This is a genomic window from Paenibacillus elgii NBRC 100335, assembly GCF_004000865.1.
GTDB lineage: Bacteria > Bacillota > Bacilli > Paenibacillales > NBRC-103111 > Paenibacillus_G > Paenibacillus_G elgii.
In genome coordinates, this window is sequence record NZ_BIMB01000021.1 from 57,672 (window position 1) to 114,935 (window position 57,264).

Below are 57,264 nucleotides of genomic sequence, written 5' to 3' on the forward strand. Positions count from 1 at the left end.
GGGGCTTGCTTGGCCTCGCCCTACCGCTCATCGTGCTGGGCGTCCAAGCGCTGTATCCCGAAGGCGTGAAGCAAGATTGGAAGGAAACGAGAGGAGAAGGGTTATACGAAGCCGAATTCCGTTATATGAACGGCACGCAGAACATTCCGGTTTATGCGAAGAGAGGCCAGATCGTTTCCTTTACCATGACATGGGAGTCGGACAAGGGCGGCGGCTACGGCATGCAGGTGCGGGGGCCGGGCGGCCCTAGCGATTACGCCGACTACCGGCCGGGTCCGCCGCTCTCCGGCGACGACCGCGGATTCGGAGGAACGATCCACGCCGACCGCGACGGCGAGTACGTCATTATAGCGAGCGGGGACCGGATCAAGGGCAAGCTTAAAGTGACTTGGGCTGTGGACGCGAAAGCAAAGTGATGGTGCTTGCCAGCGGCATCCGGGCAACATACGCAAAAACCCGGAACGCGCGCAAGAGAAGCGCAGTCCGGGTTTCGCTCATTTATAAAACCGACAGCATCGTATCCATCAGAGACGGCTTCAGTCGCATGCTCAGCCGCAGCGGCCCGCCCCTGAAAGGAGCCGGGCATTCCACGAATGCCGCTTGATCCTTTAAGGTTAGCTTGTAGCTGCACGAAACCCGCTCCTCGGCGAATGTACAAATCGCCAACGCCCCTGCTTGGCTCAAGGACTCGAAATCGATCGTCCGGTTTGCCCCGCTATAGAACACGCAATCCACGTAGAGCCTATCTCCCGCTCGGCTCCACTCCCAGCGGGCCGATGTCTCGCCCAGCGACGCGAACACGGGCCGGATGCTAAGCACATGGCGGCCGACCGTCACATACAGTTCTCCCTGAAGATCCTGCTCGACGTTCGCTTTCACTTCGCCCCCGCCGATCTCGAACCGCAGCCGCAGGTCCCTGGCTTCGATCGATCCGCGGATACGGTCCAGACTGTTGTGCGTGTCGCCGCCGTTTGTGCTGAAGCCGATGCCGAAGAGGACCCGGTTTTCCTGCTGCACGGAAGTAAAGACGGCGGCGGCATAATCGTAACCGTCATGCAGACAGCGCAGCCACACATAGGACGTGCCGTGGTCGCCGGACAGGTAAGCCAGCAGATTGCGGCGTTGATTCCACATGTTCTCGCGGCTGACCGAGCCGATGCACAACGTTTCGGTTTGATAGAACGACGCTGTTTTCTCGATGCCTTTTTCTCCGTTCCGGTAAAAAGCTTGGGCGTGAGTGCGGACGGACGGCTCCGTAAACAGAGGGACTACTTCGTCCGGGCATCCGATCGGGCTGCCGTACCACTGCGGATCGTACGCAAGCTCTTCCTCCGTCAGCCATTCGACGCGACCCTGCAGCGCAATCTGAAGGAAGGACCGCACGGAGGCTGACAACGTCGTGTCGTAGCTGCGGGCATGCGGGCCGCCCCATTGACAGGTTGCCGGATGAAAATGATTGGCAACCGCCCCCCACGCCAAACGGAGCAGCTTCGCGGCAAGCGTCTTGATTTCCGGCGATTGCGCCCAGGCGTACAAATCCGACAACTCGACAAGAGCGACCTTCGTATAAGTCGGGCTGTTGTATTCCTCGAATGCCCCAAGACGCATCGTATATTCGTAAAAGGCGTGCAGCCGCTGCCGGCCGTAGACGACAAAAGCTTCCTGCCCGTACGTTTCGCCGGCGATCAGCGTGACGAAAGCGCCCATGATCGCGATGTTGGTGTAACCCGGCCCCACATTGCGCGCGATAATCGCTTCGCAGGCACGAAACACCGCTTCGCGCAGTCGTTCCTTCAGCGCTTCGGGAAGCCGGTCTTCGTGCTTGCGCACGGCCAGCAGCAACTGCTTGCCGCAGAAGTCGGCCCAGTTCCAGTCGGACGGGCGCATGTCGCCGAGCGGCTCCTCGTAAAACCACGACCAGATGCCGTACGTCGGCAGGCTGCGGTCCGTCTCCTGGAGCGCGATAACGCGGTCCAGGATCGCGCAGGCCCGCTCCAGCTCCGCTTCACCGCCGCCATCCAGCAGGGCGACAGCATACCCGAGCGATTCCCGTGTCGGATGCACGAAAGGAACATCCTTCAGCGTCGTATGATAGCCCGGACTGCTGAACGGAACGCGCAGCAGTTGGAGGTCCTCGTTATACTCCTGCTTTTGCAGCCACCGCTGCAAAAGCCTCCGTTCCAGATCGGAATAGGTACGCATGGTTTCTTTCTCCTTCTCTATCCTATGGTTTCGGCGTTACTCATGAGGCTGCGAAGCTTCTCCGGCCATCGCCTGCATCGCAGCCGCCTCAGCCGCTCCCGCCGGACGCCCGTCGATATAAGCCTTGCGGCCCGCTTTATCGACGAAGAGCGCGCGCCCTTCCGCGAGCAGCAGCAGCATCCCCTCGTCCTCGACAACCAAAGCGCGCAGCACGTCCGTGCGGCCAGCGTATTTCGCGATCGGCCTTGTGCGGAAGCCGGTGGCTGAAGCGTTCAGTTCGATTTTGCTTACAAAATAAACCCAGTCTCCCGCTTGGTATTGCGCAGCCGCGCCGTCCGTAAGCTGCACCATCAGCTTGTCGGAGTTGGCAAATTGCACGATCGTGCCGTTATTGTCGGAGGTCCGCACGTTCGTCGGGTCCCACAGCGCCTTCGTATACAAATCGTCCATCACTTTGCCGTTTGCCGTCACAAAGCCCGCGCTCAGCTTGTCGAGGTCGGCCTTCGACAGCCATGTCGGCTTGGCCGCTCCGCCACCCGGCGCATTCTCGGCCTTCAGCAGCGGCCAGCCGCTCACCCTCGCGGTGCCCGCCACCATCGCAGGAGCCGCCGCCGAGCCGCTGTCCGCGCTAAGATCAAGCAGCGGGCTGCCGTCCACCGCATACAAGCCGTTGATACGCACCCGGTCCGGCTCCAGCGCGCCGGGAATGTAAGGCCGGTTCGGCACGGACATGTAAGGCAGGCCGATCAGTTGGTTCAGCGACGTATAGCTTTGCGCCTTGCCCATCCGTACGGCGAGCACGTTGTACAGAGACGTGCCGTTCGTCACGTAATATTGCTGCGTCAGGTTCGCCCCGTCTCCAGGACCTCCGGCGCTGCCGGTATCCTTGCGGATATCATATCGCGGAGTGGACCAATTGTCCGTCGTCCGCTTCACGTCGTTATACTGCTTCCTGCCCTCCGCATCCGTTGCATACCAACCGATGAGCCGGTCGATCTTCGGAAAGCCGGGCTTATCCGGATCGGCCGTACCCGTGTCGAGCAGATGCTCGGTGAAATCCGTGCCGGATACGGACAAGTTCAACGGCTGCTTATTGTCCTTTTTGAAGTAGACGGACACTTGCCCTTTGCGCAAATTGTACTCTTCCAGCTTCTGCTGCTCGCTGCGGTTCCACGGGTATTTTTGCAGCATCCGGTGCATCGCGACAGGCCCGTGCACGGCAATGTGCCCCAGATTCGCCGTATCGCCGTAGGACGGTGTCGTCGAACCGAACGATTTGATCAGGAAACGGCCCACATCGGCCTTGAGCGCATCGCCCCAGTACGATAGCCCGGAGAAGTTCCCCATGTTAAAAGCCGAACCGCCGCCTTCGTTGTGCCGCGAGCCTGCAAAAATCCACCCGTCTGCCGCCAGCCGCGCATTGAAATAGTCGGCCATCTCCAGTCCGTCCGCCCGAATGACCTGCTTCAGCTCGCCGAAGGGTGCGTCTCCGTCCGGGATCGATTCGATGATGTCCGCCAGATCGCTGAGCGATACGCCCGCGTAGCTGACGTCGAAACCGTTGACCTCGTAAAAAATGTTCCGTCCGTCCACCAGCTGCCGCGCTTGCACGCGCATGCCTTTGTCCGGCAAATTCGTGCCTGCCAGTCCCCGGATATAATAATCCGCGACCTCCCGCTTCAGCGCCGCATCGTCCGCTGCCACCGCCAGCTCCACCCCGCCGAGCAGACCGACAAGCGCCTGGTTCATCGAGTTTTGCGTACTGAATTTGGTCACCCGGGTCAGCCAGCGCCACATCGAGTACGCTTTGTCCTTTGCCTGTGCCAGTTGGGTCTCGGTAAACAGCTCCTGTCCGTAGGTCAATGCCGCCGCCAGATTATGAAGCCCAAATGCCGTCGTCGGATAATCCGCATTTGTCGTGCTGCCGCTGACGCTATATGGCACGTAAGCCTCCCCACTGTTCGCCTTTCCGTCCAACAGGCGGGACGCATTCGCGGGGTTGTCGGTCGTCGTCACCCTCCGGTTCAAATAAAAATCAAGTGCGTCCTTCGCCCGCTTGGCGAGCGCCGTGTCCGTTTTTCCCGTGATGCTCCACATGTACGCAAGCAGTCCCGCCGAGCCGAAGCCCGCTTCCGTGCTGCTGCTCTGCTGGTCCACACCGATGTAGGACATTTGGTCGAACTGCACGGTGCCGACGGCTCTGTCGATCATAAGCTCACAGATGATGTAATGCACTGGATAGGGCGTATCAAACACGCCGCCGAGCTCGCTCCACTGCCCGTTGGTCGACGCGCCGTAAAAGGTCTGCTGCCCGATTTCCCGGTCCTTCATGTCCATAAATCGAAGCCGCATCGCCGCACCACGGCCATCTTGTGCGGCGAAGCCGGGCTGCGTCTTGTACTTGACCGTCGCGATGCGGTAGTCGCCTCCGAACTGGCGCGCGCCGTTCGAGGACGCTTTCGCCGTCATCGTCAGCGCCGCCGCCGTGTCGGCCGACTTCGACGTAACCATGCCGCCTTTGCCGGCATAGCCGCCCGCCGCGGACCCGCTCCACGACTCGACGGCCGGGCCACCGAGCAGCTTCAGCGTCCACGCTGGGGAAGCCGCTTCGAAGCCGCCGTTCGGGAAGGCGGCCGTGCCTTTCGCCGCAGCGACGACGCCGTCGCTGCCGGTCGTCGTATCGACGCGCATCAGCCGGATGCCATCCCATTGCACCGTGCCCTTCGCCCGGTCGAGCCCCGCTTCGACCCGGATGCTTGCCGCTCGCACGCCCGGCGCCGTCACCAGTCCGCGAAGCTCCTGCCAGCCGCCGCGGGCATAGACGGCATTGGTCACTGTGAATGGCGGTGCCAACGGACTTCCCGCCTCGTCCAGGAAGGTTACCTTTGCGTAGACCCCTTGTCCTCCTTCGGAAGGGACCACCTGCTCCGCCTTGTAGAACGCGCTGAGAATCATCACGCTGTTCGGCGCCACCGCCGCTTTCACCGGCGTCGCATAGTCGACCAACACGTCGACCGGGTTCGCGATGGTTTGCGAAATCGCTGCGCTGCGGCTTGTTACCGCTTCCATTTGCAGCAGCTTCAAGCCTTCCAGCGCGGCGCTTGCATCGTTCACCCAGCGGACCGTCCCCGCCTCCGGCACGCCTCCTTGTCCGTCCGTTGCCGTCCAGCCGTCCGGTATTGCGCCTGCGCCCTCTTCGAAGCCGAAGTTCGCCACAACGTTTCCTGCCGTCAAGCTGCCGGCAGCGGCGTTCACAACCACTTTCTGCGGAAAATTGTCCGTCCGCCCGTCCGGCTGCTGGTTGCCGACCAGATTGCGCTGAAAAAATTGCAGCTGCCGCTCTACGGAAGCCGCGTCCGGGAATACGTTATCCACCCGGTCGTAAAACAAGCTCGCGTCCGGCGTCATCGCCGACGGAGCGACGGACGCCTGCGCCCCTATCGGAGCCAGCGCGGATAACGCTGTCGTCCCTGCGACCAGCGCCGACAACCAGCGCAGCCGTCCTCTGCCTTTGCTTCCCTTGTTCATCCTCGTCCCTCCCGACTGGTCTCGCCTTGCCAAACCAAGAGCTCCTCCGCCTGCCCCGCAGGAGCGGCGAAGGAGCTTCATTCACCTTCCGCCGCCGCTCCCCTCCGTCAGCAGCTCGCTGACCAGCAGCAGCGCCAGCGCCTGACCGTACGGCGTCGGCGTTATTTTTACCTCGTTGTACGCCTCCACCGTCGGCATGACCGGGGTCCCGCCGGACACGCCGTGCACCGCTCCGTACACGTCCACGTGGATGAGCACCGCCTGCGCCGCCTTGCGGACAGCTTCTTCCAGCTTCGCCCGCAGCGCCGCATCCGCCACCATCCTGTGCTTCAGAGCGAGCAGCATCCCGTAGCCGATCCCCGCCGCAGCCGACGTTTCCAAATAAAAATCGTCCCGGTCCAGCACGGTATGCCACATCCCGTTCGGCGTCTGGAAGCGCAGCAGCCCTTCCAGCAGCCGCGTATACCTCCGGCCGACCACTGCGGGCACCTCGGCCAGCCCCCGCACCTCGCGCACGATCTCCGGTACGCCGAAGGCCACCCACGCATTCGCCCGGCCCCAGCGCGCCTCCGACATATGATCGCCGCGCTGCCCGTCGTAGCCGTGGAACAATACGCCCGTCGCCTCGTCCTGAAGCAGCCGCAGGTGGATTTCCACTTGGCGGACCGCCTCTTCCGCCATCGCCCGGTCACCGGTCAGCGAAGCGAGCCGGGCGAGGAACAAACCGCCGACCACGAGCGTATCCGCCCACATTTGCTCCGGGAAGTCGACGCCTTCGGTTACCGTATGCTCGAAGCCGCCCTGCGACGTGCGCGGAGCCTCCTCCATCAGCCAGCGGCCGTGCTCCTGCGCCAGCTCCAGCCATCCCGCCTCCGCGTCGGGCTGCTCTCGCAGCAGCTCCGTCAGCGCCGCGAACGGCGCCGTCGAATTGATCACGCGCAGCTCCGCCGCCTTGTGCCGGTTGTCCCGCATCCAGCGCCACAGATAGTCGCGCACCTCCGGGCTTCCGATCGCCTGCCCGTATTTTACCGCGGCGATCAGCCCTACGCCCGGCTTCCAGTCCCAGTTGTACATGTTGCGCTGCCAATCGCTTTCCGGAGCGGTCACCATATAGTGATAAATTTGCTGCGCTTTGGCGAGCAGCAGTTGATTGTCCATGATTGCCTGACCCCTCTCCTATCCTTTGATCGACCCGATCATCGTTCCTTTGGCAAAATATTTTTGCAGGAACGGATAAATCAGCAGAATCGGCACCGTCGCGATTACGATCATCGCCATTTTGACCGATACCCCGATCCTTGGCGCATCACCGCTCATGGCCGCATCAACGGCCTCGTTCGTCATCTGCACGAGAATTTGCCGCAGCAGCACCTGCAGCGTCATTTTATCTACGGCGCTGTTGTACATGACTGCCTGAAAAAAAATGTTCCACTTCGACACCGCGTAGAACAGCGTCAGCGTCGCAATGACCGGCAGCGAAATCGGCACGATAATCCGCGCGAGCACGCCGATATCGTTGCAGCCGTCCATCTTCGCCGATTCCTCCAGCTCCGCCGGCACCGACCGGAAGAAGCTGACCATGATCATCAGATTGAAGACGCTGAGCGCGCTTGGCACGATCAGCGCCCAGAGCGTATTGAGCATATGCAGCTCCTTAACCAGCAGGTAAGAAGGGATGATGCCCCCGCTGAACAGCATCGTGAAGAAGGCGATAAACAGCATGACCGTCGAGCCGTGCACCGATTTTTTGGAGAGCGGGTAAGCCAGCGTCGTCGTCAGCAGCATGCTGAGCGCCGTGCCGATGACGGTCACGAATATCGTATTTTTGAACGTTTGAATGAACTGTTGATTTTTAAATACCGTATCGTAGGCAATGGTCGACCACCCCTTCGGCCACAGCAGCAGTTGGCCTTCGAACACCAAGTGCGGCGAGGACAGCGAAGTGACCAGTACGTTCCAAAATGGAAATATCATCAGCAGCGCCAGGAGCCCGAGCAGGACTCCGTTGACCGCTTCGAACAGCCGGCCTTTTTGCGGTTTCATCTGGCTTGCGCCTCCTTTCTACCTAGAACAGATAATTGTCGCTCGTCTTCTTCGCGAGCCAGTTCGAGCCGAGAATCATCACAAGCCCGACGACCGATTTGAACAAGCCGACCGCAGCGGCGAAGCTGAAGTTGCCCTGCAGCACACCCGCTTTAAACACATACGTATCGAACACTTCCGCCACCTGCATGACCATCGGATTGCCCATCATGTACAGTTGATCGAAGGACAAGCTCATAATATGCCCGATCCGCAGCAGCAGCAGGACGACCACGGTGTTCATCAGCGCCGGGATCGTGATCGAGCGGATCTGCTGCCAGCGCGTAGCTCCGTCGACGCGGGCCGCCTCGTACAGCTCCGGGTTAATGCCCGCCAGCGCCGCAAGGAAGATGATCGTGCCCCAGCCCGCTTCCTTCCACATGCTCTGCACTGTAATAATGCCCCAGAAAAGCCGTTGATCGAGCAGCAGCTGCACCTTTTCGAAGCCGAGCCCTTTGACGATTTGCGTAATCAAGCCCTCCGAGTTCATCAGCGTGACGGTCAGCGAGCAAATGACGACCCAGGAGACGAAATGAGGCAAGTAGATGATCGTCTGAATCGTTTTCTTATAAAAGGCGATCCGCACCTCGTTAAGCAGCAGCGCAAGTACGATGGGCGTCGGAAAAAACAGCGCCAAATTCAGAAAGCTGATGACCAGCGTGTTGCGCAGCACCATCCAAAAATCCGGGTGCTTGAACAGCCGCTCGAAATGCGCGAAGCCGACCCAGTCGCTGTGCAGCACGCCCGCAAACGGGTTATAGTCTTGAAACGCCAGCACGATGCCGTACATCGGCACGTAATCGAACAGCAGAATAAACGCCATGCCCGGGAGCGCCAACAAATACATGTAGCGGTCCGCCCACAGCTTCTTGGCGAGGCGCGATCGTCCCGACTTCGCCGCTGCCCCCGTTCCCGGGGCGTTCCACGCCGCGCTCTTTGGCTGGATGGCCATGGGATGTCCCCCTTTCCTAATCATTCGTATTGTCTCATCCGAACGGGCGGAGGCTTCCTCCGTCACGCGCAGTACGGCTTTGGTGCCCGTTTTTGCGCATGACGGATACGCCGGCTTGGCGTGCCGACGTTTCCGTCCGTATTTTGCGGATTACTTCGTATCGCCGGAGCCGGCGGCCTGGGCGATTTCATCCATCCATTTGCTGCCTTCGAAGCGGTCGTACCACTGTTTCACGATCCCGTCCCAATCGTTCACGCTCAGGCTCCCCATAATCACCTTCACAATGCTGCCGTTGATGAACGCATCGGCCTCGGCGTTGTATTTCGAACGTGTCGGCGAGAACGCGAAGTCGAGCGGCGCGGGCAGCTTCAAAAATTTCTCCAGCATGAGGTTGCCGTCACTCACAAGCTTCTGCGCCTCGGCGCTGTTCTTCTTGCCTACGAACACCTCCTCGGTCTTGCCGACCGGCAGCGTCCACAGGAATGCGCCCGGCATGTCGCGCTTGGTCGCTTCCGCATTCACTTCGTTTTTGCCGTCTTTTTTCGTGTAGTGAACGCCTTCCACACCGTACAGGTTGAACTGCTCGCCTTCCGGGCTGGCACCGAAGTCAAGCCACTCCATCAGCTTCTGCATTTTGGCCGGGTCCTTCGCCGCTTTCTTCGTAATGAACAACCCGCCGTAGTTGACGCGTCCGGTCGCCCCTTGGCCGTACGGCCCTTTCACCGGCTCGAACGGAACGAGCTTGCCGTTCGGATTCGATTTCTTATAGTTGTCCTCGAAATCGTTCATTCGCGATGCATACTGGAATAAAATACCGGATTGCCCTTTGTTGACGACCTTCGATTCGGCGGTCCGTCCGTCCGTCACGGCAAAGTCGGGGTCAATCAGACCGTCTTTGAACGCCTTCTGCATCCACTCGAGCCATTCCTTGAATTGCGGCGTCGCAAAATTCGGTACGTATTTATCGCCCTGCTTTACCCATTTGTCCTGAATGCCGAACGGCTGCTGCAGCCCGCTGACGCCGATGAACGCATTGTTCGCATAGCCGATCTGGATGCCGATCGTATCTTTTTTGCCGTTCTTGTCCGGATCGCCCGTCGCGAACGCTTTGGCTACGTTGTACAGCTCCTCGGTCGTTTTGGGCGGCTGCAGCCCAAGGCTGTCGAGCCAGTCCTTGCGGATCATCGGCATGTCCCCGGAGGCGACCGGATTGCGCACGTTCGTGATCGCGTAAATTTTGTTCTGATACTTCGTGATATAGAGGTCCTTCTGTTTTTTCAGGTTCGGATACTTGTCGATATAGTCGTCGAGCGGGACGATTTCACCCGCCTTGATCATGCCGACGATAAAGTCGTCCATCGTCCGCCAGGCGAAGGCGTCCGGGACGTCGCCCGAGGCGATCTGCACACGGATCTTCTCTTTATAAATCTCCCACGAGTTGATGTTCAGTTCGAATTGAACGCCCAGCTTCGTTTGCAAATATTTGAGCGCTTCGTTGCTGTCCGGCGACGTGCTCGGGATCGTATTCCCGTTGTCGTAGGCGAGCTTCAACTTGACCGGTCCGGACGGCGCTGCCGCTTGCGAATCTTTCCCGTCTGAAGTGGTAGCCCCACCGCCTCCGCAGCCTGCGGCTACCGTCAATAAAACCACAGTCAGCATTGCGGCGCCGATGCGTTTTTCCGTACGCTTCCATCTAAGCTTAGCCAATGTATCCAACCCCTTTTCCCTGCTTCCCAATGTCGGTCTGTCGATTCCGTTGTGAGTTCGGCCGGCCTGCCATGCCTTTACTGTACTCCCGCCCGCCATCCGCAGCAATTGTCAAAAACGTATATCCACGGTTTCCGGCCAAATGACCACGCCTGATTCTAGCCCCAGATGCAGGATTTCCCGCCGAACGGCAAGTGTTAAAACGCGCAAATGTCCTTTTTGCTCGAAATGACACTTCCTATGCTATAATTTTTCATTGTAATGTTAAGATGCGAGCACGCGCTGCCTAAGCGCCGACAGTGACAGCTCAGACAGAAACGGAGGGGAACCGGCATGCGGCTGCAGCGTTCGAAAAAAGCACAAACCGTCATCGTCATGCTGCTGCTCAGCGCTCTCTGCATTATGGCGATGGGTTTTACGGTATATCTCCTCGCCACCCGAAGCCTGTCGGAGGAAGTGGAGAAGGCGTACCGCAGCTCGCTGCAGCGGACGCAGGACCGGGTGTCCAGCTATTTTAAACAAATCGATCAAGCCATTCTGCAATTCGAGAAGCTGCCCGCCGTCGAAAGCCTCGCTTCCCCATGGACGGAAGAGGACGGGATCGGGCTCATCAGCGTGCAGGAAACGCTGCTTCGCATGCAGACGTCGCTGGAGGACGTGGACAACATTGCGCTGTACCGGGTATCGAGCGGCCGGCTGTTCAGCACGAACCGGCAGGTGACGGCGTTTCAGGACGACTATCGGAACGTGATCGGGGCCTTTGAGCAGACGGGCAAAAAGGCCGCCCTGCTCAATCTGACGGTCCATGATACGCCGACGACGGTGTACGTGCGCAGACTGCCCGTTTTCCAGACGACGCAGGATTTATATATGATCATTCATTTGAATCAGCAATTTTTCGATCATATTCTCGGGCTGCCTGACGGGGAACAGGGCACGTATTTTATATTGAACGAGCGCCGGGACATTTTGCAGGCCCGGGGGGCTCTGGGCAGGACAACACTCGAAAACGAAATCGTCCCGTTGATCAAGGAAGGCAAGCCGAAGGCGGCGGACGACCTGTTCGTCGCTTATTTGCCCCCGTCGTACCAAGACTGGATATTCGGGTTCGCCATTCCGAATCACGTGCTGTTTGCCAAAATCGGCAGCCTTCGCAACGTCATCTTTGCCATCGCGGGCCTCTTGCTGGCGCTTGCCGTGCTCGTGACCCTGCTGGCAACGGGGCGGCTGTGGCGGGGCTGGAGCGAGCTCGTCTCGCTGGTGGAGGATAGCGGCCCAACTCGCACAAGTACATCCGTCGGCGAACCGGTCCAGCCTCCCGGTCCGGCCCCGGACGAATTCCGGCACGTTTACGATACGGTACAGCGGATCAAAGCAACCCGCGACGAGCTGCAGGAGAGGATCAAGGAGCTGACACCGGAAATCAAAGCGACCATCTTCCGCAGCCTGCTGCTCAAGGGCATCCGGTCGCAGCAGGATCGCGACAAATGCGAGCGCTATCAGCTCCCGCTGGCGGAGGAAGGCGAATTCGGCTGCCTTGCCGTCCAGATCGACCAATACCGCAGCTTGGAAACGCTCTATTCCGAAATCGATCTGTACTACTTCAAATACGGCATATCCAGCGTCATTCAAGAGGTCATTGATACAAAAGGCAGCGGCATGGTCGCCGCTTGGGGCGAGGACCGCTTCATGGCGGCGCTCACGCTCCCTGCGGCAGCGCCGGAAGAAGCTAGAGCCGCTGTGCGGGAAGCAGCGCAAACGATCCGCGATTTTATCCGGCACTATTTTCCGTTTACCGTCTCCATTGGCGTGAGCCGCCTGCGTAAGGATTATGCTTATTTGAACGTAGCTTCGCAGGAAGCGGAAGAAGCGCTGAAGCACAAGCTGGTTGCAGGAAAGAACGAAGTGATTCCAATCGAGGAATTCGGCAGCGAAACAGAGTCTCCCGAGGTACCCTTCTCGTTCCGCGAGCTGGAAAACGATATTCTGTACGCCGTCCGTTCGCTCGATCGCGGGCTGGCTTACGGCTATATCGATCGGCTGCGCGAATTGGAAGGGGTCCGCACCATTCACTACCAGTGGCTGCAATCGCGGATGATCGATCTGACGCTGTTTCTCTACCGCTCGGTCGGTCAGTCGCTGTCCCGCCCTCTGGCGGAGCCTGTCGCGGTGGAATGGCTGGAGCTGTCCACGCTGGAAGAGTGGAGTGATTGGCTGAAGACGCGGGCGTGCGATCTGCTGATCGGCGAGCTGGAGGAAGAGCACCGCGGACATATGCGACGCGCCGCCGAACAGCTAACCGTCTTCATCGATGCGCACAACGAAGAAGACGTCCGGCTGGAAAGCTGCTGCAAGGCGCTCGGCCTGCCGGTCACGCTGGGCAAGCAGGCACTGAAGGAAGTGCACGACGCCACGTTCTCCGACTACCTGCTCGCCAGCCGCATCGCCAAAGCGAAGCATTGGCTGCGGCATACGGAGACGAGCATTGACGAGATGGCCTCGCGGCTGCAGTACAGCAACGCGCAGAACTTCTCGCGCACGTTCAAGAAGATCGTCGGCATGCCTCCGGGGCAGTACCGGAAAGAGTCGCGGGGAGAGGGATGAGTCGACTCGTATGGGGGGCGGAGCGGTTTAGTAGGAAGGTAGGGCTTGCAGGGTACAGGGTGCAGGCCCTGGCTTGGAGAAATAAAGGAACGCAGATGCGTTATCCGGGAAGCGAGTGCACCCGGTAAAAAGATAAAGGAATACACATTCGTTATTTGTGTCGAATTTTATCCCGTTCGCCTGTCTTTCCGCCAATAAATCATCGCAGTTCCTCTATTCTCCGGATTGCAGTATACTAAGGCCAATTAACGCATCTGCCGTGCTCTATTTATTTTAACGGCGACTGACTAAGAGAGAGGGCTAGGGCAAATGACTATCGAGAAAACAAATCCGCCTCTACACTACGAAACCCGTGGCGAAGGATACCCGCTGATCGTGCTGCATGCGCTGGCGACCGACCACCGGTCGATGATGGCGTGGGTGGAACCGCTGTTCGAACGGCGGCCGGGCTGGAAGCGAATCTATGTCGATATTCCGGCTCACGGACGGAGTACGGTCGAGCCTTGGATGAAAACCTCCGACGACCTGCTGGCGGTTCTGCTGGACGGCCTCCGGACGATCCTGCGGGAGAACGAGCGGTTCGCGCTCATGGGCATGTCGTTCGGCGGCTACTTGGCGCAGGGGATCTGGCGCGCCGAGCACCGACGGGCGGACGGGCTGTCTCTTCTTGCCCCAGCGCTGCACCGGAAAACCCGCACCCTCCCCGAGCGAAGCGTGCCGGTCCGGGACGAGGCGCTGCTGGCGGAGCTTGAGCCGGAGGTGCGGGCGGCATTCGAAACGTTGGCCACCGTGCAATCGCGGGCGACTTGGGAGCTCTTCCGGGAGGAATGGCAACCGGGGCGTCTGCTCGCCGACCGCGCGTTTCTATCTTCGGACTGGCGTACGCAAGGGTACCATTTCCAATACGATCCGATCCCGGAGGACAGCCGTTTTCCGCAGCCGACGCTGTTTCTCCTCGGACGGCAGGATGCGATCTGCGGGTACAGGGATCATTTGGCCGTGCTCGAATCGTTCCCTCGGGCAACCCTTGCCGTGCTTGATGGCGCCGGCCATCTGCTGCAGATCGAGCAGCGGAAGCTGGTGCAGCATCATGTCGGCCTCTGGTTGGATGCTGTGGAGCGGGAGAAGCTGGCAGGCGCAGATGTGTAGCTGGCCTCGCTCGCAGAACTATTCGCCGCTGGACGTTCGGGGCAAGCGAGCTAATGCCGCTCGGGCTTTTCGCCGCTAGACGCCGGGCTGCTCCGTTCCTCTTCCCTCCAACGCTCTTGGCACGCCTGAATCCTGGGAGCTCTGTATTCCCGTATTGCCGCCGGCTGACTCGCCGGGAAGCTGATCCGACCCTCTCGGTCCGGTCAGCCTTTTAGCTTTTTCTCCCACTCTTCCAAGTAGATCATTTGCGTCAAGGGAGACGTATCCAGCTCAATCGGGCAAATGAACTCCAGCGAATTGCCGTCCGGGTCCTCAAAATAAATGGCTGCGTGCGCATGCGGCCGATTGGGCAGCATGACGGGACCTGTCGGCGCAAACCCGAAAGCTTCCCTCACCTCAATCCCCTTGTCCGCAAGCCATTGCTTGGCCCGCTTTATATCCTCCAGCTCCACTTGAAAGGCGATATGCCTCAACGACGGATGATACGGGACGTTCACCTGTTCCGTCTCCCATAGACCGAGCCAGCTCTTTCCTTTCTCAATCCAGAAAAACGTCAGGCCGCGGCCTTGATGGGCCAGTTCCAGGCCGATGCATTCATAAAACTCGACGGAACGCTCCAAATCTTCGACCGGCAAGTGAGCTTCATATAATCCTTTGATCACAAGGACGGCCTCCTTTCTACATCAGATCATTCCATTCGATGATATTGTAGCACAAAACTGCACAGCCTTCCCATATGTTTCCAGTTTATTTTAACAACCAAAAATTTTACCCAGAAAGCATCTAATAATTCTATCGAATTTTGTCGATAAAAGGAGATGAACACAACAAAGGAGAGAAACATAATGGGAAAACATCACTTTATGCTATCCGTCGGGAGGAAATTGTTCTTGTCTTTTTTGCTCCTGATTTTGCTGCTGGCCGGTTTCGGCCTTACCTCGCTGGGCCGGGGGGCTAAGATGCAAGCGAAGACGGAGGAAATTACCGACACTTGGCTTTCGGGAGTAGGAATTGCCAACAACGTCAACTATTTGACGGAACACGTTCTTGTTTTGCAATATAAAATTTTGACCAATCCGGAAGTTGCCAAAAAACAACAATACATCCAGGAAGCCGATGCCACGTTTGCAGAAATCGACAAGCAGCTGGATCTGTACAGCGAATCGTTTGAAAGCGACGAAGATCGAATCACTGTGGAGCAGCTTCGGGTGAAATGGAACGGCTATAAAGAAGTTTATGACCGCACCGTAACGTTGGGCAAGCAAATCGACCTGGTTCGAGGCGCAGTGAAGCAGGAAAAAGAACTGACAGCGATGATGGCACAATCCCAGCAGACCTATGACGAAATGCAGAAGCTGCTGAATAAAATGATCAAAATCAACAACGACGGCGCCAAAATAGCGACGCAGGAAAGCGGACAAATCTACCAAAGCAATATCGGGCTCACGATCGGGATCATCGTCATTTCGGTTTTGATCGGAATCGCCTTGGTCATCGTCATGATCCGCATCATATCCAGACCTGTAAAGCTCGTATCCGAAGCGCTGCACCGGGTAGCCGGCGGCGACTTGACGGTTGAACCGCTCGCCGTCAAGCAAAAGGACGAGATCGGAAGTCTGGTTGTTTCCTTGAACGATATGGTCGCCCATCTCAAAATGACTGTGGTGCAAATTCAAGAGGCATCCACGACGGTTGCCGCTTCCTCCGAGGAGCTGCAGGCCAGCTCGGAGCAAAATACGATAGCGACCAAAACCGTAACGCTGTCCATCCAAGAGATGGCCTCCGGCACCGAAAGTCAGTTGATGCGCTCGGACGAAACCGGAAGAGCGATGGAAGAGATGGCCGCAGGCATTCAACGCATTGCCGAGACGACGTCCGACGTATCCGAGCTGTCGCAAGAATCCGCCGTCCAAGCGCAGCATGGCAATGACGCTATTCGAGCGGCCAGGGGCCGAATGAACGCCCTAAGCGATTCGGTCGGACAAGCGAGCGCCGATATCAAGACGTTGGAGACGCATTCCGTGAACGTCGGCGGCATTCTGCAGATCATCAACGACATCGCTTCGCAAACCGGTCTGCTGGCGCTCAATGCCTCCATCGAGGCAGCAAGAGCGGGAGAGCATGGACAAGGGTTCGCCGTCGTCGCGAACGAGGTGAAGAAGCTTGCCCAGCAGTCCGGCGAAGCCGTTCAAAGCATCTCGGACATCATCACGCAGATTCAAACCGATACGTCCAAAGCGGTGCTCACGATGAACCGCAGCTTGGCGGAGGTGCGAATCGGCCTCCAAGCCGTGACCGAGGCGGATGACGCGTTCCAGCAAATCACCCGTACCGCAAACGACGTATCCGGCAAAATTCAGGAAGTGGCGGCGGCAGCGGAAGAAATGGCGGCAAGCTCGGAGCAGGTGTCCGCATCCGCTTCGGAGATGAGCCAAATTGCCAGACATGGTGCCGAGTCGGCGCAGACGATTGCCGCTACAACCGAAGAACAACTCGCATCTGCCGAAGAAATTGCTTCGTCCGCGGAATCGTTAAGCCGGACGGCGCAGGATTTGTCCGAATTGGTCAACCGGTTCAAATTGTAAGGGGCGCTCCAGGCGTCCAAAAAAAGGGAGGAAGCCCCCGCAGCTTGTAAACTGCGGACTTCCTCCCTTTTTCCATTTCGCACAAGAGTTCATGCTTATATTGTAAACTTGCGGACCAGCGTTTCCAGATTTTCTGCCTCCCGGCTCAGTCCTTCGGACAAGGAGGAAACCTCCTGCACCAAAGCGGTTTGCGCTTGGGTTTTGTCATTGACGATCTGTACGCCGTCCAGAGATTCTCTGGCGACATCGGCCATGTCGGAGACGGAGGCGGCAATTTCTTCCGAGCCTGCCGCCATTTCCTCCGAAATGGCCGAAACCTCCTGGATTTGGGCGGCGACCTCTTTGGTGGCCTGCAATATTTTTTGGAACGAATCGCTGGCAGCCCGCACCTTGTTGCTGCCCAGGGTCACTTCTTCGCTTACCCGCTGCATCGCTTTGACCGTTTCCGTGGAATCGCTGCGAATTTCCTGAAGCAACTCGGCGATCTGTCCTGCCGAGGCGGCAGAGCCTTCCGCCAGCTTGCGGATTTCCGCCGCCACGACCGCGAAGCCCCGGCCATGCTCGCCCGCCCGGGCCGCTTCGATCGAGGCGTTGAGCGCAAGCAGATTCGTTTGCTTGGACAACGTAGCGATCGTATCCGCAATTTGCCCGATGTAGGACGAGCGTTCGTCCAGCTTGGATACGATCTCGGCGGATCTATGAACGGACTCGTCGATCTGATCCATTTGCCGCTTGGCCTGCTCCATCTGTCCGAAGCCGTCCACAGCTTCTTTCTCCGTATCCACGGCGGCCTCAGACAGCTCGGTAGCCGATTCGGCCACCCGCTGCACGCCCTTGGCCATTTCTTCGATGGCCCGCGATCCGTCCAGCGTGTTCTGCACCGAAATGACGGCTCCCTGCTCGATCACCGCCATCCGCTTGCCGATTTCCTCGGTTGCGGCAGAGGTTTGCTTCGTATTGGCAATCAGCTTCTCCGACGTCTCCCACACCTTCTCGGAGGTGCCGGTAATTTCCTTGATCATGCCGTGCAGGCTGTCCAGCATCCGGTTAAGCGAGCCTGCGATTTCGCCAATCTCGTCCTTCGTATTCGAGGTCAGCCTCGCCGTCAGATCGCCGCCGTTGCCGGCCAGCTCGGCAATTTTCTCATTCACCGTTTTTAAAGGCCGCAGCTTGATAAAGATCAAGATAAAAATGCCGAACAAGGTCAGGAACGTCACCACCAGCAGGATCACCGCGAAGTTCATCATGGAGTTAGCCGTCTGACGGGCCGAGTCCGCTTCCTGCTGGGCCCGGGTGTTCATCTTGGTTTGAAACTGCTGGATATAGCCCATAATTTCATTTTTGCTGGCATCGTACTGTTCGCCGAACATAAGCTTTCGGGCGCTGTCGAAATTTTTCTCCTCCACGGCCTTCATGGCGGCTTCTTCGGTTTTGATCAAGGTGTCGGAGCTGTTCTTCGCTTTCTCGATCAAATCCAGTTCTTCCTGCGGCGCTTGAAGCGCTTTCAGCTGTTCGACAACCTTGTCGCGCGACTTGGTCTCGTTGACCTCTTTCCAATAATTATCGTAGTGCTGCTTGTCCCCGAACTGAACATACCTTCTCATCTCTTCAGTCAAGTAATCGGAGGCGTTCTTCAAGTCCAAGCCGAGCTGCTTGAACTGCGCCTGCCGTTGTACCGCCAGCCGTTCCTGGGCGATCCCGTTCTCCAGCTTGCTGACGCTGAACCAGTTGAGCAGCGATAATACCAATAAAAGTGAGCCCATCACCTTTAACCAGCTTGAAATCTTCATCCGCAGTCCCCCTGAAATCGTGATTTATTTCGACATTTTTCAACAATATTTATCGACATTTTTAGACAAAAATTTGAGATTCAATTTTTTACATTCCGCTTTAAAACCATTATTTTTAGGAGATCGGTGCATCTTTTTTTATTTTTTTCGACAGATTATCGAGAAGAAAAGGGCAGCAGCTGGCGGAAAAAGCAGGGTGAAGGTATCCGAGGCGCTGGAGTCGATTGGAGGGGGAGGCCGGGGACAAGACTGTTTTGGTGCTTATGCAGAGCGTCAATAGCAAAAACGGCATATCCTTAAAGGATATGCCGAGCTTGTTGAGAAAGAGGGCTTTTACAAAAATAGAAATGCATACGGAGCTGGGGTATCCACTGGAGAAGCGATGCGGCCAAAAGTGGATACCCCCCATCGTAACCTCTACTACCTCATTTGACCACTTTCTCAATCCTCTGGACGCTGCGGACTAGCTCTCCCCCGCCGATTCGGCGAGAAAATCAACCAGATGCATCGCTTGCATCGTCTTGTCTTTCCCGTGGCGGTGAACGCCCCATTTCATCTGAAGCAGGCAACCTGGATTCGCCGTCAGAATGACGTGCGCCCGGATGCGCTCCACCTGCTCCATCTTATGATCGAGCACGCTGGCGGACATCTCCGGCTGCGTCAAATTGTAGATTCCAGCGGAGCCACAGCAGCGGTCGGCATCCGGCAGCTCCTGCAGCTTCGCGCCGGGCACGGTCCGGATCAGCTGCCGCGGGGCCGATGCAACGCGCATCACGTTGCGCAGATGGCATGAGTCCTGGTACGTGACCGTCACCTGCTCCGCCCCTTGGCCGAGCGGCTTCAGCGGCAGCGGACGCCCTTCGGCGAGCAGCTCCGACACGTCGCGGACCTGCGCGGCGAACCGGCGGGCCTCCGCCTCCTGGGGATCGCCGTGAAGGAGGTGGTCCACCTCCTTCAGGGTGGCACCGCAGCCGCCGGCGTTGCTGACGACGGCATCTACGTGGGCCGCACCGAAGGCGGCGATGTTGGTCCGGGCCAGACGGCGGGCGCTCTCCCGTTCGCCGGCATGGGCGTGCAGCGCACCGCAGCACGTCTGCGAGGCTGGGACCACGACCTCGTAGCCCGCCAAGCGCAGCAGCTTGATCGTGTTCACGTTCGTCTCCGTGAACAGCACATCCATGATACAGCCGCGGAACATGCCGACCCGCCCGAGACGTTCGCCTTCGGCGGGGATCACGAGCAGCGATTGTCCGCCGTCGCCCTGTTCCCAACGTGCGGGCAGGCCGAGCTTCTCCCAGCGGCGGATGACGCCGTCGCCGGCCGCTTGCGGCAGCACCGCTTCCATCTCGCGCATATGAGCCGGGAACAGCTTCATGACGCCGAGCCCGCGCGCCAGCTTCTGCAATCCGCTCGTTTGGTACAGCTTCAGCGACGAGCCGAGCAGCCGCATCCGGCCGTGATGCGGAAACAGCCGCTCCATGAACAGCCGCTTCACCGTCCGCACCGGCCACCGTTCGGCGGTTACCGCCGCGATCGACTCGCGGGCCTGTTCGATGAGCTGCCCGTACTTGACATCCGACGGGCAGGCCGGCTCGCAAGCGCGGCAGCCGAGGCACAGGTCCATCTGTGAGCGGAACGCCGCGTCCGGCTCCATTTTGCCGTCATAGACGGCCTTCATCAGCGCGATCCGGCCCCGCGGCGACGCTGCCTCCAATCCCGTCTCCTGAAACGTCGGACAGGCCGTCTGGCAAAAGCCGCAGCGCATGCAGTTGGTCAGCTGATCGGGATCGAGCGTGAGCTGCAGCTTCTCGGTCAGTTGTTTGATCTCCGTGCTCATGCTTCACGCACCGCCTTTCGTCGCCGGATCACGGCCGTCCTCAAGCGAGTCCCCGGACAAGCCCCTTTCCCCGGCACCGGTTTGCCCCGGCCCTGCGGTTCCGCCCGCTTCGTTCCCCGCTCCCGGCTCCGACGTAAACACAACGCGCTTGCGCGTCTCTGCGAACAGCTTGCCGGGATTGAGCAAGCCGTCCGGGTCGAACGCAAGCTTCAGCCGCTTCATCAGGCTGATGCCGGACGCGCCGACCTTCCATTCGAGATATGGCGCTTTCACATGCCCGACGCCGTGCTCCCCGGTGATCGTGCCTCCGAGCCGGATCGCCGCGTCGAAAATTTCCTCGAACGCCAGCTCCACCCGGTGGATCTCCTCCGCATCCCGCGCATCGGTCATCGCTGTCGGGTGCAGGTTGCCGTCGCCCGCATGGCCGAACGTGCAGATCCGCACGTTGTGCTTCGCCGCAATGCGCTGCACCTCCAGCACCATGTCGGCAATCTTCGAGCGCGGCACCGTCGCGTCCTCAAGAATGGTTGTCGGTCGTAGCCGGGAGAGCGCCGCCAACGCGCTGCGCCGCGCTTCCATCACTTTGGCCCCTTCCTCCGGCGTCGCGGCCACCTTCACCTGAATCGCCCCTTCGCGGCGGCAAATCACCTCGATCAGCTCCAGGTCCTTCTCCACCTGCGCCTCGTCGCCGTCCTGCTCGATCGCCAATATCGCTTGCGCATCGACCGGAAGGCCGATTTTGGCGAACGCCTCCACCACCTCGATCGTCGCCTGGTCCATAAACTCAAGCGTACAGGGCGTAATCCGGTTCGCGATAATCTGCGACACCGTCCGCGCCGCCGCAGGCAAATCGGCGAACACCGCGATCATCGCCCGCCGGTACGCCGGCTTCGGCACAAGCTTGACCGTCGCTTCCGTCAGAATCGCCAGCGTGCCCCCGGACCCTACGAGCAGTCGCGTCAAGTCGTAGCCCGCGACATCCTTCACCAGCTTGCCGCCCGTCCGCAGCACCTCGCCGTTCGCCAGCACCGCCTCAAGTCCGATGACGTAGTCCTTGGTCGTGCCGTACTTGAGCCCGCGCAGCCCGCCTGCGCCCAGGGCAATGTTGCCGCCCATCGTGCAGATAATCATGCTGCTCGGGTCCGGCGGATAAAACAGTCCCGTTTCCTCAACAGCCGTATGAAAGCGCTTAGTATTCAAGCCCGTCTGGAACGTTGCCGTCAGGTTGTCCTGATCGATCTCCAGCAGCCGGTTCATCCGCGTCATGACCATAATCAGCCCTCCGTGCAGCGGCACGACGCCCGCGCACAGATTGCTGCCCGCCCCGCGCGTGACCACTGGGATCCGGTGCTGGGCGCAGACGCGCATCACCGCCGCCACTTCTTCCGTCGAAGCGGGAAAAATAACGCCGTCCGGCATCGATTGATACAGCGGCGTCGCATCGTAGCTGTACGAAACGAGCGTTTCGGTATCGTCGCGAAACCAGACGTCCCCGACAATGCTTCTTAATTGTTGACAAACCGTTGCAGCCAGCAAAGCCACATTGTTCCCCCCCGTATGCCCTAAATTAATCAGGTCATCTGATGACTTAATTATAAAAGGACCCGGCTTCCCCCGTCAATGCTTCAGTGTCCCTGCCCCGCAAGGCGACATGATTCGCCCAGGCAAACATGGTACAATAAGGGAAATCCGCACGCGGCCGCAGTGTGTTTAACGCCGCATGATTTTGATTGCGTTTCGACTGGAGGGAATGCCATGGATTTTTTTTCAACACCAAGGGGTCCTCTCGACGGGCCTCCGCCCTTCTTCATTTTCTTCTTTGTGCTTATTCTGGTTCTGATCGTAGGTGCCGTCTTGTACGGGATTTTCTCTTCCGTCTCCGTCTGGTCCGCCAACAATGCGTCCGAACGTCTTAGCGTTCCCGGCCGGGTGGTCGCCAAACGCACGCAGGTGTCGGGCGGGTCCGGAGATTCGAGCGCGTTTACGAAATATTTCGTGACCTTCGAATTCGAGGACGGCGGACGGGTTGAGCTTCCTTTGAAAGGCCCCCAATATGGACTGCTGGTTGAAGGGGACTTCGGCGAGCTGACATATCAGGGCACCCGCTTCATTGATTTTGTCCGCATGAGAAAGGAAGAGCATTCATGATCCGCAAAGGCTATGAAATCGTCGCCGACGCCCTTCGCGAGCAGATCGAGCAGGGCGTCTGGCCGGTCGGGTCCCGGATCGACTCGGTCGAGCAGCTCGCCGTGAAGTTCGGCGTCGGCCGCTCCACAATCCGGGAAGCGCTCATGGCGCTGAAAGCGCACGGCTGGGTGGACGTCCGCCACGGCGGCGGAACGTTCGTACTCCGCAATAGCGGCGCGCTTCAGATCGAAGCGCCCGAGATCGGTAACGTGGAGCAGCTCCGGCAATGGCTTGAGCTGCGCTTCATTCTGGAAACCGAAGGGGCGGCACTAGCCGCGGCGCGCCGCGGCAACGGGCATCTGAGCGAACTGGACGGAATCCTCGCCGAGATGGCTTCCCTGACCGACGAGGACAAGCTGGAGCAGTGCGACATCCGGTTTCACCTGAAGCTGGCCGGAGCATCCGGCAACGAGCTGCTCGTACGCACGCTGGAGACGCTGTTCCTGACCATGGGTCCGGCGATGCGGGAGAGCCGCCGGCTGTGGCTGTTCGCGGAGCAGAGCCAGACGACCCGGCTCTCCGAAGAGCACCGGGCCATCGTCGACGCGGTCCGGCTGCAGGACGCTGCCCTTGCCCGGGAACGCGTCGCCTCCCACTTGCGCAAGGTGGAGCAGATGCTCCGCCGTTTAACCTACGAAGCCTGATGGCATACGGCCGTGTGCATATGAAAAAGCCCGCCGGCACTTCAATATTCCGACGGGCTTTCCTCGTTTAATGAGCGGTTCCTCCGCCCTTTTTCAACCATTCGCAGCCGTCCGCGCAGGAGCAGAGCGCCTTCTGCACCGAGCACCACGAACGCTTCGCATAATAAATCGGCACTTCCTGTTCCTTCGCTTGCTGCTTGATGGCTTTGGTCAGATTATGATTGACGTAATCCGTCAGCACAAGCACCGCGTCTACCTTTTCCGGAATCCCCTTCTTCACCATTTGGCATTTGCGTCCGGACATATGCATCACTTCGTCAAAACCGATATTCGCCAGATGATCGGGCATATTGCCCAAATGATCCGCTCCTACGACCAAAATCGACGGCATGTTTCGAGCCTCCTTTTCGTTAACGGGCTGTCTCCTGAGAGAGCCTTCCGTGCATGTATTTTTATCGTGTGTGCCTTCGATTCTTCGTTATTTCGCGTCCGCGAGCAGCTTGAGCTTCCGTTCCTCGCGCTCGGCACTGCTCATCCGCGGACAGGTATAGCAATATCCATGGCTGGTATCCGTCTTGTAAGCGAGACAGCAGCTGACTTTCATCCGCAGTTGCTCTCCGGGATTCCGCGGGTCGTCGACATAGCGGAACTTCACATTGAGCGGATGCCGCGGCCGGCCGAAGACGTCCGGCGGCAAGTCTGACAACAGCGCCTGAAAGTCCTCCGTCAGCTTGGCCCGAAGCTCTTCGCTATCGGCCTTCGCAAGAGCCGCTTCATGCGCATAGTGCATCCGTGTCGCGATTTGTCCCCACAGCTGCCCCGCATCGAGCCCTGCCGCTTGCGCCAGTGCTGCGAGCAGCGGCCGAAGGGTCTCTCCATACAAGGCGGAGAGCACTTGACGCCTCCACTCGGCCCGGTCCCCCTCAGGCACCGACAACGTTCTGGCATCATGCAGCCGGAACCCGAACATCGGGCGCTCTTCCTTCAGATACAAATTCACCGTCAGATTGCCCGGCGAAAAATCGAACGCCGCATCATACCGGCCGATCATATACTGCTGCGCCGCGCACAGCATGCTGAGCCAACTGCTAAAGTAAGTGGCCGGCGCTTGCCCATCCAACGCGCGGATATGCTTGCCATACTTCACCAGAAGCATGTCCGCATGCCGCCGTTCGAACAGCTGCGACAGCTTGACCGACAACTCCCCCTCGTCGGGAAGCTTCCGTATGAAAAAAAACTGCGTCTCCAGCTCACTGAGACCTTGCTCCGCCAGCGCTTCATTCCTTGCCTGCTCCATGCCGCTCTCCCTTCCCGTTCCGGTTATTGCGCTCCGGCGCTCTTTCGATGCTCTCCTGAGCTTCTTCCTCTTGGAACACTTGACCCGATATCCTCTGTATGTATGAACCGTACCGGCGCTCTTCCGGCTGCGTCTGTAGTCTGACGGGAATCGAACGGTCCGCAATGCTGCCTGCCCGGCTAAGGTTTCTTTGCCTGATCAGCTCATACAGCAAACCCACGGACGGCTCCTCCTCTTATTGTATGATAATGATTCTCAATAACATGTATATCACAAATGATAATGGTTATCATTATCGTTGTCAATGGGTTGCCCCTTTTCTCCTAATGCAGGCGACCAAGCGGCCTATGACGCCGTGAACGGCTGGAACCCTTCAGGCGAAGCGCGTACTATTTCAATCCAGCTACGGCCACCTCGCAGTGGATCTGGTCCAGGCCGCAAATTAAACAAATCGGCGGCCATATTTATTTTTTGCAAATGAGATCGCGGCTTCCTATTGAAAAGAGCCGGGCCCCACAGGTACCCGGCTTGCCGTTGCTTCCACTTATAAAGCTTAGAAGAACAATACGCTGCAACTGACAATCACGAGCAGAATGAACAGAACCAGGATGACGCCTGTCGATGTAAAACCGCCGAAACCACCCACAATGATCACTCCTTCGACAAAATTGAATATCCGCCATTCTTCCCATGTCGAATATTCGCAATATTAATGTATTCGGAAGATGAATAACCGGTATGGACGAGTGAGGGGGGAGCATGGATTCAGACGACCCATTCTGTTGGTCTGAGCCATGGAAGCGCCCCGGCGATAGTGTTCATTCCGCATCCGCCGCGCAGCGGAAGCCGATATTTGATATACATCACAAGGTTGCAACTCTAAAATGCGAAGGAAATCTGGGAGCACGCCCCGAAATGCCGGCAAAACAAAGCCGAAGCGACAGAATGATGCATTTTTCGACAGTGTGATTTTTTTCACATCACTTTTCTCTCGGACATGCTATAGTAAAGGCGTAGGGAGGAAGCAAATCCCGACATCAACCAAAGGAAAGGAACATGCGATATGAACACCGTGCTTCGTTCCCGCTCCGGCCGACGATCACTGCTATAGCAGCTAAACTTGCCTTAAAAAAAGTCTCTTACCTTATTGAAAGGTAAGCGAACGATTTTTCTTACGAGAATTTGTGAATTTTTTCACGATATCTCGCTGGAAAATCAAATGGATTCGATGAACCGTCTAATCCTGTAAGTTTAAATGGATATTATCCCTTAATGATGGTAATTTATCCCTCTTCATCTCTTTAGTGTTGTGCAATAATGAATGGCAAGTGTCACTATTTGGACACAATTTGATACCCAAAGGGAGCGATTATAATGATTATGAAATGGTTAAGAGAAAACGTGTATGCTGCCGGCTTGCTGCTCATATTACGCGTGTACGTCGGATGGACGTGGCTTACGGCCGGGTTCCACAAACTTACCGGCGGGTTCGACGCCACCGGGTTCCTGAAGGGCGCCATTGCCAAACCGCCAATGGACAAGGCCACAAACGAATTGATTTACCCAACCTTCAATGCATTTATCGAAAATTTTGCTTTGCCTAACGCGAAGCTGATCAACATCATGATCCCGCTCGGCGAGTTTCTCGTCGGTCTCGGCTTAATTCTCGGGACACTCGCGACGGCAGCCGCCTTCTTCGGATTAGTGATGAACTTCATGTTCCTGTTCGCCGGAACCGTAAGCACGAACCCTTGGATGGTCCTCCTCGGCTTCGTTCTCTTGGCCGCAGGAGCCAACACCGGCAAATTCGGTGGCGACTACTACGTACTGCCTTACCTCCGCAAAATGTTCCGTAACAAAGGCGGAGACGGCCATGATCCTAACAAAACCGCCGGCGGCACCCGTGCCCCGATGGGAGTATAAAGCAAGCATACGACAAGAAGACCACGGATCGATTCCGTGGTCTTACTTTTTTTTATTCACAATCAGCATCATCATAAACGAAATGACGATGATCGAGCCGGTCCACCACCAGGCGAGCGTCATGCGGCCGGATTCCACCGCCATGTAGATGGCGGTCGGAACGGTCTGCGTCTTCCCCGGGATGTTCCCGGCGATCATTAGCGTCGCCCCGAATTCGCCAAGCGCCCGGGCGAAGCCCAAAATGTAAGCCGTAGCGAGGGAACGCCAGGCCAGCGGCAGCGTAATGTAGCGGAGCACCTGCCACTCGCCCGCGCCCGCGGAGCGCGCAGCGTCCTCCAGGCTGCGGTCGACCGAAGCGAAGCCGACCTTCATCGTTTGGTATACGAGCGGGAAGGCGACCACGACGGCAGCGATGACGGCGGCCCACCACGTGAAGATGAGCGGAGCCGCGAACCACTCCTCGATCCAGCGGCCGAACCAGCTCTTCTTGCCGAGAAGCACCAGCAGGATGAAGCCGATTACGGTCGGAGGAAGCACCAGCGGCAGCATCAGCGCGGTTTCCAGCAGCGTTTTGCCCCGAAACATGCGGCGGGACAAGCCCCATGCCGCAGCGATCCCGAGGACGAACACCAGCGCGCTAGCAACCAGCGATACTTTGACCGACAGCAAGACCGGCGACAGAAATGCGTTCCAATCGATGCCAGGCATACCGGCTACTTCCCGGCAGGAACGGTGAAGCCGTACTTCGCGAACACGTCCGTTGCCTCTTTACTCTGCAGGTACGTGTAGAAGGCTTCGGCTTCTTTGGTGTGCTTTGTCGCTTTGACGATACCAGCCGGATATTCGACCGGCTTGTAGGTTTTCGGATCGACGTTGAAAGCGATCTTCACTTTCTTGGACGTGAGCGCATCCGTCTTGTAGACGAAGCCCGCTTCCGCGTTGCCCGATTCGACGTAGGTCAGCACCTGCCGCACGTCTTTCGCCATGACGAGCTTCGGCTGCAAAGCATCCCACTGTTTCGCGTTCGTCAGCGCTTCCTTGGCATAGCCGCCCGCCGGTACGGATTCCGGCTCTCCGATGGCGACGTGCTTCACTTCCGGCTTCGCCAAATCGACCACCGTGCCGACCTGCGCTTGGCCGCCTTCCGGTACGACGACGACCAGTTCGTTGACGAGCAGGTTTTTCTGCTGCGCCGCATCGACAAGCTGCTTGTCCACTAGCGCCTTCATATTTTTGGCGGCGGCAGACAGGAACACGTCGGCGGGAGCACCCTGCTCAATCTGCTGCTGCAGCGCGCCGGAGGCTCCGAAGTTGAAGTTCAGCTTGATGCCCGCGTTCTTGCTTTCGTAAGCGGTTTGGATTTCCTTGAGCGCGTCGGTCAAGCTCGCCGCGGCGGAGATGGTCAGCTCCACCTTTTCAGCGGGGGCGGCCTGTTTGGTTTCTTGGCCGGCTTTCGGCGCGTCCGCCGGGGTCGGCTTCGCTTCGCCACATCCGGTAAGCCCGATGGCTAGAGATAAAGCAAGCAGCAGGAATAAACAAGAAGCAGCGATTTTGCGCAAAACGTCCTCTCTCCTATCTATTTAATTATGTTTAGATATAACTAGACATACTTAATATAAACAAAAAAAAGGAACCCTGTAAACAGCGGTTTGAATCGCAGCCACTTCCATCGTATGATAGGTGTGACGACTTCGTGTCCAAGCCGGAAATGCAGGTACGGCCTACGAAGCGAATGTAAGGCAGGAGGTTTCACGCGTCATGACCAACGACGTTTCCTATACAACCGAAGAAATCGCGAAGCTTTTGAAAATATCCAAGCTGACGGTGTATGACCTGATCAAAAAAGGCGAGCTTCCCGCCTACCGAGTGGGCAAGCAAATGCGTATCGACGCCGTGGATCTGGAGGCCTATAAAACCAGAGCCCGCGAAGGCCGTATGCCGCATGCAGCCGCTCTGGCGCCATCCGGTTCTTCAAGGCCGGAGGCCGTTTTTGCTCCGGGCAGCCGTCCGCTCGTTATTACGGGGCAGGACATCAGCCTCGACATGCTGGCCAAGCATCTGGAGAAGCAGGCGCCCGGCGTCCGCCCGCTGCGCTCGTACGTCGGCAGCTTGGACAGCCTCATCTCGATGTACCGCGGCGAATCGGATATCGTGAGCACGCATCTGCTGGACGGCGATACCGGGGAATACAATATTCCGTATATCCGCAAGCTGCTGGTCGGCTTTTCGTATATCGTCGTGCATCTGCTGACCCGAAATGCCGGGCTTTACGTGCCGCAGGGCAATCCGAAAGGACTGCGGAGCTGGGGCGACCTTGCGCAGCCCGGTCTGCGTATCGTCAACCGGGAGAAAGGCTCCGGCGCGCGAGTACTGCTGGACGAGCAGCTTCGGCTGCACCGCATCGCTCCGGGCAGTATTGCAGGCTATGAGGCGGAGGAATCCAGCCATATGGGCGTTGCCGGCAAAGTCGCTGCGGGCGAGGCCGATGTCGGAATCGGGATCGAGAAAGCGGCAAGAATCGTCGGAGGCGTCGATTTTATCCCGCTGATCCGGGAGCGTTACGATCTCGTGATGCTGAAGAAGCCGGATAACCGCGAATGGATCGAAGCGGTGCGGCGCATTCTGCAATCGGACGCCTTTCTCGGCGAGCTGCGCTCCATCGGCGGGTATGACTTGACCGAAACCGGCAAGGTTTTACTGGAAACGTGACAAACCGGTTCCAATAAACGCGGCCCGGCAGGACTGGGGGTCGGAGCATTTGAGAAAATGGGTATGGTTCATCATCGCCATCTGTGTCATTATTGTGGCTTGCCTTCCCTTCTACCCGAGACTGCGTTACGATCTTTATGAGCAAGATCGATTGCCGAGCGACTACGAAATTTCTTACGGGTACGAGTTATACGACTACAGGAATAAGTTTTTCCCTCCGAAGGCCGGATGGAAAAGGTTTTCCGCGGACCCCCGGACGGTGTTCCCCGACGGCAAAAACATTCTCGTACTTGTGGCGCATCCGGAACTTGTACATGGGGAGCACACCTTCCGCTTTCTGGTCATCCGCGTTCGCGACGGTCTGCCCGTCATGACGGAGCCAGCTTATCTCCAAGGCGACTTTTTGTTTACCGCCAGATTGCGTTCCGATCGTTGGGAGCCCGGAGAATATAGAGGAGAGTATTGGAAGGACGGCTCGCTCGTAGCGGTCAAAACGTTTACTATCCAAGGAAAAGGCCCTGAGGCCGAATAAATCGTGAAAACCGCTTGGCACAAAAATCTAACCGGACTCGGGTGATCGAATCAGCATGGATTTTTCAATCATCGAGCATTTGACAGAGGACAACATCAAGCTTTGGCTGGAGCAATACCGCTCCCTGGGGCCGCTTCCCGGCATCCTGCTGACGTTCGCCAAGTCGTTTGTTCCTCCGCTGCCCACGCTGGTCATCGTCGGAGTCAACGCGGCGGTATACGGCTTATGGCTCGGCTTTCTATATTCGTGGATCGGCATGATCGCCGGATGCCTGACGACCTTCCTCATCATTCGCAAAGCCGCCGGCCATCCGTACTTCGAGCGGTGGAAGCGCAAGCCCAAAGTCGAAAAAAGCATGCGGTGGGTCCGCCATAACGGGTTCAGCTACGTGTTTCTGCTGAGCGTGTTTCCGGTCGGTCCGTTCGTGCTTGTCAATATGGCGGCAGCAGCCGCGCGCATGCGGTTGCATACGTTTCTGATCGCCGTTGCCGCCGGCAAAGCGATCATGATCTTCTCCGTCTCGTATATCGGGCACGATCTGGAGCGTTTCGTCCGCGAGCCGCTTCAGCTGCTCTATGTGGTGCTGTTTATTGGGGGTTCGCTGTTTCTCAGCAAAAAAATCGAGGCACATTTTACAAAAGCGGCCGCGGCCAAAGAGGGGCAGCGAGGTCTGAACGGAGACGAGCGGGGAAGCGGATGAATCCCACAGCATCGCACCGGAGGCAATCATCCCTCCCCCCATGGGGGGAACCGTTTAATCGCAAACCTTTTCCAGATCGGCCATGCTGGTGATGCTATTCGCGTCGTTGATGCGACAGCTTAGGTCCCTTCTATCTTTATTAGACCTCACTTCGATCCACATCCTGTTAATGCGAAAGTTTTTCGCCAAACCAACCATTTCATGTACATTTTTCAACTCGTCCCCCACAGCCGTCCCTTCTTCCAATCGTTCATATCGGATATCCAGATATAGGAGCTGCCGGTCAACCGCTTCTTGAAATGAAATATAATTGGGCCCAAAAATAAGTTCGTTCTCGTCCGGAAATTCCCCGTATATAGAATGGTAGTCCGACACTTGGGTTATGCGGTATTTTTCCTTCGGAAGCAGCTCTTGCAGTTTCGGATAAACCGTCTCCTTCAGTGCATCGTTCCAAAAAGCTTGCACATAGTCGTCTTTAAACAGGTACCGCTTGTTTTTCTCCGAAACACTCACGCGGATCTTATAATCGGGCTTTGCAGCAGAACGCACTTCAACATCGTAATGATCAATCGTACCGTTATACTCGACCTTTTCAATCCTGAATTCTTCCTGATATTTGGTTTTCAAATGAATGGCCAGTTCTTCCTGCACTCTTTTTTCATCGGACGTGAATTGCTTGAAGATGGCATCCAGCATCAAAAACACCATCCCGCCCATCAGCAAGTAGAGAACCAGCAAAACGCAAAAGACGGCTGCCATAATAAAAAGCATGGTCTTGAGAGCCGCCTTAACGTACTTATTTGCAAAAAATTTATCGACAAGCGTTGGTTCCTTATTTTCTTCCGCGATCCGTTTAAGCTTGTTCGCACTTGAATTCATCGCCTCAAATAAATCCCGATCCATCTGCATCATCCCATTCTCTTCTATCTGTATCTGTTCATCCTTCGGCAAAACGACGAAATCCGGAAGCATAGGCTTCCGGATAGGCTCCCGGGCTTGTGGCCCTCAGGGAGACGGTTTTTGTCTTAGGTAGCGCGGGCCGGCTGCACGGTTCCGCAAGGCAAGGCAGTTGCTTCTTACATGGCATGGATCCACGTCACACCCGAAGCTTGAAGGTCGGCTTCCCATTCCTTCGGCATGTTCACATCGCAGATAATGATGTCGATTTCCTTGAGATCGGCCAGCTTGTAGAACTGCCCCTCGCCGAGCTTCGAGCGGTCGGTCATCACGATCGATTGCTTGGAATGCTCGATCAGCTTGCGCGCAAGCTGCCCCCGTTCGGCGTCGAAGCTTGTAATTCCGCGGTTTACCATAAGGCCGTCGATCGAGATAAACGCCTTGTCCGCGTAAAACTGCTCGACCATCCGCTCGGCCATCGAGCCGGATACCCGTGCCTGCGAGGCATTGACCTTGCCTCCGATAAAATATACGTCGCCGGAGAACAGCTCTTTGTTCTTGTAATCGATGAGCAGATACAGCGCCGGAGCCGAAAAGGCCAGCACCGTAATATTTTTCTTGTTGAGCAAAAAATGAATCATCTGCTGGGTCGTCGTGCCGTCGTCGATGAAGATGACGTCGTTGTCTTCCACCAGAGACGCGGCGGCCCGGCCGATCCGCTTCTTCTCGTCGGCGTACAGCTCTTCCCGCTTCAGGTGCGGCGGCTCTTCCCGCGCCAGGTTGATTTTGACCGCGCCGCCGTAGACCCGCTTCAGCTTGTTCTCCGCCTCCAGCTCCTCCAAATAACGGCGCACCGTCTCCGAGGATACCTTCAGCTTCTCGACCAGCTCAAACGTCTTTACTTTTCCTTCCAGATTGAGCGTGTTTAAGATGAAATCCTTGCGTTCTTCCCCTACCAAAGACATCCGGTGCAACCTCCAGCCCTGCGTATGATATTTGCATTATAGCACCCGAGCACCGCGGTTACACGATTTTCCGGTCCGCCGCCTTACAACCAGAATCGGTTGCGCCCGATCGCCTCCAATAGCCGCGCGATATCGTCTGCATGCACATCCCCAATGTTGCCGATGCGGAACGTGTCTGCGGACGAGATTTTGCCCGGATACAGAACGAAGCCTTCGAGCTTCATCCGCGCGTAAAACTCCGCAAACGAAAACTGCGGATGCGCCGGATACACAAACGAAGTAATGATCGGCGATTGGCACGAGGCCGGAAGCAGCGCTTGAAAACCAAGCTCCTCCATCCCCCGCACCAGCAGACGCTGGTTGTTCTCGTACCGCTGCTGCCGCTTCGCGATGCCTCCCTCGTCCTCCAGCTCCAGCAGCGCTTCATGGAATGCGTGCACCACATGGGTCGGCGAGGTGAACCGCCACTTGCCCTGCTGCCGCTCCATCGTCTCCCATTGATCGTACAGATCAAGCGAGAGCGACCGGGCGCGACCGGCGCAGGCAATCAGCTCCTCCGTCTTCGCGATGACGAAGCCGAAGCCGGGGACGCCCTGGATGCACTTGTTGCTGCTGCTGATCAAAAAATCGATGCCGAGCGCTGCCACGTCGATAGCGATGCCGCCGAAGCTGCTCATCGCGTCAGCGATCAGCGTCTTGCCGTGCTGCTTCGCCGTCCGGGCGATCTCCTCCAGCGGATTGCGCATCCCGGTCGTCGTCTCCGTATGGACGACGGCCACATGCGTAATGTCTGGCTGCGCGGCCAAGACGGCTTCCAGGGCGGCTGCGTCCGCAGGCGTCGTCTCGCCGAGCGCGATCCGGACGGTCGAAATGCGCAGCCGCTCTGCCATTTGCGCGATCCGCTCGCCGTAGGCTCCGTTAATGAGGACGGCCAGCTTGCCGTCCGCAGGGATCACCGAGCCGATCACCGATTCCACGACGAATGTGCCGCTTCCCTGCATCAGCACGGCCGTATACCGGTCCGTGTCCGTCGTCGCGAGCCGGACCAGTCTGCTGCGAATGTCCTGTACCAGGTCGTTGTATTCGCGGTCCCACGTGCACCAGTCCTTCAGCATGGCCGCCTTCACCCGCTTCGTCGTGGACAAAGGCCCTGGCGTCAGCAACAAATATGGATTATCCGGCATCGCCGGGATGGTCATCGTTTCTGTCATGAGAGTTCATCCTTTCAATGCGGCCGCTTTGGAGCATGGGGATTCCCCTGCCGCCAAGCGTCGGTTGATATCTGCGATTACCGGGTCCAACGCCCCGATGGAGTCGATCACATAATGCGCGCCCTCTGACCGGTAGCGCTGCTCGATCTCTTCAAGCTTCCGCTGCAGATCGGCGGGATCGCATGCGTTCACTTCCGCTTCGCTCATGCCTAGCTCGCTGCTGCCCTTCAGAATGCCGACCGTCCAAGTCTCGGCGTTCAGCCCTTCCCGAATGTCGCTGATCGTATCTCCAACTTTGACGATATGCTTCATCGGATAAATACCGAGCCGAATTGCGTTCTCGTAGATCATCCACGGATACGGCCGGCCCGCAGGCATTTCGTCCGGCGTTACCAGCCCGTCTGGCGCATAGCCCTGCTTCTTCGCCTCGGCGGCAACGATCTCCATCATCTCCGTCGTATATCCCGTGGTCGAACCGACCTTGATTCCCTGCGACCGCAGTCGGGCCACCAGCTCGATCGCTCCCGGAATCGGGGTCGCATACTGCTTCAAGATGCTGAACAGCATCAGCTCAAAATCCGCGTACAGCGAATCGACATCGGCTTCCTCCGGCGCACGGCCGAAGGCCGCCTTCCACTGCTCCGCCACGCTGTCGAGGCGGCAAAGCTCGCGCAGATGGTCCCGCTTCAGCATCCCCATCGGCCCGCGCGCTTCCTTGGCCGTCAACGTAATTCCCCGCTTCGCGAATACTTCCACGAATACCGCCACCGGCGCGAAGCAGCCGTAGTCGACCGCCGTTCCCGCCCAATCCAAAATGACTCCTTGTACCGTCATATTTTTATTCCTCCCGTATCATTTGTGTACTTGCCAAGCTTCCGTCCGCCGCCTCACGCCCCGCAAAATGAGCTCGTAGAGCAGCCGGACGGCGATATTCGTTCCCAAGATTAGCACCGACATCGCCGCAGCGGCCGCCGTATCGCCCGCATCGTCCATATGGACGATGGAGACCGCCGCCAGCTTGAAGTCCGGCGAAGTCAGGAAGACGAGCGCCGACACCGTTACCATGGAGTTGACGAAGAAGTACATCGCCATCTCGATAATGGCTGGCAGCGACAGCGGCACCGTCACCTTGAGAAACGTCCGGTAGAACGGCACTCGCATCGACTCCGCCACCAACTCGAACTCCTTGTCCTGCTTCTTCAGCGTCGTCATTGCCGTGATGAAGGGAACCGAGAAAAAGTGAACGACGTTTGCCAACACGAGAATAGCTACGGTGCCGTACATCGGATGCAGCGGGTTGTCCGGCGCGTTGAAGAAGAAAATGTACGCCAGCCCGATGACCATGCCGGGCAGCGACAGCGGCAGGATGGCCAAGAAATAGCCGAGCTGCCGGGCGCTTCGCAGCATCCGCGTTTTTTCGATCAAATACGCCGTGACGAACGCGAACAGCGTGCCCAGAACTGCCGTCAGCAGCGAGAGAACCAAGCTGTTCCAGAACGGCTCGAACCCGGCCGCGGCCATCGCGGAGAAATCAAAATGCTTGAGCGACAGCGTCAGATTGTAAGGCCATACGTTCACCAAGGAAGCATAAACGATCGTCAGCAGCGGAATGAGAATTCCGATAGACATCAGGGCGCAGAACAGGGTGAATAGCATGTCCCGCAGGCGGCCGTTCGCAATGCGGTACGGCGTCGATTTGGACGTGATCAGCGCGTTTTGCTTGCGCTGCACGAGCCGGTCCACCACGAACGCGACAACCGCCGGGATCGTCAGCAGAATGCCGACCGCCGCGCCCATGGACATGTTTTGCTGGCCGATCACCTGCTTATAAATATCCGTCGCGAGCACGTTGAACTTCCCGCCGATGACCTGCGGCGCTCCGAAATCGGTGAAGCATGCAGTGAAGCAAACGAAGATGGCGCTGATCAGCCCGAACTTGATCGACGGCAGCGTCACCGTGAGCAGCCGTTTGAGTCTTCCCGCACCGAGCGTCTCCGCCGCTTCGTACAGCCGGTAATCGGTCACGGCCAGCGACGCCGCCAGGATGAGAAACGCCTGCGGGAACAAGTAGATGACCTCCGCCAGGATAATGCCGACCGGGCCGTACAGCTCGATTTTAAACCCGGGCACCAGTCCGAACAGTCCGTTCGTGACAAGCCCTTGGTTGCCGAACAAATACGTCAGCGCGATTCCGTGCATCATCGTAGGCGCGAACAACGGCACAAGCGCAATCATTTTGAAAAATGCTTTGCCCCGGATCGCCGTCCGGATGACCCCGTACGCGTAGAAGAATGCCAGCGTGACGGCGATGACCGTCGAAACGACCGAGACGTAGATCGTATTCGTTAGCGACTGGGACAGCGCCGGCGTCGAGAAGTAACGCACAAAGGTAGCCAGCCCGACGAAAGCTCCTTCACGGTCCAGAAACGCCTTGGCGAACAAGACGCCCAGAGGGAACAAAACGGACGTGAGCAGCAGCAGGACGACGATGACGACAAGCGACATCTGCCAGAGCTCCGCGCCCCCCGCTTTCGGGCTGAGCGCCCGGGTTCGTGCAGTCCACATGATGAAATCTCCTTCGCTTGGATTCAATGGGCCAAGGCTTCCGCCTGGAACGACAGCAGCTTCTCCGCGGGCACATTCAGCAGGACGCGGGCGTCTTTGGCCAGCGACAGCTCGCGGGAGGCTTGGGCGGGAACGTCCACCGTTACCAGCTCGCCTGCGCCGGAGTGCAGCATTTGGAGATTCAGCCGATAGAACGGACCGCGGAATTCGACGTTCCGGACGATGGCCGGGATGCCTTCGCCCGCATCGCCCGCTCTGACCTCGATATGCTCCGGCCGGACCGCTAACGCCCGCTTGCCTTGCCGCCCTGCTTGCCATACTCCGTCTTCCAAGAAATTGATCGCCCCGACAAAATCAGCGACGAACGGAGAGTTCGGGCGGTCGTACACGTCCTGCGGCGTGCCGGTCTGAACGACCTCCGCGTTGTTCATGACGACGATCCGGTCGGCCATCGTCAGCGCCTCTTCCTGATCGTGCGTCACCATGATGGTCGTGATGCCGAGCTTGGTCTGCAGCTCACGGATTTCCTGCCGCAGCTTCACGCGCACCTTCGCATCCAAAGCCGACAAAGGCTCGTCCAACAGCAGCATGTCCGGCGACAGTACGATGGCGCGGGCCAAAGCGATGCGCTGCTGCTGACCGCCCGACAGCTGGGATGGATAGCGCTGCATGACATGCTCCAGATCAATCAGCGCGAACGCTTCGCGCACCTTGAAGTCGATGTCTTTCTTGGACCATTTCTTGTTCTGCAGCCCGTATGCAACGTTCTGGTATGCCGTCAAGTTCGGGAACAAGGCGTACGACTGGAAGACCATGCCGAAGTTCCGTTTTGCAGGCGGCAGAGTGGTGATATCCTTCCCGTCGACGGCAATCCGTCCATCGGTCGGGCTTTCAAGACCGGCGATCAGGCGCAGCAGCGTCGTTTTGCCGCAGCCGCTCGGCCCGAGCAGGCAGACGAATTCGTTTTTGTACATATCGAGATTAACCTGTTTCAATGCTGTGAACGAACCGAATGATTTGGACAGCTGTCGGATCGATAAATACGGTTGCATAAGAGCCTCCTTCAGAGCGGCCCGCAAGGGACCGGCTTGCTTGCTTTCCATTCAAGTATAGGCCGGTTTTGTTAACGGAGTATAAAACGCAAGTAAAAATTATGTTATTTGTTTCTTTTTGTTGTTTTTATGTTGTTTTTATATGAGAAGTTGGCAAAAAAAGCGCAGAACCTCCGGCTCCGCGCTTTCATTTGGTTGCGATTTGTTCATTTGCGTACTATTATTTCTTGGCTTCGCTCTTGTTATCGTAGCGTTTGCTCCACTCGCTCAAGACGCTTTCACGGTTTTTCGCCGCTTCGTTCAAGTCGTTCTTGATCAATTGCTTGATCGGGTCTTGCTCATAGCCTTCCGGAATTTGGCTACCGTCGCTCTTCACTCCCAAAATCGCAAAGTTTTTACCATATTCCTTCATAGCGTCGTCGCCGATGGCCCAATCGAGGAAATCTTTGGCCGCCTGCTTGACGGTCTTCTTCTTCAGCAGTGCATTAGCTTCCACATCCCAGCCGGAGCCTTCCTTCGGAAACACGACCTCGACCGGAGAGCCCGTCTTCTTCTCTTGGATCCCGCGGTAGCCGAAGGAGATCCCGATCGGATATTCGCCCGTTCCGGCCATCTTCGCCGGTTTGGAGCCGGAATGTACATATATCGCGATGTTGTCGTGAAGCTTGTCCATGTACGCCCACGCTTTGTCCTTGCCTTCCAACTGCACGAGCCCCGACACGGTCAGAAATCCGGTTCCGGAGGAAGCAGGATTCGGCATTGTAATCAGGCCCTTGTACTCCGGCTTAATCAAATCGGCATAGCTTTGCGGAACCGAGAGGCCGCGCTTCTCCATCTCTTTCTTGTTCACGATAAACGCCGTTTCCCAAGCGTCGATGCCGACCCAGCGCGTCGGGTTGTTCTTATCCTTGAAGTCCGGCTGTACTCGGTCGACGCCCTTCGGCGAATACCCTTCGAGCATCCCGTTCTGATCCAGCACGAGCAGGCTCGTTGCAGCAAGCCCCCACACGACGTCCGCTTGCGGGTTATCCTTCTCGGCGATCAGCTTCGCCGTAATGATGCCCGTCGAATCGCGAACGATATTCAGCTTCACGTCAGGGTACTTCGCTTTATACGTCTCCAAATATTTTTTGATCTGGTCGTCTTCCAGTGCGGTATAAACCGTGAGCTCTTTGCTTTTCGTATCGATGCCCGCATCGGCGGCGGCGCTTCCGGTATTGCCTGCTCCCGCAGCTTCCCCCTTTGGTGCAGGCTCCGTTTTTCCGCAAGCGGCCAGCAGCATGGAAATCGCCAGCGTGAGGATCATCATAAGCGATAAAGACTTTTTCACGTCATAATCTCTCCTTTAATTGGATATGACACCATGGGCTTGGCCCGTTACCCTAACTATAAGAGAGTTTTGTAAAATACAGATTAAATGCACGTTAAGTTATTGTGTTGTTATTCTTTTAATTGGTTTTGGTTTTGTTTACATCCATAACCGAGATTTCTGTCCGTCGCCCCGATAGGCTCCCGTGCATATGGTAGTAGCATACTTGCGAAACTTCTGCGAAGGAGCTGCTCCCCATGGCATACCGCATTATCGTCGCTTTATCCCAACGGACGCTTCATCTGCTGGAAGGCGACCGCGTGATCCGATCGTATCCGATCGCCATCGGCAAAATACTGACACAGTCGCCCGTGGGCGAGTACAGGATTGTGAACAAGGTGCCCCATCCGGGTGGACCGTTCGGCGCCTTCTGGATGGGACTGTCTCGCCCGCATTACGGCATCCACGGCACGAATAACCCGGCGTCCATCGGCCATGCCGTCTCCCATGGCTGCATCCGCATGTACAACGAAGACGTGCTGGCGCTTGCCCGCTTTGTCCCCATCGGCATACGGGTCACGATCCGTCCGTAACTGCCGTATACGGCAGGAGCTTTTTCGCCCGGTTCCTGCCCGCGGCTCTCTGCCTTGCCTTACGGCGCATCATCGATCCCCTGATTTTTCCGCGCCCCTAAAATGCGGTATACTGGCTAACAGAATGAACCAATTGAACATAAGGTCAGGTGAGCGGACTTGCTGCGGATATGCGCCGTTACTCATAATGCGGAGTTACTTACCGATATTGGGCTGGACAGGCTGGACGATCCCGACATCGCCTGGTATTGGGTCGACTTCAATCAACCGACGGATCAGGAAGCAAAGCTGCTGGAAAGCCATTTTCATTTTCACCCGCTCGCGATTGAGGATTGCTACCATTTGCTGCAGCGGCCGAAGGTGGATCATTACGAAACCGTTCATTTTTTCGTGCTGCATGCGCTCCATCCCCAAAAGCTGTCGTCACAGGAGGTGGACCTGTTTCTGGGCAGCCGCTTTCTGGTGACGTTTCATTTCGAACCGCAGCCGGAGCTCGACGAAGCGTGGCTGCGCGTGCAAGAGCAGTCCTCCTCCCGACAGAAAGGACATCTGTATGCCGCCTACCTGGTGATAGACAAGCTGGTGGACGGATATTTTCCGGCGGTGTACGAGCTGGAGGATCAACTGCTCGCAATCGAGGCCGGAAGCCGCAAACGGTCGATACAGCAAATGATGGACGATATTTTCGAAATTCGCGGCCGATTGCTGAAATTGCGGCGGACAATCGTGCCGATGCGCGATCTGCTGTACCGGGTCGTGAACTCGGAGCGGATCGAAGGGGTGAAGGAGCAGCTGTTTTATTTTACGGACGTGTACGACCACCTGCTCAAGCTGTCGGAGATGATCGAATCGAACCGGGATGTGACCGCCGACATGCGCGACAGCTACATCTCCATGAACTCCAACCGGATGAACACGATCATGAAGACGCTCACGGTCATCACGACCATTTTCATGCCGTTGACGTTTATCGCCGGCATTTACGGCATGAACTTCGATTACATGCCCGAGCTAAAATGGCATGGCGGGTACTTCTTCGTGCTCGGCGTCATGTTCGGCATCGGAGCGGGGATGTTCTGGTGGTTCAGGCGGAAGGGCTGGTTCGACTGAACGGGTGTACCGTGGTATACTTTCTAAAGAGCTTATGGAAAAGCTCTGTTTTGTTATAAAGGAGAGTTAGTTCCCATGATCATCCAGTTCATTCGTTATCGTTAATGTAAGGTGCAGAACAGGCGGCCCCCCCCATTTTTTTTGAGTTATGGGAAGGGTTTCTTTGTGCTGTGCCTTTTTCATTCTACGACAACGAATGAACGAGGTGTTTTTTGGTGTTGAAAAAAATCGATGCGGCCGCCCGATTGATCGGCCGATACAGCTCTCTGTTTCAATGTCCCGTCTGCGGGCTAGCTATGGAAATGAACGAAAACCGGACGCTGCTTTGCCGGAATCGGCATGGCTTTGATACCGCAAAGCCGGGCTATATTTCGTTAGTAACGAAGGCCGTCAAAAGCGATTATGGAAAAACGATGTTCGAAGCACGAAATCTCGTATGCCGAAGCGGCTTCTTTCAGCCTCTGATCGAGCGGATCGGTCAGACGATCCTTACGAATATAAGTGGCGGTGGCTTGGAGCCGATCACCGTATTGGATGCCGGATGCGGCGAGGGCTCTCAGCTGGCGCAGCTTGCGGAGGTGTGGAAGCGCGAAACGCCTACCGGCTTCCTCGGCGCTGGGCTCGATCTGTCCAAGGAAGGTGTCGCGATTGCCGCGAGAGAGTATGCGGGCTTCATCTGGTGCGTGGGCGATCTGGCGCGGAGCCCTTTTCGGGACCAGTCGTTTGATGTCATCCTGAACGTATTATCCGCTTCGAATTATGGGGAATTCAGCCGCTTGCTGAGCAAGGACGGCATGTTGATCAAGGTCATCCCGGGCAGCGAGCATTTGCGGCAGCTGCGGCACGTCTTGTATGATCGCTCGCCCAGACAAGCTTATTCTAACGAAAAGACAAGGGCGCTCTTCATGCGCCATTTTGACATGTTGGACGAACGGCAGATCCGGTACGACGTCACCTTGCAAAAGGAGCTGCTGGAACCTCTGGTACGGATGACGCCGCTATCGTGGGGCGCCCGGGACGAGCAGCTTCAGCAGGCGCTGCAGCTGGCGATCCGGGAGATTACTGCGGATTTCACCGTGCTGGTTGGGCGCGCAAAAGTCCAGTAGCCTGGCTCAGGCATGGATATAGAGAACACCTCCGCTGCGGTTGAAGCAGGCGGAGGTGTTTTTTTGAGAGGATAAACTTGTCATACTCATTTTCAGCTTGCATTCAGGTTCATGTCACGATTTTTTCATCTTTGTCTGCCATAATGCTTTAAAAGCAGGCAAACTATGCAAGAAAGGCTGGACGGAATGGAGCGGAAACACAATTTCTTTTATATTCAAGCGGCCCGCGGCGTTGCCGTTCTGCTGGTGATGCTGTTTCACGCTTCACAAACGGGCCAGCATTATTTCGGATACAATTATCTCGGGATCAGCGAAATGGGACGTTCGGGAGCCTATACGTTTTTTTTCGCTTTAACCGGTTATTTAATGTTTACGCTATATCGCGATCAATTCGGAAGGACGGAGCTGTTCGGAACGTTTCTGCTGAAACGGTTCTACCGTATTTATCCGTTATACTGGCTCGTGACGGCTGCCGTCGTCCCAATCTATTTTTTGGTGCCGTCGTTCGGCTTCGGTTATGAGCGTAATCCCGGGGTCATTTTTAAATCGATGCTGCTGTGGCCGCAGGCTAATCCGCCGATTCTGGAGGTCGCTTGGTCGCTGACGTACGTCGTATGGTTTTATCTGATGTTCTCGCTAGTATTTCTCTTGAAGGAAAAAACCGTCGCCGCGATCTATTCGGGGTGGCTGACGATCATTGCCCTGAACGAGATCGGGTGGATTCAGGTGAAGTCAGGGCTGCTGGAGCAATTTTTGTTTAATGAGGCGCATTTGGAGTTTTTCGCCGGGATGCTCGTCGCCTATCTCGTCCGCAAGCGTTCCCTCGGCCACAGCCTATGGTGGATCGCAGGGGGCGGAGCGGTCTACGCGATTCTCTGGGTACTGCGGTTCGAGCAGGCCGGTCTGCGGTATACGGATCTGCTGCATACGTTCGGGTCGGCGTTGGTGCTGGTCGGGGTAACGACGTGGAAAGGCCCGGTGTACCGCTCGCTGAAGCCGCTCGCGCTGTGCGGGAACGCCTCCTATTCGATCCTGCTCGCCAGTCTGCCGATGATGTCGGTTACCTTCAAGCTGGCGCGGGCCGCACATGCGGTGGAGCGGATCGGGCCGGCGCTCACGGTCACGCTTTGCTTCCTGTCGGGACTGCTCCTGTGCCTCGCGGTGTACCGCTGGGTTGAAAGACCGCTAAACGCGTTGACCAAGAAAGCCGTTCAAGCACGGAGCCGCCGCAAAGCCCAAGAAGCCTATTCGCGTGCCATGTAGATTCGAAAAGCCGTATTCCATAAGAGGAGGGAACCTCCTGCTTGCGGAATACGGCTTTTTAGGTTCTCACAACCACGCCGGGGGCGGCTTTCGGCGATGGCTAAGTTATTCCAGCGCATGGTCTGCCGGAGTATACCCGCCCGACCATGCTTTGCGCGACGTCCAGTCCGCCGCTTCGTCCTGCCAGAATGGGCGATCCGGAGAAAGCCCGAGCGGCAGGAAACCGGTGGCGCACAAGTACAAGCTGCCGGTGGAAATGTACGGTTCGCCAATTTCCGGCTGATGCCCGCAAAAGCCGATCGTCAGCCAGCCGCCCGCATCGAACGTGCCCGGCGCTTCGATCATGCGGCGCATCACCGCGGTCAGCGCACAGCGCACCTGGGCCGGCGCGACATCGTCGGGCAACTGCTCGCGCAGCGCCATCTGGGCCAGCAACTGGAACGCACCGAAGCGGTAAGCGAGCGAACGTCCGACAACGGGAAACGTTCCTTCCGGCGAGATGGACCGTTCCTGCACGGCGGCGTAACGCACCGCCCTCCGCTGGACGCGCTCCCGCAGACCCGCCCATTCGGGATAGCGGTCGCCGACCGTCTCCAGTAGATCGAGCAGCATCGGCTGAATGACGAAGCTGTTGTAGTAGTCCGTATGGTAATGAGGTCCGTCACCGTACATACCGTCGCCGAGATACCACTGCTCATGCTGCTTCAGCGCATAATCGACCCGCATCGGGTCCCACGTGTCGTCCCCGATCACGCAGAGCGCCGCTTCGATCATGGCCGCGAACAGCAGCCAGTTGTTGAACCACGGCTTCCGGGAGCGGGTCGCCCTCAGCGCTTCCTTCACGTTCGCCTTAACGCGGTCGTCCAGCCCGCTCCACAACGCCGTCGGCGCCCGCAGAATCGCATGGGCCAGAAAAGCCGCATCCACGATCGGCTGGTAGCCGTCCGAGAAGTTCATCCGGTCCGGCGACTGCGGATCGGTTGCCGCATCCATCGCCAGCTGCGCCAGCCGGACATACTCCCCGCGCAGCTCTCCTTCCGCTCCCGTCCGCGGGCCGTGCTCCAGCCACGGCGCAATGCCTGCGAGCAGCCGGCCGTACGCCTCCAGATATGTGTACAGCTCCCGGTCGTCCAGCTTCGCCTCCACCGGCATCCGCTCTTTCAGCTTGCGCTGCGCCAGCGCTTCGAGCACCGGCTTCGCGATGCGCTGCATCGTTTGCAGCCAGTAGTCCCGGTCATCGGCATGAGTCGTCACGTTCGATCTTCCTCTCGTTTGATGTTTATTCCGTAAGCGCCCGTTACATCAAGCCGGACCTCGACTTGTACTCGCCGGGCGTGACACCGATGTATTTTTTGAACACCTTGGAGAAGTATGTCCGGTCCGAATACCCGCAGCGCAGCGCGACGACCTCGATGGAATCCTTTGTCTTCTCCAGCAGGTCGGCGGCGATCTTCATCTTGTATCGGTGAACGTAGTCCGTGAAATTTTCGCCGGAGAGCTTCTTAAAGTACCGTGAAAAATAGCTTGGGTTCAAATACAAATGTGTCGCAATATCGATCGAGGTGATCGTCTCCGCCAAATGCTGCGCAATGTACTGGTCGATGGTCTGCAGCTTCGGCTCCTTGCTCGCCTGCGGCTCCCCGAGCCGTCGGCCGTTCATGATCTGCCGCAGCTTCAGCCCCATCAGCCCAAGCGCGTCGCCGAGCGTCAGCGTCTGCTGCAGACAGGCGTACAGCGTCTCGCCGCTGAACGCCCGGTACTGGAGCTCAACGAGCCGCAGCCTGTCCGCACACTGATGCACGAACGACGCCGGTTCCGGCTGCAGCTCCAGCGCCGACCGCCGAATGCCCGCCAGCGCTTTCTCCAGCAGCGCCTCATCGTGATCCCGGACCGCCTGCGACAATTCGGCGTACTCCTGCTCGAACCCCCCGGCTCCCGGATGATACGCTTGCGGCAAGCCGGCCGCGGGCAGCACGGTCACCGGATGCTCGGTGTAGAAAGCGACGTAGCGCTCTGCCGCCATGCGGCGATGGGCTGCGCCAATCTCCGTAACCACCAGTTTGTCGGCACTGGAGCTGGCGAAGAACGTCGTGCCTACGCCGAGAAATTCTTTGCATTTGGCTTGAAGCTTCGCCAGAAAGGTCAGCAGATGCTCCTGCGCGTTCCATTTCAAGGAAGGCCGGTAATTGAGCAGCACGGCCAGCCCTTCGCCGTCGTTGAAGGTCGTGATGCCTTCGAACTCGCCCGCCAGCTCGGCTGCAATGTTCGCGACGCCGTAACGGATCAGCGGCAGGTCCTTGTGCGCATAGCGCGAGAGCACATCGTAATACGACACATAACCGAGCGCCAGCAGAAACGACGGCTTGTCCCAGACGAGGCCAAGCCGCGCGGCGGAATCGGTCAAATAAGCGGCATCTCCGCCGCGTAGCAGCTGCTTGAAAAAAGAATCCCGAAGCACATTGGCATGCCGGCTCCAATCCTCGCGGTACGTCAGCTGCTCCGTCTGCGCTTTCGCCGCGCGAAGGAGCCTCACGGATTTCTCCAAGCTTTGCGCCAACTGGTCAGCCGTCAGTTCGTCCTTGATCAGGTAATCGTCGACGCTCAGCTTAAGTGCCTTTTGCGCATAGTGGAAGTCTTCATGGCACGTTAAAAAAATAACCCGCACCTCCGGCCGCCGCCGCAGCATTTCCGAAGCCAGCTCCAGCCCGTCCATTTGAGGCAGGCCGATATCCGACACGACGAGGTCCGGCCGGAGCTCATCGAACAGCCGTAGCGCCTTGACGCTGGAGTACGTATCCGCGACGATTTGCAGGTCGAGCGCGTTCCAATCGATCAGCTGCTTCAAATATTTCAGCATCGGCACATCGTCGTCGATGATCAGGACTTTGTACATGACTATCCTCTCCCGTTGTCCATTGTCGCTCGTCAGGCTCGCATATTCAAAATAACGATTAAGCCCCCGGAAGGATTCGCCCGAAGCTTCATCGTCGCATCCGGCCCGTACGTCAGCCGAAGCCGCTGCAGCACGTTGATCAATCCGACCCGCCGGTACGTCTGCGGCTTGTCCGTCTCGGGCCCCTCCAGCATCCGGCTCAGCGCCTCCCGCTCCTCGTCCGGCATCCCCTCGCCGTTATCCGTCACCCGAATCTCGAGGCGCGAATCCAGCCGCTCGGCCTCGATGTCGATTTTTGCATCGTCCAGCTTCTCGACAAACCCGTGCAGCAGCGCATTTTCGACGATCGGCTGCAGCAGCAGCTTCGGAACCTCGAATTCGGCCGCTTCGGGAGCCAAAGTTACCTTCAACTCGACGTGTAGCTCGTTACGCAAACGCATAATGTCCATATAATGCTCAAGCAGCTTGCATTCCGCGGCCAAGGAGGTCGGTTCGTTCACCTTCATGTACGCCCGCAGCAGACTCATCAGCGAATCGATCTGGCGGCTGTGCCGAAGGTCGCCGCCCAGAATCAGGCTGCATTTGATCGAATTGAGCGTATTGATCAAAAAATGCGGCCGGATTTGCGCAAACAGTGCCTGCAGCTCGATCACTCGCTTCTGCTCCTGCTCCTGCTCGATGTTCGTAATGAGCTGCTCGATCTCGTCGAGCATCCGGTTCCACGTCTGTCCGAGCTGCGCAATCTCGTCCTTGCCCTTGCCCTGAAACCGGATCAGCCGGTTCCCTTGGCTGAATTGCTTGGCCATGAAGTCCAGCTTCTGGATCGGCCGGTGCAGCCGCTTCGCCAGCAGCAGCGACACGATAAAGAACAGCGCAAAAAACGGAACGACGAACAGTATGGCGATATAAAAGATTTTATAAATTTGCCCGGTCACTTCTTGGTCGGACGTCTCGTAGATCATTTTCCAGCCGGTCTTGGACAGCACTGCTTCGCTCCGCAGCGTTTGGTCGGACGCACTTCCGCCGCCGAAACGAACCGAAGCGTCTCCCGCGATAAGCCGCCCTTCCTCATCATAAAGCGCAAAGGTGCCGGAGGCCGCCTGCCGGAACAGCTTCTCGAAATACGGGTTCGTAATGCCGATGTACAGCGTAGCCAAATAAGCATTGTCCGCCGGGTCCCGGATCACTCTGGCCGCGTAATAAACGGGCTCGCCCTTGCCCCCCTCGGTTTGGACGCGGCTCAGCCACTGAAGCCGCTTCGGCGTATCGAGGTCGACCTGAGACCGAAGCTGCTCCCAGTGCTGCCTGAACGGAGCCAGCTGATCGGGATCGCTGGACGGGATGATGAAGCCCTTGCCGTTGACCAGAAACATCCGGATGTCCGTATTGAGCGTCTTCGCAAGCACCAGACCAAAAAAGTCCTGAATGTGCTGCTGTCTCTGGTAATCGGCGAAGCTGCCGATTTGCTGGGTATCGGTGAAGCTGCGAAGCTGAGCCCTCGCGCTCGGGTCTTGTATGAAAAAATTCGACGCATACGTCAGATCGTCGATCGTCTTCGTAATATCCTTCGCCATCACGTCGACGACCGACTGGTTGGTCAGGCGAATTTTGTCCATTACCGCATCCCGTGTCATGGATAGCAAAAATACCGACACGATGACGATCGGCAGCAAAATGAGAATCAGAAACGAGAGCTGAATACGCCGGTAGTAGGAAAATTGAAACATGCTGTTCATGGTGTCAGAAGCTCCCCTCTCTTTCCTGTCCCCATTGTATCACCGGTCCCGCATAGACCCAAGTATTTGCTTCGCCCAGCTAAAATAAAGGAACCGATCTGCCGCTATCCTGTGCAATCTCAATCGGCAGAACTGAATAGAGGAACACACGTTTGTTATCCATGTCGAATTTGATTCGGTACTCCTCATTTTCTGCCTATAACGCATCCAGGATGCTTTATTCCTTCTTTACGGCCCGATCCATGGCGATTAACGTATCTGCGATGCGCTATTTTTACCCCAAGACCTTCGACTGACCGGGCCCGGAAAAGCTTTGCTTTCCAACGCCCGGTACGTCCCGGCGCAAAGAAAGGACGCCCTGCGGCGCCCCTTTCCTTGATTACTTTTTGCTGTTCTCTTTGATGACTTTGTTTGCTTGCTCAACCATTTGCTTCTGAGCGTCCTCGGCAGACTTGCCGTCCAGAATGAACGAGCTGAAGCCGTCTTCGAGCACTTTCTTCAGCTGCGGCGCATACGGCGCAACAACCTCGGACGGAGCCGGCGCATGAATGCGTTTGTCGAACAGCGCTTTGTCAAGCGAGTCGGTGTTGAAGAGATCTTTGCTTTTCGCGATTGTGCCTTCGATGATCTTCTTGTCGTCGGCTTTCTTCCAGCCGGACAATTCCTTCTTCGCATCCGACGTATTCGTCGTTACGAAACGGATGAACTGATACGCTTCTTCTTTATACTTCGAACCGGCAGCGACGGAAATGAACTGTCCGCCGATGCTCGTTTGACCGAGCTCCGCATCTTTCGAAGAGCGCGGCACCGGCGCGAACGCCACTTTGAAGTTATGCGGGTACTTCGTCACGTCGGCCGAGTCGGCAACCATCCAGCTGCCGGTCACGAGCATGGCCGCTTTTTCGTTGAAGAACTCCGTCCGGTACGCCAGCTTCGCGCCTACAACGTCGGCGAACGGTGTCGTGGACTTGTCTTCTTTCTCCATCGCGCGGCGGAGATTGAAGAACGACAACATCGACGGATCGTCGAATTGGGTCGTGCCGTCTTCCTTAAGGAACGGATTCCGCTTCTCGTTGAACAAAATCGGGTTGGCGTAATCGCCCCAGTTATGGAAGTAAGCGCCATACCGTTTATTGTTGCCTTCGCCTTTGGTCAGCTTCTTCGCATATTCGCGGAAGTCGTCCCAGGTCCAGCCGACCTCCGGCACCGGCAGGTTCGCTTCGTCGAGCGCCTTCTGGTTCAGCAGAACGATCCAGTTGCTGCGCTGGTACATGGCGGCGTAGTTTTTGCCTTTGTACTTCGGATTGACGTAATATTCGTCCTCCGGCTTCACGTTCTCTTTAGCGTACATATCGTCCAGAGGAGCCAACACGCCTTGCGCCGCGCGGGCCAGCGTCTCGTCGATGCTTGGGAACAGTACCAAGTCGATCTGCTCGCCGGAGGACATCGTTACGTCCAGCTTCTTGAGCGTCTCTACCGAGTTGCCCGGCACGAGCGGCACGGACTCGACTTTGATGTTCGGATATTTCGCTTGGAACTGGTCGATAAGCGCCTTCGTCGTCGCGCCCATAACCTCATTGTCCCAGTTGTAATATTTCAGCGTCACGTTCTTCTGTCCGCCTTCGCCGGACGCTTCCTGCTTCTCCGCCCCTTGGCCGCAGCCGCTCAGTACGGAAACCGCAAGTACCGCCCCGCTCAACAGCAACGCGCTTGTTTTCTTCATGTGAACTCCCCCTCGGGTCATGATGATGTAGGTCTCTATAGCTGCATTCTAATGCTTTCACGCCCAAAACGATGTGTCTAATTTTTGCCTGTCCCGTGCAATATTTTGACCTTTATCCTTTTACCCCGCCCAGCGAGATGCCGTTAATGACCTGCTTCTGCAGCACAACGAAGATAATCAGCAGCGGCAGGATCGCAGATAGCGAAGCCATCATGATCACCGCGTAGTTGTCGGCGAATTCGTCCTTGAACATTTGCATCCCCAGCGGAATCGTATACAGCCCTTTGTTGATCAAGAAAATCAGCGGCGTCTGGTAATCGTTCCACGTCCAGATGAACTTGATGATGCCGACCGTCGCCAGAATCGGCTTACAGAGCGGCAGGATGATGCTCCAATACGTTTTGAAATAGCCTGCGCCGTCGATTCTGGCCGCCTCGATAAAATCACTGTGAATCCCCATCATAAACTGCCGAAGCAAAAACGTGAAGTAGATGGAGAACATGCCCATCAGAACCATGCCCGCGTGCGTGTTGTACAGATGAAGCCATTTCATCAAAAGATAGCGCGGCACAAGCGTCGCCTGCTCGGGAATGACCATGAACGTCAGCAGCATGCCGAAGGCGAGATCCCGGCCCTTGAAGCGCAGCTTCGTGAACGCAAACGCCGCCATGGACGAGAAGAAAATGGTGCAGGCCGTCATGATTAGCGCCAGCTTGAGCGAATTTAAGTAAAAGAGGTAAAACGGTACCTTGCCCAGCCAAACCTCTTGGAAGTTGCCGATAAAGTTCCAATCCTTCGGAATCCAGCGGATCGGAAACTCCATGACGTCCTTCTCGAACTTCGACGCGGCCGAGATCATCCAGATCAGCGGAACCAGGAACAATACGGAGAACGCTCCGAGAAGGATCGTCAGGAGCCATTTGGTGAGATCGAATTTTCGTACTGGCATACCCTTCTACTCCTCTCTAGTAATGTACTTTGCGCTTCTGGAGCTGCCAAGTGGCCAGCGTCGCCAGTCCGACAATCGCGAACAGGAGCCAGGAAATCGCGGAAGCGTAGCCCATCTTGAAGTTGCGGAAGCCTTCCTCGTAGATCCGGAAGACGATAACCGTCGAAGAGTCGTTCGGTCCCCCGCCGGTCATAAAGGCGACAAGGTCAAACACCTTGAACGACGACATCAGAAGCGTGATGAACAAAAAGGACGTCGTCGGCCCAAGCAGCGGCAGCGTAATCTTCGTAAACTTATGCCAAGGCGAGGCACCGTCGATGCTGGCCGCTTCGTACATTTCTTCGGGAATGTTCGTCAGGCCCGCCAAGTAAATGACAATCTGGTAGCCGATGCCGGCCCAGATCGCAATAATAATGATCGAGAGCAGCGAGTAGTTCGAATCCGCTAGCCATTTGGGCGGGTCCGTGATGCCGAGGCTGATCAGAAACTGGTTGATCGGCCCTTTCGAAGGATGGTACAGCGCGCTCCATACCGCACCAAGCGCGACGAGCGACGAAATGTACGGAATGAAAAAAGCGACCTTAAAATAGCTTTTCCCGTAAACGCGCGAATGAATAAGCACGGCGAGAATCAAGGCGAGCAGCATGCCGACCGGCACCGTGAGCAGCGTGTAAATCAAGTTGTTTTTAAGCGCCATCAGCACTTTCTCGTCATCGAAGAGCTTCGCGAAGTTCTCGAGTCCGACGAATTTAATGGAAGAAATACCTCCGACCAGATTCCAATCGCTGAAGCTGAGATATAGCGAGAACACGACCGGAAATACGTAAAGCAGCACGATCCCGACAAATTCGGGAGCCAGAAACAGCCAACCGACCAGCGCCTCCTTTTTGGAATTGTTCCATTTGGATTTGGCCGCAGCGCCCGCCGTCCGGTTCGAAAGCTTGTTTGTCTCCATCGTTATCACCCCTGTAAGTGAACAATACTATTGTTGATTCTTACTATATAAGAGGCTCCTCCCCCGCGCTGCGGACGATTCTGACCGAGTTGTGCAAAATTTTTACCATGCCGGCAGATTGGAAGGAGGCGGGGCGAGCGGTTTTATTCGGCGTCGGGCATAGCAAAAAGGACAATCCGGGTTGAATCCCAACCTGAATTGTCCTCTTCGGGGTATATTCATAATTTCCGTTCATGCCGTGTGGATAATGTAGCAGACGGGTACTTACTTGTTGCCCTTTTTTACTTCTTCCAGGGTGATGACATTCGCTTCGATCAGCGGAGTGATCTCCACACTAAAATTCATGCCGTTGATGATAAGCTTCAATTTATACTCCTTTTCATTGATCACGATTGTTGCCTCGTCGCCTGTTGCCCCGCCTCTGGTACCTTTATATTTTTTATCCAGGGCATCCAGCAAGTCTCTGAGATCAACCCAAGCCGCACCGTCCGCTTTACTTGCGGCTTCATTCGATTTTTTTACGGATTCCTCCGCTTTCCCCGTGTCTTTCTTTACGTCCGCATCAACTTTTTTTACGGTTTCTGTGGCCGGTTGTTCGCCCTTGGCGGGAGGTGTGTAGGTCGTACCCGCCACATTGGTGAGTTCAATCGTTTGGGTATCCTCTTTATACGACACGGTGTATCCGGTTAATTTCCCTACCTCGCGAACCGGCAAATAAGTCGTACCATCATACACAAGCGGAGTCGTTTCCAATGGAGTGTCCACACCGTTGATTTTGAAGTTGAACTTGGCAAAGACCGCCTTGATTTCTTTGCCGATATCTTCCGCCGCAAATGCCGTTGCCGCCGAACCAAGCATCATTCCCACGGTAAGACCGACTATGAGTTTTTTCATTCTAGTAAACTCCTCTCCAAATGTGGAATAATTTTCATATAAGTAAGACGGAAGTTGTACGACAAATGTTTCACTTTTTTCTATTATTTTTCATTTTGCCAACGAGCCCGGATTCCGTGTAAGATAGTCGTAAATACTATTATTAAAGGAGGGGTGACTGTGACGTTCGGAGCCCGCGTATTGAAAACGGGGATTGCGGTTACCCTGGCACTGTATATTAGCGTACTGGTCGGTTTCACGCCCCCCGTCATCGCCGGAGTCGCTGCGATTTTTGCCATGCAGCCGTCTATTTACCGGTCGTGGCGTTATTTTCTCGAACAGCTGCAAACGAATACACTCGGGGCCGTACTGGCTTTGGTCGCCGGTATGATTTTCTCGAACGACCCGGTCGCGGTCGGTATTGTTTGTATCCTTGCCATTATGATCTGTCTGAAACTCAAAATGGAAGAAACCGTCGGGCTGACACTGGTGACCGTCATCGCCGTCATGGAAGCGTCCGGGCAGTGGGATTTCGCGCTTAATCGGTTCTTGCTCAGCTTAATCGGGATCGGCTCCGCTTTTTTGATCAACATTACGTTTTTCCCTCCCCGTCCCAGGGTACAGTTCGTGAAGCAGATCGAATCGATTTTCTTCAAAATGTCTCTGCTGCTGCGCACGGTCATTTCGGACGAAATCAAGGAAAGCGTATTCCGCGACGAAAAGCAGGCGCTCGAGGGAGCCCTCAAGTCGCTGACGGATAAGTACACCCTGTTCGAAGAAGAACTGCATAAGCTCAAGCGCGCCAGATTCAGCGAGGCCCGTCATTTGGTCGTCTACAAGCAAATGCTGCACACGCTGCATAAAGGGATGGCTGTGCTGGCAGCGGTGGAGGAGCATTATTTTCAAGCGAACCGCACTGCGGAGATCGACCGGGAATTCGACCGCCATCTGGAGAAGCTGATCAAGTTCCACGAGCACGTGCTCTTGAAATTCGAGAATAAGCTGAAAGAGAACATTTCCGAAGCCGCAGTTATCGAAGTGGAGAACGATGGTTTCCTGAAGAGCCTCATAATCCGGTACGTCGATGCCAGCGACGGCGACCTGCGCCTCTCGATCGTAGCCGCGGCCATGTATGACTACGGTTACCAAACCGGCAGGCTGAACAAGCTGGTCGAGCAGTTCGACCGCGGCGCGGAGGATAAGGAGAACGAGCTGCTGGAATCCGTGTCGGCGTGGATCAGTAAGAAATAGGGGGAACGGCCCTTTTGCAGACGATGCGCTGCGAGAGGGCTTTTGCATCAAGTAACCGTGCGGGATGAAATGTGAGGTGACGACCTATGTCCGTACTTGCCGGACGATTGCGGCACTTAAAGGAAGATAAAGGCTGGTCCCAAACCTATGTAGCCGAACGATTAGGTATCAAACGCAGCAGCACTTACGCCAATTGGGAGTACGGGATACGTGATCCGGATACCGAAACGTTGGTCAAGCTTGCACAAATCTTTGAAGTGACCACAGATTATTTAACCGGAGCATCGGACCATGTCCAGTTTCCGGCATTAGATGAGCTGGATCGGAAACTATTTCAAGCGATTCGCATCTTAAGCGATGAAGATAAGGAATACGTGCTAGGATTCATACAACGGATAAAAAATAAGTAACGACATGACTGACATAATAAAAACCAGGATGCGCTGTGACGCACACTCCTGGTTTTTGCTTACCCATGCGTAGAACTACCTTATCAAAACCCTTTCCCCCCGATCGGCCGGACCTTTACGCCGCCGGCTTCCGCGATCAAATGCCGGCACCGCCCGATGAGCTCACGCACTTTTTCGTTCTTCAGCGACGCGGCATGCGCCTCCTGGCTTTCCCACAGCTCCGTAATCCATAAGACGTCTGGCTCGTCTTCGGCCTCATGCAGAATATAATAGATGCAGCCTTCCATATCGTTCAGCATATCGGCTTCCAGCATCATCTTCGCAAGCTCTTCCCGTTTCCCCGGGTGGGCGGTTAACTTTCCGAACATGGCGTATTTACTCATTGTTCATCTTCCTTTCTACGTGTGTGGTTAGATAGCATCGCTTCGTAATGCGCGTATATGCGGGCGCTGGCCTCCGTCATTTTCCGGACGAGCAGCTCCGACTCGATCTGCAATGCCGTACTGTACGGCATTAGAAAACAGGGCACGTGAGTCAGCAGCATCGAGCGTTCCAAACGGAATACGGCTTCTTCAGGCCGACGCTCCACAAGCGCATGACCGAACAGCCAATGCCGGCATAGCTCGTTCAGCACCTGCTCCTTCCCTTGAATACGCACGGTCTCGAATTCTGCGGGCCCGGACGGATCGGGAAGCAGGTTGCCGAGCAGGTGATCCTTGGCGGAAAACCCCACCGGACGCTCGAAGCGTCCCTCGGTCTCTCTCATCCCGCGTATGCGATCCACGCGAAAGCTCCGGATCTCTCCCCGGTAGCCGCAATGCCCTACCGTATACCAGCTTCCTTTCCAAAAGACAATGCCGTAAGGGTCGAACAGCCGCGGAGGGGAGGTCTCCCCCTTGCCCCGGTCATACTCCATTTCCAGCGTCCGCCCCTGTCCGGCTGCCTCCTCCAGCACTTGCAGATAGGCCTGACCCCTGCCGTCGGCGGGCGGATAAATGACCGACAAGCCGCCGCCATGGCGCTCAAGCAGGTCCAACTGCTTCTCGTTCGCATAGCGCTTCAGCTTGTCCACCGCCCGGGCCAAAGCATCCGAGTACGGATACCCGGCCTCCTTGGCGAAGATCGTGGCATGGATCAGCCCCTTCTGCTCCTCGGCATCGAAAACGAGCGGGGAATCGGCGAAACGGCTCAGGATGCTGTAGCCGCCGTTTGGACCGGATTCCGCGACGATAGGCACTCCACTGGCGCACAAAGAATCGATGCAGCGGTAGACTGTCCGCACATGGATCTCCAGCTCGTCCGCCAGCTGCTTGGCTGTCATCCGCTTGCCCGAGCGAAGCATCCAGAGGATCGATAACATGTTGTCCGCTTTCGTCATGGTCCAAACCTTCTTTCCCGCAATCGTCTGGAATCGATTCTTTTGTACGCCGGTCAGTCCAAAGGCGCCTTTCCCTTATCCACCCAAGTGTCGTAAGTCGGACCGTAGATTTCAGGGGGACGCAATCCAGCCTGCCTCATCAGCACCGTCATCTGGCCCCGGTGGTGGGCCTGGTGCATAAGGAAATACCGCAAAGCAGCGCTGATCGGCCATTTCCCTCCCCCAATCGTGCGCGACTCGCGAAGCGTGTCATCGGTCCATTGCGTCGTTACGGCTTCGAGCAAAGCCTGATTGATGCGCCGGTACTCCTCGGCGATGCCTTCCGCCGATTCCGGAGCTTTCGCGCCTTCGCTCACTCCCTTGAAATCAAGACCCAACGAGGTCATAAAATCAATCGACGTGACCAGATGCCAAGCCAGCGCTCCCAACGTGCGGCGATCGGCGTCAATCCTCCGTTGTAACGACTCGTCGGTCAGTCCGCTCAAAACCTGAGCGGTCAATTCCGCCTCCTTCTCCCACTCCGTTGCAAAATTCGTTATCGTCGTAAACATGCCCATTCCTCCCAGGATCTTTTTTCATCCTCATTATGAGTATAATTTCAGATCCCTGACAGAAACGGTCAGTCATTCTGATGAGCCATTCATTCTTTTTCGGACGGCAGTTTTCCCGTTAAGCCTGCATCGCTTTCGCCAGTGCGGCCAATTTATTCATCGTATTCCAGTTGCGCGTGGTTACCGTATCGCCCAGCTTGTTCAAATGCTTCGCCAGCTTGGAATCCAGTATGCTTTGACGGAACAAGAAGTAAATCTCGCGCCCGTGGATGTGGTACTCATCGTTATCGCGTTCACTGGCAGACAATAGGTCGACCACCTTCTGCGGCGTCACTTCGGTCAAGACGGAAACGTGGATGCTCTCGCCTTCCGCCAAGGGGATATCCGTATATGGACAATTCGCAATGATTCGCTCTAGCTCCTCGGCCGTTCTTAAGACAACGGTGATCGAAATGCCAAAAACCGCTCTAATCTCCTCTTCGATCCGCTGGCGCAGCGTCTCCGGGCTCTCTTCCGATTCGAATAGGACATTGCCACTTTGAATATACGTTTGGACCCGATGCAGGCCCATCGTTTCCAGTGTGCGTTTCAATTCGGCCATCTTGATCTTATTGTGTCCGCTCACGTTAATTCCCCGCAGCAGCGCAATATAAATAGTCATTCTGCCACCTCTTATTATTGATCGGATCGTGCTTTGCCGCGAATTTTCTATTCTTAGTATACCTTCGCCCCTCCCTTTTGAATATGTGTTTTTCATAGGTCGGAGCGATAGGTTGTCCATGACGGACCGCAGCTAGTACGGTATTGTTTTTTCGCGGGGATCCAATTTTTGGTATACTATCTTTGAGAGAGTCATTAAACGGAACAGCGCGAGGTGTATGATGAAGGCCCGGAAATAGCGACAGGTAAACCACGAAATGGAGGAGAAAAACATGAACTACCAATTGGAAAGAGTCGACAGCGAATCGGACGAATACGGGTTCGTTCGGAATCAACTGATAGCCTACAATCTCAAGAACGTGGACGCTTCCTACGATTTCATCAACTTCATTGTAAAAAACGAAAACCATGAGATCATCGGCGGACTGCTTAGCCGTCAGTTCGGTGAAGGTATTTTTGTTGAAATGCTGTGGGTAGATGAAGGCTCGCGTAAATTGGGACTGGGTTCGCGCTTGCTTGAAGAGATCGAACAAGCCGGAAGGCAGCAGGACGTAAAACTCATTTATTTGGACACCTTCAGCTTCCAGGCTCCGGATTTCTATAAAAAGAATGGCTTCGAGGTGTTCGGGACTCTGGAGGATTTTCCGGTCCAGGGGTGCACGAAATACTTTTTGAAGAAGACTCTGTAGCAGGTAACGGAGAATGGTGAAATTCGACCTGATATCGGACATCCATTTGGACTTTTGGGTGGAGCATTCGGGCAATTTGACGAAAATGAACCGGCAGTTGGACGCTTTTCTTCAGCTGCTTTTGCCTGCCTCTCCCTCAAGCACCCTAGTCATCGCCGGCGATCTCGGACATTTCAATAAACAGAATGCGATGATGCTTACGAGGCTCAGGGAGCACTACCATCATATCATCATCGCAGCAGGCAACCACGACTATTATTTGGTATCGAAATCCATTAAAAATAAATACAAAAAGAACTCGTTCCACCGATGGGCCGAAATGAAGCGGCTCCTTGACCCGCTGCCGGACGTGCATATCCTGGATGGAAATTCGATCGAGATCGACGGGATTCGGTTCGGCGGCTGCGGCATGTGGTACGATTTCCAGTATGGTCTCCAAGTATTAAAGGCTGATGAGGATCAGATCTACGACCATTGGAAAACCATTTCGAACGATTCCGCGTTAATCGAAGGAAGACCGAGCTTTTATTATTTTGACGGCTCGGAGTACTTTGGGCACATTCACAACAAGATATGGTGCTTCGGGCATGTACACAGCCGGATGGATTACACCAGCCATGGCTGCCGGTTTATTAATGCTTCGCTCTAGGTGGGTTAAAAAGAAGCCCTTGAGAAAGAATCCTCAAGGGCTCGATTT

Annotated in this window: 52 protein-coding genes and 1 pseudogene (1 of these 53 cut by a window edge); 19 read left to right on the forward strand and 34 right to left on the reverse strand. The window is 56.7% G+C overall.

Annotated features, from left to right (window positions below):
* On the forward strand, positions 1–416 hold the 3' end of the coding sequence (locus PEL01S_RS17225; protein ID WP_127461172.1) for a hypothetical protein. It extends 448 nt beyond the left edge of the window; the window shows 416 of its 864 coding nt (coding positions 449–864); the start codon falls outside the window, past its left edge; its stop codon occupies positions 414–416.
* Between the two features lie 82 nt (positions 417–498).
* Here the strand turns inward: PEL01S_RS17225 and PEL01S_RS17230 are convergent, their stop codons facing one another.
* The 6 genes from PEL01S_RS17230 to PEL01S_RS17255 form a co-directional block, all read right to left on the reverse strand.
* Positions 499–2,202, reverse strand: coding sequence for a DUF8769 domain-containing protein (locus PEL01S_RS17230; protein WP_127461173.1), 1,704 nt, complete (start codon positions 2,200–2,202; stop codon positions 499–501).
* A gap of 36 nt (positions 2,203–2,238) precedes the next feature.
* Positions 2,239–5,730 (reverse strand): hypothetical protein, encoded by a 3,492-nt coding sequence (locus tag PEL01S_RS17235; protein WP_127461174.1) that lies wholly within the window; start codon positions 5,728–5,730, stop codon positions 2,239–2,241.
* A gap of 81 nt (positions 5,731–5,811) precedes the next feature.
* Entirely contained in the window at positions 5,812–6,888 is a 1,077-nt protein-coding gene (locus PEL01S_RS17240) for a glycoside hydrolase family 88/105 protein (protein ID WP_239551182.1), read from the reverse strand.
* Between the two features lie 18 nt (positions 6,889–6,906).
* Positions 6,907–7,773, reverse strand: a complete 867-nt coding sequence (locus PEL01S_RS17245; RefSeq protein WP_063177632.1) for a carbohydrate ABC transporter permease — start codon at positions 7,771–7,773, stop codon at positions 6,907–6,909.
* Positions 7,774–7,795: 22 nt separating this feature from the next.
* On the reverse strand, positions 7,796–8,764 hold the full coding sequence (locus tag PEL01S_RS17250) for an ABC transporter permease (protein ID WP_127461175.1): 969 nt from the start codon (positions 8,762–8,764) through the stop codon (positions 7,796–7,798).
* A gap of 150 nt (positions 8,765–8,914) precedes the next feature.
* Complete coding sequence (locus PEL01S_RS17255; protein ID WP_163767716.1) at positions 8,915–10,471, reverse strand: extracellular solute-binding protein; 1,557 nt, start codon at positions 10,469–10,471, stop codon at positions 8,915–8,917.
* A 333-nt stretch (positions 10,472–10,804) separates the two neighbouring features.
* On the opposite strand from PEL01S_RS17255, the gene PEL01S_RS17260 reads away from it, so the two are divergent.
* Complete coding sequence (locus tag PEL01S_RS17260; RefSeq protein WP_127461177.1) at positions 10,805–13,075, forward strand: helix-turn-helix transcriptional regulator; 2,271 nt, start codon at positions 10,805–10,807, stop codon at positions 13,073–13,075.
* Between the two features lie 309 nt (positions 13,076–13,384).
* Positions 13,385–14,224, forward strand: coding sequence for an alpha/beta fold hydrolase (locus PEL01S_RS17265; protein ID WP_127461178.1), 840 nt, complete (start codon positions 13,385–13,387; stop codon positions 14,222–14,224).
* Between the two features lie 203 nt (positions 14,225–14,427).
* On the opposite strand, the gene PEL01S_RS17270 is transcribed toward PEL01S_RS17265, so the two are convergent.
* On the reverse strand, positions 14,428–14,886 hold the full coding sequence (locus PEL01S_RS17270; protein ID WP_127461179.1) for a VOC family protein: 459 nt from the start codon (positions 14,884–14,886) through the stop codon (positions 14,428–14,430).
* Positions 14,887–15,087: 201 nt separating this feature from the next.
* Between PEL01S_RS17270 and PEL01S_RS17275 the strand changes: the two genes are divergently transcribed.
* On the forward strand, positions 15,088–16,809 hold the full coding sequence (locus tag PEL01S_RS17275; RefSeq protein WP_255320120.1) for a methyl-accepting chemotaxis protein: 1,722 nt from the start codon (positions 15,088–15,090) through the stop codon (positions 16,807–16,809).
* 95 nt (positions 16,810–16,904) lie between these two features.
* On the opposite strand, the gene PEL01S_RS17280 is transcribed toward PEL01S_RS17275, so the two are convergent.
* The 3 genes from PEL01S_RS17280 to PEL01S_RS17290 all read right to left on the reverse strand — a co-directional run bounded on the left by PEL01S_RS17280 (position 16,905) and on the right by PEL01S_RS17290 (position 21,972).
* Entirely contained in the window at positions 16,905–18,599 is a 1,695-nt protein-coding gene (locus PEL01S_RS17280; RefSeq protein WP_127461181.1) for a methyl-accepting chemotaxis protein, read from the reverse strand.
* A gap of 463 nt (positions 18,600–19,062) precedes the next feature.
* Positions 19,063–20,436 (reverse strand): (Fe-S)-binding protein, encoded by a 1,374-nt coding sequence (locus PEL01S_RS17285; RefSeq protein WP_127461182.1) that lies wholly within the window; start codon positions 20,434–20,436, stop codon positions 19,063–19,065.
* 3 nt (positions 20,437–20,439) lie between these two features.
* Positions 20,440–21,972: an FAD-binding oxidoreductase gene (locus PEL01S_RS17290; protein ID WP_127461211.1), complete on the reverse strand. Its 1,533-nt coding sequence runs from the start codon at positions 21,970–21,972 to the stop codon at positions 20,440–20,442.
* Between the two features lie 219 nt (positions 21,973–22,191).
* On the opposite strand from PEL01S_RS17290, the gene PEL01S_RS17295 reads away from it, so the two are divergent.
* Positions 22,192–22,584: a DUF2500 domain-containing protein gene (locus PEL01S_RS17295; RefSeq protein ID WP_127461183.1), complete on the forward strand. Its 393-nt coding sequence runs from the start codon at positions 22,192–22,194 to the stop codon at positions 22,582–22,584.
* Positions 22,581–23,267: a FadR/GntR family transcriptional regulator gene (locus PEL01S_RS17300; RefSeq protein ID WP_127461184.1), complete on the forward strand. Its 687-nt coding sequence runs from the start codon at positions 22,581–22,583 to the stop codon at positions 23,265–23,267. Before PEL01S_RS17295 ends, PEL01S_RS17300 begins: the two co-directional genes overlap by 4 nt.
* A gap of 67 nt (positions 23,268–23,334) precedes the next feature.
* Here the strand turns inward: PEL01S_RS17300 and PEL01S_RS17305 are convergent, their stop codons facing one another.
* The 3 genes from PEL01S_RS17305 to PEL01S_RS17315 all read right to left on the reverse strand — a co-directional run bounded on the left by PEL01S_RS17305 (position 23,335) and on the right by PEL01S_RS17315 (position 24,784).
* Positions 23,335–23,658 carry a DUF2325 domain-containing protein gene (locus PEL01S_RS17305; RefSeq protein WP_108532732.1) on the reverse strand — a complete coding sequence of 108 codons (324 nt, stop codon included), beginning with the start codon at positions 23,656–23,658 and terminating at the stop codon, positions 23,335–23,337.
* An 87-nt stretch (positions 23,659–23,745) separates the two neighbouring features.
* Positions 23,746–24,564: a (2Fe-2S)-binding protein gene (locus tag PEL01S_RS17310; RefSeq protein WP_127461185.1), complete on the reverse strand. Its 819-nt coding sequence runs from the start codon at positions 24,562–24,564 to the stop codon at positions 23,746–23,748.
* On the reverse strand, positions 24,545–24,784 hold the full coding sequence (locus PEL01S_RS17315) for a hypothetical protein (RefSeq protein WP_063182544.1): 240 nt from the start codon (positions 24,782–24,784) through the stop codon (positions 24,545–24,547). The genes PEL01S_RS17310 and PEL01S_RS17315 overlap by 20 nt, the downstream gene beginning before the upstream one ends.
* A 117-nt stretch (positions 24,785–24,901) precedes the next feature.
* Between PEL01S_RS17315 and PEL01S_RS35300 the strand changes: the two are divergent.
* Positions 24,902–25,032, forward strand: a pseudogene (locus PEL01S_RS35300) (cell wall hydrolase); the annotation flags it as partial.
* Positions 25,033–25,117: 85 nt separating this feature from the next.
* Here the strand turns inward: PEL01S_RS35300 and PEL01S_RS17325 are convergent.
* Positions 25,118–25,210: a hypothetical protein gene (locus PEL01S_RS17325; RefSeq protein ID WP_010493267.1), complete on the reverse strand. Its 93-nt coding sequence runs from the start codon at positions 25,208–25,210 to the stop codon at positions 25,118–25,120.
* Positions 25,211–25,938: 728 nt separating this feature from the next.
* Here PEL01S_RS17325 and PEL01S_RS17330 point away from each other — a divergent pair.
* Positions 25,939–26,487 carry a DoxX family membrane protein gene (locus PEL01S_RS17330; protein ID WP_127461186.1) on the forward strand — a complete coding sequence of 183 codons (549 nt, stop codon included), beginning with the start codon at positions 25,939–25,941 and terminating at the stop codon, positions 26,485–26,487.
* A 42-nt stretch (positions 26,488–26,529) separates the two neighbouring features.
* On the opposite strand, the gene modB is transcribed toward PEL01S_RS17330, so the two are convergent.
* Both modB and modA read right to left on the reverse strand, forming a co-directional pair.
* Complete coding sequence (gene modB, locus PEL01S_RS17335; RefSeq protein WP_127461187.1) at positions 26,530–27,195, reverse strand: molybdate ABC transporter permease subunit; 666 nt, start codon at positions 27,193–27,195, stop codon at positions 26,530–26,532.
* Between the two features lie 5 nt (positions 27,196–27,200).
* On the reverse strand, positions 27,201–28,046 hold the full coding sequence (modA, locus tag PEL01S_RS17340; protein WP_127461188.1) for a molybdate ABC transporter substrate-binding protein: 846 nt from the start codon (positions 28,044–28,046) through the stop codon (positions 27,201–27,203).
* Positions 28,047–28,245: 199 nt separating this feature from the next.
* Here modA and PEL01S_RS17345 point away from each other — a divergent pair, with 199 nt between their 5' ends.
* From PEL01S_RS17345 to PEL01S_RS17355, 3 genes are read left to right on the forward strand one after another with little or no spacing between them, the layout of a single operon-like run.
* On the forward strand, positions 28,246–29,196 hold the full coding sequence (locus PEL01S_RS17345) for a substrate-binding domain-containing protein (RefSeq protein WP_127461189.1): 951 nt from the start codon (positions 28,246–28,248) through the stop codon (positions 29,194–29,196).
* A gap of 49 nt (positions 29,197–29,245) precedes the next feature.
* Positions 29,246–29,728, forward strand: a complete 483-nt coding sequence (locus tag PEL01S_RS17350) for a hypothetical protein (RefSeq protein ID WP_063182556.1) — start codon at positions 29,246–29,248, stop codon at positions 29,726–29,728.
* A gap of 55 nt (positions 29,729–29,783) precedes the next feature.
* Positions 29,784–30,428: a TVP38/TMEM64 family protein gene (locus PEL01S_RS17355; protein ID WP_127461190.1), complete on the forward strand. Its 645-nt coding sequence runs from the start codon at positions 29,784–29,786 to the stop codon at positions 30,426–30,428.
* A 54-nt stretch (positions 30,429–30,482) separates the two neighbouring features.
* Here the strand turns inward: PEL01S_RS17355 and PEL01S_RS17360 are convergent, their stop codons facing one another.
* The 7 genes from PEL01S_RS17360 to PEL01S_RS17390 all read right to left on the reverse strand — a co-directional run bounded on the left by PEL01S_RS17360 (position 30,483) and on the right by PEL01S_RS17390 (position 38,448).
* Positions 30,483–31,340 carry a hypothetical protein gene (locus PEL01S_RS17360; protein ID WP_163767522.1) on the reverse strand — a complete coding sequence of 286 codons (858 nt, stop codon included), beginning with the start codon at positions 31,338–31,340 and terminating at the stop codon, positions 30,483–30,485.
* A 164-nt stretch (positions 31,341–31,504) separates the two neighbouring features.
* Positions 31,505–32,290, reverse strand: a complete 786-nt coding sequence (locus PEL01S_RS17365; protein ID WP_127461192.1) for a DeoR/GlpR family DNA-binding transcription regulator — start codon at positions 32,288–32,290, stop codon at positions 31,505–31,507.
* An 83-nt stretch (positions 32,291–32,373) separates the two neighbouring features.
* Entirely contained in the window at positions 32,374–33,474 is a 1,101-nt protein-coding gene (gene phnW / locus PEL01S_RS17370; protein ID WP_127461212.1) for a 2-aminoethylphosphonate--pyruvate transaminase, read from the reverse strand.
* 33 nt (positions 33,475–33,507) lie between these two features.
* Entirely contained in the window at positions 33,508–34,335 is an 828-nt protein-coding gene (gene phnX, locus PEL01S_RS17375) for a phosphonoacetaldehyde hydrolase (protein ID WP_127461193.1), read from the reverse strand.
* An 18-nt stretch (positions 34,336–34,353) separates the two neighbouring features.
* Positions 34,354–36,066 (reverse strand): putative 2-aminoethylphosphonate ABC transporter permease subunit, encoded by a 1,713-nt coding sequence (locus PEL01S_RS17380; protein WP_127461194.1) that lies wholly within the window; start codon positions 36,064–36,066, stop codon positions 34,354–34,356.
* 23 nt (positions 36,067–36,089) lie between these two features.
* Positions 36,090–37,118: a putative 2-aminoethylphosphonate ABC transporter ATP-binding protein gene (locus PEL01S_RS17385; protein WP_127461195.1), complete on the reverse strand. Its 1,029-nt coding sequence runs from the start codon at positions 37,116–37,118 to the stop codon at positions 36,090–36,092.
* A 220-nt stretch (positions 37,119–37,338) separates the two neighbouring features.
* Positions 37,339–38,448: a putative 2-aminoethylphosphonate ABC transporter substrate-binding protein gene (locus tag PEL01S_RS17390; RefSeq protein WP_127461196.1), complete on the reverse strand. Its 1,110-nt coding sequence runs from the start codon at positions 38,446–38,448 to the stop codon at positions 37,339–37,341.
* A gap of 236 nt (positions 38,449–38,684) precedes the next feature.
* On the opposite strand from PEL01S_RS17390, the gene PEL01S_RS17395 reads away from it, so the two are divergent.
* From PEL01S_RS17395 to PEL01S_RS17410, 4 genes are all read left to right on the forward strand, one after another.
* Entirely contained in the window at positions 38,685–39,020 is a 336-nt protein-coding gene (locus PEL01S_RS17395) for a L,D-transpeptidase (protein WP_063182572.1), read from the forward strand.
* 159 nt (positions 39,021–39,179) lie between these two features.
* A complete protein-coding gene (gene corA, locus PEL01S_RS17400) occupies positions 39,180–40,130 on the forward strand; it encodes a magnesium/cobalt transporter CorA (RefSeq protein WP_127461197.1) in 951 nt (316 codons plus the stop codon).
* Between the two features lie 215 nt (positions 40,131–40,345).
* Positions 40,346–41,236: a putative RNA methyltransferase gene (locus PEL01S_RS17405; protein WP_127461198.1), complete on the forward strand. Its 891-nt coding sequence runs from the start codon at positions 40,346–40,348 to the stop codon at positions 41,234–41,236.
* Positions 41,237–41,401: 165 nt separating this feature from the next.
* Complete coding sequence (locus PEL01S_RS17410; protein WP_127461199.1) at positions 41,402–42,499, forward strand: acyltransferase family protein; 1,098 nt, start codon at positions 41,402–41,404, stop codon at positions 42,497–42,499.
* Between the two features lie 105 nt (positions 42,500–42,604).
* Here PEL01S_RS17410 and PEL01S_RS17415 read toward each other — a convergent pair whose 3' ends face one another.
* From PEL01S_RS17415 to PEL01S_RS17445, 7 genes are all read right to left on the reverse strand, one after another.
* A complete protein-coding gene (locus PEL01S_RS17415; protein WP_255320119.1) occupies positions 42,605–43,753 on the reverse strand; it encodes a DUF2264 domain-containing protein in 1,149 nt (382 codons plus the stop codon).
* A 43-nt stretch (positions 43,754–43,796) separates the two neighbouring features.
* A complete protein-coding gene (locus tag PEL01S_RS17420; RefSeq protein WP_127461200.1) occupies positions 43,797–45,392 on the reverse strand; it encodes a response regulator in 1,596 nt (531 codons plus the stop codon).
* Positions 45,393–45,424: 32 nt separating this feature from the next.
* Complete coding sequence (locus PEL01S_RS17425) at positions 45,425–47,128, reverse strand: cache domain-containing sensor histidine kinase (RefSeq protein ID WP_127461201.1); 1,704 nt, start codon at positions 47,126–47,128, stop codon at positions 45,425–45,427.
* A gap of 379 nt (positions 47,129–47,507) precedes the next feature.
* Positions 47,508–48,851: an ABC transporter substrate-binding protein gene (locus PEL01S_RS17430; protein ID WP_010493292.1), complete on the reverse strand. Its 1,344-nt coding sequence runs from the start codon at positions 48,849–48,851 to the stop codon at positions 47,508–47,510.
* Positions 48,852–48,963: 112 nt separating this feature from the next.
* Positions 48,964–49,800, reverse strand: coding sequence for a carbohydrate ABC transporter permease (locus PEL01S_RS17435; protein ID WP_010493293.1), 837 nt, complete (start codon positions 49,798–49,800; stop codon positions 48,964–48,966).
* Positions 49,801–49,816: 16 nt separating this feature from the next.
* Complete coding sequence (locus tag PEL01S_RS17440) at positions 49,817–50,755, reverse strand: carbohydrate ABC transporter permease (RefSeq protein ID WP_174806964.1); 939 nt, start codon at positions 50,753–50,755, stop codon at positions 49,817–49,819.
* Positions 50,756–51,019: 264 nt separating this feature from the next.
* Positions 51,020–51,649: a stalk domain-containing protein gene (locus tag PEL01S_RS17445; RefSeq protein WP_127461202.1), complete on the reverse strand. Its 630-nt coding sequence runs from the start codon at positions 51,647–51,649 to the stop codon at positions 51,020–51,022.
* Positions 51,650–51,808: 159 nt separating this feature from the next.
* On the opposite strand from PEL01S_RS17445, the gene PEL01S_RS17450 reads away from it, so the two are divergent.
* On the forward strand, positions 51,809–52,879 hold the full coding sequence (locus PEL01S_RS17450; protein ID WP_063182586.1) for an FUSC family protein: 1,071 nt from the start codon (positions 51,809–51,811) through the stop codon (positions 52,877–52,879).
* Between the two features lie 86 nt (positions 52,880–52,965).
* Positions 52,966–53,289 carry a helix-turn-helix domain-containing protein gene (locus tag PEL01S_RS17455; protein ID WP_127461203.1) on the forward strand — a complete coding sequence of 108 codons (324 nt, stop codon included), beginning with the start codon at positions 52,966–52,968 and terminating at the stop codon, positions 53,287–53,289.
* Between the two features lie 83 nt (positions 53,290–53,372).
* On the opposite strand, the gene PEL01S_RS17460 is transcribed toward PEL01S_RS17455, so the two are convergent.
* From PEL01S_RS17460 to PEL01S_RS17475, 4 genes are all read right to left on the reverse strand, one after another.
* Entirely contained in the window at positions 53,373–53,672 is a 300-nt protein-coding gene (locus PEL01S_RS17460; RefSeq protein ID WP_127461204.1) for a putative quinol monooxygenase, read from the reverse strand.
* Complete coding sequence (locus PEL01S_RS17465) at positions 53,669–54,667, reverse strand: helix-turn-helix transcriptional regulator (RefSeq protein ID WP_127461205.1); 999 nt, start codon at positions 54,665–54,667, stop codon at positions 53,669–53,671. The genes PEL01S_RS17460 and PEL01S_RS17465 overlap by 4 nt, the downstream gene beginning before the upstream one ends.
* A 53-nt stretch (positions 54,668–54,720) precedes the next feature.
* Complete coding sequence (locus PEL01S_RS17470; protein ID WP_063182590.1) at positions 54,721–55,218, reverse strand: DinB family protein; 498 nt, start codon at positions 55,216–55,218, stop codon at positions 54,721–54,723.
* Positions 55,219–55,336: 118 nt separating this feature from the next.
* Positions 55,337–55,879, reverse strand: a complete 543-nt coding sequence (locus tag PEL01S_RS17475; protein ID WP_063182592.1) for a DUF1697 domain-containing protein — start codon at positions 55,877–55,879, stop codon at positions 55,337–55,339.
* A gap of 271 nt (positions 55,880–56,150) precedes the next feature.
* Here PEL01S_RS17475 and PEL01S_RS17480 point away from each other — a divergent pair, with 271 nt between their 5' ends.
* Both PEL01S_RS17480 and PEL01S_RS17485 read left to right on the forward strand, forming a co-directional pair.
* A complete protein-coding gene (locus PEL01S_RS17480; RefSeq protein ID WP_127461206.1) occupies positions 56,151–56,567 on the forward strand; it encodes a GNAT family N-acetyltransferase in 417 nt (138 codons plus the stop codon).
* 13 nt (positions 56,568–56,580) lie between these two features.
* The gene (locus tag PEL01S_RS17485) at positions 56,581–57,216 is read left to right on the forward strand and encodes a metallophosphoesterase family protein (protein WP_127461207.1); all 636 of its coding nucleotides are present in this window, start codon (positions 56,581–56,583) and stop codon (positions 57,214–57,216) included.
* Positions 57,217–57,264: the final 48 nt, after the last annotated feature.

What these genes read in the sequence shown, in the direction of transcription:
- modB (WP_127461187.1), bottom strand. Translation starts at nt 27,195, where the DNA reads ATGCCTGGCATCGATTGGAACGCATTTCTGTCGCCGGTCTTGCTGTCG.
- PEL01S_RS17250 (WP_127461175.1), bottom strand. Translation starts at nt 8,764, where the DNA reads ATGGCCATCCAGCCAAAGAGCGCGGCGTGGAACGCCCCGGGAACGGGG.
- PEL01S_RS17260 (WP_127461177.1), top strand. Translation starts at nt 10,805, where the DNA reads ATGCGGCTGCAGCGTTCGAAAAAAGCACAAACCGTCATCGTCATGCTG.
- PEL01S_RS17465 (WP_127461205.1), bottom strand. Translation starts at nt 54,667, where the DNA reads ATGACGAAAGCGGACAACATGTTATCGATCCTCTGGATGCTTCGCTCG.
- PEL01S_RS17425 (WP_127461201.1), bottom strand. Translation starts at nt 47,128, where the DNA reads ATGAACAGCATGTTTCAATTTTCCTACTACCGGCGTATTCAGCTCTCG.
- PEL01S_RS17300 (WP_127461184.1), top strand. Translation starts at nt 22,581, where the DNA reads ATGATCCGCAAAGGCTATGAAATCGTCGCCGACGCCCTTCGCGAGCAG.
- PEL01S_RS17280 (WP_127461181.1), bottom strand. Translation starts at nt 18,599, where the DNA reads ATGAAGATTTCAAGCTGGTTAAAGGTGATGGGCTCACTTTTATTGGTA.
- PEL01S_RS17330 (WP_127461186.1), top strand. Translation starts at nt 25,939, where the DNA reads ATGATTATGAAATGGTTAAGAGAAAACGTGTATGCTGCCGGCTTGCTG.
- phnX (WP_127461193.1), bottom strand. Translation starts at nt 34,335, where the DNA reads ATGACGGTACAAGGAGTCATTTTGGATTGGGCGGGAACGGCGGTCGAC.
- PEL01S_RS17440 (WP_174806964.1), bottom strand. Translation starts at nt 50,755, where the DNA reads ATGGAGACAAACAAGCTTTCGAACCGGACGGCGGGCGCTGCGGCCAAA.
- PEL01S_RS17285 (WP_127461182.1), bottom strand. Translation starts at nt 20,436, where the DNA reads ATGAGCACGGAGATCAAACAACTGACCGAGAAGCTGCAGCTCACGCTC.
- PEL01S_RS17430 (WP_010493292.1), bottom strand. Translation starts at nt 48,851, where the DNA reads ATGAAGAAAACAAGCGCGTTGCTGTTGAGCGGGGCGGTACTTGCGGTT.
- PEL01S_RS17445 (WP_127461202.1), bottom strand. Translation starts at nt 51,649, where the DNA reads ATGAAAAAACTCATAGTCGGTCTTACCGTGGGAATGATGCTTGGTTCG.
- PEL01S_RS17395 (WP_063182572.1), top strand. Translation starts at nt 38,685, where the DNA reads ATGGCATACCGCATTATCGTCGCTTTATCCCAACGGACGCTTCATCTG.
- PEL01S_RS17475 (WP_063182592.1), bottom strand. Translation starts at nt 55,879, where the DNA reads ATGACTATTTATATTGCGCTGCTGCGGGGAATTAACGTGAGCGGACAC.
- phnW (WP_127461212.1), bottom strand. Translation starts at nt 33,474, where the DNA reads ATGCCGGATAATCCATATTTGTTGCTGACGCCAGGGCCTTTGTCCACG.
- PEL01S_RS17455 (WP_127461203.1), top strand. Translation starts at nt 52,966, where the DNA reads ATGTCCGTACTTGCCGGACGATTGCGGCACTTAAAGGAAGATAAAGGC.
- PEL01S_RS17460 (WP_127461204.1), bottom strand. Translation starts at nt 53,672, where the DNA reads ATGAGTAAATACGCCATGTTCGGAAAGTTAACCGCCCACCCGGGGAAA.
- PEL01S_RS17275 (WP_255320120.1), top strand. Translation starts at nt 15,088, where the DNA reads ATGCTATCCGTCGGGAGGAAATTGTTCTTGTCTTTTTTGCTCCTGATT.
- PEL01S_RS17420 (WP_127461200.1), bottom strand. Translation starts at nt 45,392, where the DNA reads ATGTACAAAGTCCTGATCATCGACGACGATGTGCCGATGCTGAAATAT.
- PEL01S_RS17470 (WP_063182590.1), bottom strand. Translation starts at nt 55,218, where the DNA reads ATGTTTACGACGATAACGAATTTTGCAACGGAGTGGGAGAAGGAGGCG.
- PEL01S_RS17235 (WP_127461174.1), bottom strand. Translation starts at nt 5,730, where the DNA reads ATGAACAAGGGAAGCAAAGGCAGAGGACGGCTGCGCTGGTTGTCGGCG.
- PEL01S_RS17230 (WP_127461173.1), bottom strand. Translation starts at nt 2,202, where the DNA reads ATGCGTACCTATTCCGATCTGGAACGGAGGCTTTTGCAGCGGTGGCTG.
- PEL01S_RS17385 (WP_127461195.1), bottom strand. Translation starts at nt 37,118, where the DNA reads ATGCAACCGTATTTATCGATCCGACAGCTGTCCAAATCATTCGGTTCG.
- PEL01S_RS17480 (WP_127461206.1), top strand. Translation starts at nt 56,151, where the DNA reads ATGAACTACCAATTGGAAAGAGTCGACAGCGAATCGGACGAATACGGG.
- PEL01S_RS17355 (WP_127461190.1), top strand. Translation starts at nt 29,784, where the DNA reads ATGGATTTTTCAATCATCGAGCATTTGACAGAGGACAACATCAAGCTT.
- PEL01S_RS17380 (WP_127461194.1), bottom strand. Translation starts at nt 36,066, where the DNA reads ATGTGGACTGCACGAACCCGGGCGCTCAGCCCGAAAGCGGGGGGCGCG.
- PEL01S_RS17305 (WP_108532732.1), bottom strand. Translation starts at nt 23,658, where the DNA reads ATGCCGTCGATTTTGGTCGTAGGAGCGGATCATTTGGGCAATATGCCC.
- PEL01S_RS17485 (WP_127461207.1), top strand. Translation starts at nt 56,581, where the DNA reads ATGGTGAAATTCGACCTGATATCGGACATCCATTTGGACTTTTGGGTG.
- PEL01S_RS17345 (WP_127461189.1), top strand. Translation starts at nt 28,246, where the DNA reads ATGACCAACGACGTTTCCTATACAACCGAAGAAATCGCGAAGCTTTTG.
- PEL01S_RS17435 (WP_010493293.1), bottom strand. Translation starts at nt 49,800, where the DNA reads ATGCCAGTACGAAAATTCGATCTCACCAAATGGCTCCTGACGATCCTT.
- PEL01S_RS17360 (WP_163767522.1), bottom strand. Translation starts at nt 31,340, where the DNA reads ATGATGCAGATGGATCGGGATTTATTTGAGGCGATGAATTCAAGTGCG.
- PEL01S_RS17245 (WP_063177632.1), bottom strand. Translation starts at nt 7,773, where the DNA reads ATGAAACCGCAAAAAGGCCGGCTGTTCGAAGCGGTCAACGGAGTCCTG.
- PEL01S_RS17365 (WP_127461192.1), bottom strand. Translation starts at nt 32,290, where the DNA reads ATGTCTTTGGTAGGGGAAGAACGCAAGGATTTCATCTTAAACACGCTC.
- PEL01S_RS17295 (WP_127461183.1), top strand. Translation starts at nt 22,192, where the DNA reads ATGGATTTTTTTTCAACACCAAGGGGTCCTCTCGACGGGCCTCCGCCC.
- PEL01S_RS17310 (WP_127461185.1), bottom strand. Translation starts at nt 24,564, where the DNA reads ATGGAGCAGGCAAGGAATGAAGCGCTGGCGGAGCAAGGTCTCAGTGAG.
- PEL01S_RS17410 (WP_127461199.1), top strand. Translation starts at nt 41,402, where the DNA reads ATGCAAGAAAGGCTGGACGGAATGGAGCGGAAACACAATTTCTTTTAT.
- PEL01S_RS17265 (WP_127461178.1), top strand. Translation starts at nt 13,385, where the DNA reads ATGACTATCGAGAAAACAAATCCGCCTCTACACTACGAAACCCGTGGC.
- PEL01S_RS17240 (WP_239551182.1), bottom strand. Translation starts at nt 6,888, where the DNA reads ATGGACAATCAACTGCTGCTCGCCAAAGCGCAGCAAATTTATCACTAT.